The sequence below is a fragment of the Pseudacidobacterium ailaaui genome (assembly GCF_000688455.1).
Classification (GTDB): domain Bacteria; phylum Acidobacteriota; class Terriglobia; order Terriglobales; family Acidobacteriaceae; genus Pseudacidobacterium; species Pseudacidobacterium ailaaui.
Window position 1 is genome coordinate 346029 of sequence record NZ_JIAL01000001.1, and the last position, 57318, is coordinate 403346.

Sequence of the window (57318 nt, forward strand, 5' to 3'; positions counted from 1 at the left end):
GGCCCGGGACCACATAGCCTGAAACACCTGTTCAAATTGCTTCACGCTCTGCGGATCGTCCGTAATGGCGAGTGTATTGTCCTGCTGCTTCTCACCGCTGGGAGAGAAATTTGCCGAACCTTCTCTTAACAGACAGCCATCGGACCAAGCCTTTTGGTGCATCAGAACTGCCGATTGTTTCACCTTGATCGAGATATTCGGTCTGCGCAGCATCTCCAGGACCTTGTTGCCTCGCCTCAGCTCTTCCTCATACTGCTCACGGTCGCGATAAATTCGCACAGGCCGTCCCGACTGGGCAATCTGCACAATGGCCTCGGCCACTTTCCAGTCTGTAAGCGAATAGGCCGCCAGGTCCAGATGGTTGCACCGTGAAGTCGCGATTGCCTGAGCATCGATCTGCTCCAGGTTCTGCCACGGCGCATAATAGATTCGGAATCCTTTGGCTTCGCGGACCTGTTGGCCTGAAGCGAAGCCCCGGAATGGGTCCACGCTGTGCGCACGAAAAACTAGAGACGCTAGGCCCAGGCAAATTGCAACAAGACCCATGATGGACGGAAAGCGCATCTAGCTTTAAAGTACCTCAATCCGCAGCGCTTTTGCGGTTGCCGTCGGCAGTTCGACAGGAGGGGCAGTTTGGAAATGGGTCGCGTGCTGGCAACCTTCACAGCGACTTCCACCGAGGGCCGCCTCGAAGCCTGCACGGAGGAAGCCTGGCACTTCAAGATCCTCCTCTCCGGTCTGGGACGGGAAGACAATGGCGCTGTCTCGAATGGCTCCGTAACGCCCCCTAAACAGGCTGTGGCGTTTGGCCACTTGCTTGCCGTTTTCCGTGGAGACATGATGCAGAGTGATCCAGGTATGGAAAAATGTCTGCCTATAGCGAAACACCTCAAAGCGTACGACTGTCGCAGCAAAGATGGTCCGATGCAGAAAATTCTTGCCGAGTGCCTCGACTCTATCGTTGCGAAGGAAGGGTTTTCCAGACAGCGGCAAGAATCCCACGAAGTGTCCCACTTCCTTGCTGCCGCCTCCCGATTCGCTGCACCGCAAAATCAGGTTTCCGCTGGACTGCCGAATCGGTTGCACATTGACGGAGGCGCGAACACCGGCTTGTTCCAGTGCTTCACGTTCTGCCTGCTCTAGTGCAAGGCCGCGTCGGATATCCACTTTCCTGGGTGTTGTTGCTGTTGCCACAAATGGCTCCTTTCCCTTTTAAAACTTTCTTGGCTCGGGTCTTCCGTATTTTCGATAGCAAGCTTCCGTGATGTCCCGGAAGGTGCATCCTGCAAAACAAATGAATAGGGGTGGTCCTGCTGAGATATGGGTGATGTGAAGGTTGTCGCCGCTGGTGTCCCGTCCGGCTTCCGCGCAAGATGGACAGCGCGTGAAGTAGTCTCGTTTTGAGCTCCGCGGAGAACTCGTATAAAGCCTGATGTCGAACTTCTCGAACACACTGACGGGCTTCTCCCATTTTGGCGGCTCGTTGATTTCAGGCATCAGGTCCTCGGGCATAGACATGCCCAGCGTGAGCTCTTCCAACCGGCTGCGTGTCAGTCGGGGCAAAGAGCGCAGGTAGCTGAATTGGGCCTTGAGATTGGTCTCCGCATCGCGGAACCAATACCGCAGCTTGGTCTTCCGGTGGATCCCAAGAGGCCCGCGGACACCGTTACCGAATTCTCCCTTCTCCAAGCTGTCCTGTTTGGGAAAGATTTCGACCCCTTCCTTGTTTCCGGCTCTTCCCCGCACCGCGATTCCCAGGCCGTCCAGGAGGTTGTACAGGTAGATACGACCTTGCCTGGCGGGAATCGGTTCGTTGCACAAAAGCCAAATATGGCCTCCGCGTCGTGAATGTTCAAAGGCAGGCGCCAATCCATCGTCTCGCATGGCTGCTTCGATCGCCGCCAGGTCTGAGTCCGCATCCTCATAATCGAGGTCAAGGCAGAACCACTTGCAGGAATTGGTTTCTGGATCGATGGCATACAGGCCAATGGTGTGGATTCCGCAGAGATGGCGTATAACCTGCCCATCTCCTAGCAGGTATTTCTTCACCCGGAAATATGAGGGTTTCTGGTAGTCGGACTCACTGGCGTAGCTGTTCTGAAGGTAGTATTCGCGCCGGTTCACGAACCAGAGAAAGTACTCTCGAACCCAAATCGCAGGGACAGAGCTTTCCGGATAAATGAGCCCAGGCTCGGGTGCATACACTCGTTGGTTCTTATCGCCTGGTTCCATGTCCTAGTCTCGCTGCTAGATTAGGACGATAACTGTATTCGGCGTTTTTCGGGTAGAGACACTGGAAGTTTTTCTTGGAGATGGGCCTGAAATGCCTCGGGCCAAGACACCCAAAAAGAGGAATTGGCATCCTGGCCCGAGGATGGATTATGCGTACAGTTCTTCAGGAACAGCTTCGCAACACCAGTTGCTCCAATGATCATCAGGGTCTGGTTTCCAGCTAGGGTGCGGAAATTTCTCGACCAATTCCCGCAGGGCCGGAGAGGCGACCACATAATCCAATATGACCACGCCGCCTCCAACGAAAAGGTCGTCTGGCACCGACTCTAGTCGGGTGCAGGACAGATCTAGCGATCCGCTAACCCTCATCCGGCGCGGAACGCGCTTGAGCCAGGTATTAAAGAAGTCCGCATCGCCTTCAACCGTAAGTCCATCGGCGAGCTCTTCAACCTGAAAACAGTCATACATGGTTAACGATCCCTTGACCGTCAGGTCCAAGGGCATCACAGGCTTGTCAGCATCCGAAAAGTAAAGGCTCCCATGAACAATGGAACCAGCGGGCAGGGTCCCTGCTAGCAGGCGGTCTCGGCCCTCCTTTGCCGAAACATGCTGCCTGCTTCCTGCGGCCTTGCGAAAGGCTGCGCGGCGTGCTGAGTGTGTAATTTGGAGTGTCCTTTCTTTCATAAGTTCTCCGCCGCAACTGCCACTAACTTCGCCGATGCGGCACTTACACATTAACACAGGTTTTTTCGCGCAGCGCAGCTTTTTTGCAGGATGGGAAGAAACATTGCCTCAAAATGAGGCACTTAAGCAAGGTACTGTTGAACTTATCTTTGCGATACAGGATTGTCCTCTTCTGGAAGCATGAAGACCATGCCATCAACTCCGGGAGCGTGGTCTGTTACAACCACCTTGATCATCTTGTTGCGGAGCACCCCATCAGGATCGACAACTTTCACTTCAAATTCAGCGGAAGTGACTTCCGAGTTCTGATGATAGTCGATTAGGGCAGCGATGACTTTGTGCCAACGATCTGCTTCGTTGAGCTGCCTGTGAGCAGGCGTGTCCACGACGGCCACAAATTGTTGGTATGCCGCCGGCGTCATGGCAACGGGAAAATCGAGTCCGCGAAACCGGAGCACACGACGGAAGGGATTCTTATAGAGGTTGATGAGTTTCCCTTCCCGGAGCGCTCGCCGGTACGGGCTTGGCTTCGCGAGCGCGAAGAACCGCTTGATTTCGCGCAACGACGTGGAGAAAAAACGAAAAACACTGTCCATGCAGCAATATCCTACGTCTGAAATAGGCCGGACGGGACCCTGATTCGGTTCCCGTCCAGCGAAATGGTTTAATTCGCAATTGTTTCGACAAGGCCATCTTCTTGATCCAGAATGGCCTCCAGGAATTCTGGCGTAACACAACGCTTCCACTCGGTGGTGGGGATATACTTCCCATTGCCGATTGGCTGTTGGCCAGCAACTCCTCGATATAAGAGAGTTTCCCTTTTCTGCCCGTCCTCTGCGGTCTCAACCTTGGTCAGGGTCATCGCGTCGGCATCCAGCCGAACACTCCAATCCTGGTTCCACGTTTCAACCAGCACAGACCGGCCTTCGGTGGCCGCAGCAATTGCGTCGACAAACTGCTGCGGAAATGCGTGAATCAAGGCAGCACCGGTGCCTGGACGATAGCGCACCTTGCCATCCTGAGACTCATACTTTTTAGACTTCCGCGTGATGACTTCGTTCAGCACGGCAGCCCAGTACATCCTCTCCGCCTCCGCCTTTCCTCTGCCCCAGGCACATACGATACTGCGAAAGAAGCTTAATCCCTTCTTTGTATCGAGTTGCGCCTTCTCGTACTCGGCAGTCCGTTGGCGGACCAGATCATTCAGGTCACGGCTCTGTTGTTTGAGGGCCGCCACCGCTGCTTTGGCCTCCTCCGTTGAGGCATTTGCTTCCGCAGCCCGAATGCGGGCCCGGAGTGCCTTTTGCGCCGCTTTCGCCTTTTGCAGCTCCTCGCGCCTCTTTGCAGAATGCGCGATCGCCTTGTGGCTTTGCGACACATAGAAGGAGTTCAGGAGGCTCGCTTCCCGATAGTCCTGCTTCGAGATGCTCCGCACTCCATACTGGCCGTGGAAGAGACCAGAATACTCCGAGAGAGGTTTTGGTTCTCCAACAAGCTCCAGTGCCTTCGCGTACAGCTTGTTGTAATACCGAGCGATAACATCGCTGTCGCTCAGTGGTTCGATCTGCTGCGGAAGATCATCGAAGGAACGAATGTCCTCTTTGGACAACAACTCGATCCACCGCGCAGGGTTGCCGATCTGCCGTTCGCAATTCTCAACAACCTCCATATTGGCTGAAGTGTCGTGTTTCAGGCCCGACACCTCCTCCTGGAGTTCGATGGCCAGAACATAAACCAAATCCATTCTGCCCACAGCAATTGCGGACATAATGTCATTGGTGATTCTGCCCACCTTGTTGCTCATTGCGTCGAAGCATATCTCCCCCAGCTGGTGCCAGAGGCTTTCACGCTTCTTCTTGTTTTTGGTGGGCTGGCTGACTTCGTGTTTGATGTAATCGAAGCGCCAATCCACGAGTTTTTGGTAGCGTACACCCGACAGGATGTACACCAGGTCAAAGTCGAAATCCCCACCAAATACCTTGGCATACTTCCCATTCAGCACATGCACGTGCTTGAGGTAAAGCTGCCGGTGGATGATTTCTTCGATGGCCTGCGTCGGCATATGAGGAAACTTCATCCTCAGCAATCGTCCCGCTACAGTCCGGTGAATATGGCGGACCGGAAGAAGGTCTTCCCTCATCCGGACCGGGAAACGAATGCAAATGCTCCGCTTACCCTCGTAATCGGTAAGGGCCGCGCGCATGGGCATCCAGTCAGAGCCGCAGTGCAGGACCCCGTTGCTGTCGGCATAACAAAACCCGTCGTCCGCAAGGGCGCGAGTATGCAATTCTATGCCGCCAGACAGCAGTTTCCTGAGCCATTTGGCCAACAGTTTTTTGGTGGCCTGGTGCACATAGGGGTGGTACATCATCCCCCCTTGTCCATCGGCCGCCAAGACCGCTTCGGTGACCCGCATCAGCTCAGTATCCGATTTGCAAATGCCACCGATTTTCTGGAGCAGTTCGCCGTGCCCCTCGGAGTGGAATCCAGGAGCCAGCGCGTCCATCATCCTTGCGGAGTCCTCATACACTTCCGTGGACAAGATCTCCCAAGGAACATGGGTTGCAACAGTCGGTCCACCAAAGGTGGTGCCGTCATAAGACTGCTCCGTGATGCCCAGATGAACGACACATCGGAATGTTTTGCCTATCAGGTCCTTGCGCGAAGGCTTCAGGCACGAATCTGGGATGATAAAGTTCGCACGGATCTCTGGATGCGAGGCCGTGCGATTGTCCATCACCTTGAAGACGCCCTTGGCCGCCACCGGCACGTTGTTCAGCAATTTGAGCGAGCTCTCGTCGTACTTGCTCAATTCCCTGACCAAGGTGTCCTGCGAAGCCAGGAACGCCATTCGGAATTGGTAGAAATGGCCTGGATCGAGCGTCTGGAGCAAATCGAAGCTCGACTGGTCCATCCAGCCGCGGCTATCATTCGTGCCAAACTCCCCTTCCCGGACCACCTTTACTGTGGCCTCGAATGTAGCAAGGGCTTTGCTGCATTCGTTCACTATGATTCCGCCATAGCCGAGCGCGGCTTGCGGAATCAGATGGTACATTCTGGCAACCGCTTTCGCGTATTTTTCCTCGACCAGAATGATCTGGCCGTTTTTAAGTCCGCCGGTTGCGAGAGTAGGCTTGTACCGGATCCCGCGATAGACGAACGAGTACAGCGCGTTGCGCACGACGCTGCGTTGTTCCTCGGTCGCATGTACGGGAACCGTTACTTGGGCCACCCGAATGCCGGGAAACAGGCGCCCGAGAAGCGTGCGAGTGACCAGAGGTCCCCGTGCAGGGCGGTCCGGCCGGGCAGGGTCCATCTGTTGGGTGACTTTGCCCTGAAGGTCGATCTGGAGCATGGGGATGCCCATATCGACTTCGGCAATGTGGAGATGTTCGCTGATGGTCTGGGGGTGGATTGCATAACGCTTTCCCTCCCAGACAAACCGTTCGATCGTGCGTCCCACCATCCGGCGAATGATCGGCGTTCGCTGGAGCGCACGCTGAATCAGCTCGGCACGATGTGCCAGACACATCTGCTCCCGCAGGGGAAAGATGGCCGCCAGGTAGGCATCAATCGGGTGTTGCTCATCCGGACTCCAGGAGAATTCTTTCTCCCGCAGACCGGCAACCTCGCCAGCCAGCTCAGAAAGAACTTCCCGTTCCCGTACCGCTGTCTCAAGCTCCCGCTTGAGATCTTCATCGCTGGGGATGACAGGCGTCTGAACCACCGCCAGCTCGGCGCCATTGTGGATTCGCTCGACCCAGAAGGGATCAAGCTCTACTTCTGTCTTCTCTTCTGCCTTTCGGATCTTCCCTTGAAGGTCGATCTGGAAGGTATTCAGTTTTTTGAACATGGTTTCTCTCCAAAAAAACAAGGGAGACCATGTTCCGATCCGAAGATCAGCCAATGGTCTCCTCTGTGCAAGGCCGACCATTGCTGGTCTGCGGTTTTACGTTTCTCCTGGTGGCGACCAGGAGGGCGGCTAAGACGTCAGAACCCCGTGCTTGTCGAAATTCTGAGTCCTGCAAAACCGCTTTGGAGAGTCCTGTATTACTTTACAGGCACTGGCACGCCAACGATCAGATTTCCTTCTGGGCGTTCCTCTACTTCTGCTACAAACTTCTGTACTCGAAAATAGGATACATTTTTTCGAAAAGCAAGCAGTTCGATGGCATGTTTTGGTCCTGGCTTAGAAAGCACCAGTCGTCCATCCTGTCCGGTACCCTCTTCAAGACAATACACAAATTCGTCCAGGGCCGCCTCCGGTTTATTTCCCCTGCGTCGCCTTGTCGGGCGGGGCGATGCAGACTGAGTGGCTGCTTCTTTCTCTGTCGTCTCGTTCATTCGTCGCTGTGTTCCTTTATTGTTCGAGGTTGTAAGGTTCGGTAGAAATCACGTCGCGTTTAAAACTGGCCACGAGCAAACCACTGGGATCTCGCGGTGTCCGGTCGGTCTCCACCAAGTGGATCGTATAAGATTCGGCCATCTTCGATCCGCTGTATGTCTTTCCATCCGTGGCATGGGTTTCGGTGCGTGTTGCCAGCACATGAAAGGTCAACGGATCATTCGGGTCCTGGTCCATGCTTGTAATCGAGACCACCGACTTTCCATGGCTGGATTCAATCGTCGATACGCTGTTTTCATCGGTGATCTTTTTTAAGACCTCCGTCCTGAGATTGCGAGTCATCATGTTCATGGCCTGCGACCAATGGTCAGCCAACGTGTGCTCGTCATATCCCCACCAGGATGTCACAAACGTAGTCACAACAAACTTCTTCTCGTTGTCACTCGGCAGCGGAGAGGTCTTCGCATCCTTGAGCAATGCTGAGTTTGTTGCTGTTCCCGCCGGGGACACCACGGTGGCCTGCCCGTCGGGTCCAATCCGGATAATGACGGGCGGCTTTGTGCGTGTCACGAGAATAATGGCTCCTTCCACGGCCACAACCAAGGCAAGGATCGCCGCCAGCACCAATACCCGGTTAGCGTAGGCGCGCAGAGCACCGTCCTTTTCGTAAAAAGGGGCCGTTCCTCCGAGAGCTCCCATCTCTCCTCCCTAAATGCGGCCTGAGCATCAAGCCGCGCTATGAGCAACATTACGTTTGCCAGGCAAATTGCAACAAGACACACTGGCGCGAAAAGTGAGTGCTCTTCACTCGATGGGCGGAGCCGTATAGTAGGCCGGCGCCGCACCGCGCGGCGGATAACCGCTCGATCCTGCCGGGGGAGTCGCTGGTGGCGGTGCAACGGTGATCCCCGCACTTTCCGATCCACTGGAGCCTCCTCCGCCCTCTCCGCCTCCAGAGCTGGAACCTCCTTGGCTTCCGCCGCCTCCTCCGCCACTTTTGTCTTTTTTCCCAAACAATGCCTCTTTCAGCTTTTTCGCCCCTTGATAACTCATCGTGCCATATGTAATCGATGAGCTCAGGGTGCCCGCGAAGTCCCCGGCGATGATCATGTGGGCCAGCACCGGAATAAAGATGATAATGATACTGATCGCAAGGATTTCGATAGGGGTCGAAAGGGTGAGTTCTTGCAGGGTCGACGGGTCTGGGAGGATACCTTCAATCACCCTGCCAAACAGGGCATAGAGAATCGGCCAGCTCAGCCACTGAAGGACACCGCGAAAATAGGTTTTGCCAAAAGATCCGGCAAAGGAGCTGGGCAGTAAAGCGACCAGCAGGGGCCCGATGACGTACAGCGCTGCCCCCCAGATCAAAAAGCAGATCTGAAGCAGGTAGTAGGCAAGCATATATACGACTGCTGCAATCGCCATTGCCCCTGTGTTCACCAGCGCCATCACATCGCCAAACGGATTGAGGATCTTCAGAGTGACGAACCGCCCCAAAATCACTTTCACATAGTCATTCCAGATGGTCTTATAGAAATCGTTTCCGGCGATGTAGTTTGCCACTTGGAACGCGCCATTGGTAGTGATGTCTGTAAAGAAAGCGTTCCAGTTCGTGACCAGGAAAGCGCACATGGCGATCTTGGCCATCAATACGATCAATTCCTTGAGGCTTCCGCCGCCGAGGAATACCTCATACACACCTACAATGAGAAAGACGGAAAGGATCCCATAGGCAACGATCGAAATCGCCCCGCCGCTGGCCGTCAGGTTGCTCATGGTTTGCAGCTTGGCATCCCAAATGGATTGGAAGAATGTCTGACCGACATTTTGAAAAAATGCCAGTAGCAGTATGCTATGCGGCATTCGCTCTACTCCTGCCCAAACGGTGAAGCCATAATCTGCTGCATTGTTTGCTGATGCGTGGCTGATGCGTGTTTCATCTGAAGCGACTGGTAGGCTGTGTCGGCTGCCCTCGCCCGCAGCAGTTCGGCCAATCCTTGTTGCGTATAGGCAGCCGCCTGTAGGTTCCAGGCGGCCGCCTGGGCCTGAATAAGGCTGGCGTTACCGGGAGAAGTGTTCTGGAGCTGCTCGATGTATTGCAGGGAGAGCTGTTCTTCGGTATTCGCAAGCGCGTCCAGCTTCACTGCAACTTTGTAGGTGTCCTGCGCCTGCGCATCGTTCATGTCAACGGCAGCGCGCAGATCAGGAGCAAGCGCAGTGTCGCTCGGTAGGCTGCCAAAGACCTGATAGTAAGACGGCCCGAGCACGGAAATATTGTTTGCATTTCCTCCCAAAAGCTGGCTCTCCAGCGTCTTGGTGTTTGGCAAGGTAGCGCTGTTTACCGGCACCCGGAACAGGTTCTGTATGTTGACCATCTGGCGGCCATACGAACTAGCAGCAGCTTTGATGCGTGAGATCTCACTGACCGGATACAGGACCGTCTGCTGAAAGTTCAGCATGTTGCTTTCCACCGAGCTCATGGTTCGCATGATGGGTGTCACCGTGGAGTTCAGGATCCTTTCTACGGATTCCAACATGCCAATGACCACACCAAGATCGAATTGCCCTTGGGCGGGTCGGGTGGACACCATCATTGCAAGGACAAACATTCCTGTGGCCAAGGTTGTCCATAGGAACCGCTTTTTGCCATCTACAGTAGGTCTATTCACTGGGGCCTCCGGAGATACTCTGCCACGCCTGGGAATGGATTGCAGTGGCGTGTTTCCACTGGGCTGACACGGAGGCGAGTCTGACTGCCTCCTGCCGCAATAAAGATGCGAGCACTCGGTGCATCATGGCGTGAGATTGGAGCTGAAGGGCCGTGGCTTGGGCGGCAACCTGGTCTGCTGTCCCCGGGGCCGTGACCGCAGCGCTTTGTTCCAGGTTCTTGGCGTAGCCGAGCAGTTGCTCGGTCGCCGCATCGGAATTGGCTGCCAGCGACATGGCTTCCTGGGCGGTCGCATCCTTCATATCGACCTCTGCGGCAATTGCAGGGTCTACGACGGTGGTCGACAAAGGGCCCCCATATACATTTGCATATGCCCCTGATACGGCGCTTCCGGTTCCACCGGTGTATCCCATGCGCAGTGCGGATTCCAGAGATGTAGTGGCGGGAAGTGTTGCACTTCGCACGCCCAGCCCGCCAATCTGTGCAAAGTAGCCCTGATAGGCACTTTCTGCATGACTCATCCAGCTCTTGACGGCGTTCATTTCCTGCACCGGGGCGATAACGGTCTGGGTGAATTGATTGATCGCCGACTGGCTTTTGCTGATCTGCCCTTCGATATTCGCTATGTTCTGGACCGACGAAATGATGGATGTAAAGATGCTGGCATAGACCTTTGATGGGACCAGCCACAACCCAGCCACAACCGCTGTGCCAACCATAAGCCGGGTAGCAAGTCCCCAGCGTTGCTCTTCTCTCTCCATGCTCACGCGCTTCTCTCCTCTGCAATGGTCGGCCCAGGGAGTGGGCTGGCATGCAGCCGTAAATGTTCCCAGTCTGGTTCCACCGGCATCCTGGTTGAGATCTGAAATACTTCCCCCGAGCGCTCCTCCGGAAGTTCGGGCAGGGAGACAATGCCATGGGGGAATTTGGCTGCCAAATCCCTCATGGCAAGATGAAAGTCTGTATGTGTCGCCAGCCACCACTGGCGGTACCGGCGTTCCCGCGGCACCGTTGTGCCCAGCCAGTATTCGAGCGGCGTCGGCTGAATATAGAGGCTGTGTGTCGTCTCGGACCGCTCGCCAATGCAAATCAGGAATTCGCTTTGCCTGCCCTTCTCTGTCATGCCAAGGCTTTTGATCTTTTCTATTGCTGCCGGCGAAAGATGAAGAAACCCGCTAAGTACATCGAGGTTCCCTTTCTGTCGCCCAATGAGTCTGAGTGCGGTCGTCGACAGGATGGCACCCCCGATTGGGTTCGGCTTGTCGGGTGTTCCAGTGAAGTCTTCTACTGCTTGGCTGATGCCCCACACGCAAGCATCGCGCTTACGGGCGGTGCGGAACAGCTGCACCACAGTGTCTCGCAATTCCCGAGATTCAAGCATGGCCCAGCACTCGTCAAGCACCGTAACGCAGCGGTGTCCTCCGCCGGCACGCAGCGTCGTCGTATAGGCAATCAGCAGGCTCATGGCCGTCTCCAGCCGTGGATCATCCTTCAGCTTTTCGATATTGAAATATAGCCATGGCTGCCGCATGTCCACCGTCGTGTAGCGGTCGAAAAGACTTGCATATATGCCCTCTCCTACCCAGTTGCTCAGCTTGACGGCAGCCACGTGCGCTTCTTGCTCCACATATTCATTGCGCCTTGGATCGATATAGGCTTCCAGGTCTTCCTTCACGTCACTCAGCAACGGGACCTTGCGGTGCTCTTCGGTCCGCATCCTCGCTCGCTGATAAGCGCTGAGGATACAACTGGTGATTACAGAATCCAGAATCTCTTCGTCACGGACTGCTTTGCCCACCATATGCCGGACCAGACCGCGAAGGAAGGCCAGATGGTCTCGCGACGGTTCCGTCTGACCCGGCTCCAGGTCGAACGGATTGATTGTCATCTCTGAGTCCAGAGACATGGCGATCATCTCGCCTCCCATGTACTTGACCGTGTAGTAATAGCTGTCACCTCGTTCGAGGATGGACACCCGTATATCCTGGCGGCCCATCGTGAGCAGCATCTGCTGGACAAGCATCGATTTGCCCGCTCCGGAAGTGGCAGCGATAATCGCATTTGCATTTTCATGCGACGGATCAAAAGGGCTGTAGGGGACCAGCTGACGATAGGGCGTGGCAAAGAGCATGGCCGGTGTCTGCGGTGTTCCCTCCCAAGGCATCTCTACAGGCATCAGATCCGCCGCATTGGCCGACAAAACATCGATGTCTCGCTTGTCCTTTCCCGCCAGCCCGGGCAGAGTATTCAGAAGCATCCGCACCTGGGCGACTGATTCAGGAAGTCCCGCCGCACCATCCATCCTGCTGATCACATGCATGATCTGCTGGCGACGCGCCATGATCTGCCGCTCTGCTTCCTCGTGCTGCGCATCGGTTGTGTATTGAAACGACGTTCGAAAGGCGATGCTGAGGCTGGCATGGCACGCTTTGGTGGAGCTGGCCAGAATTCGCGCCTGAATGTCGGCCAACTCGCGCTGCGTCTGCGCCGCCACAGCATCAATCCTTGCGCCGCCACGCAGGTCCTGCTGGGCAGAGGCCATCTTCTTTTCCCGGCGCTGGTAGTGCTTCATCACCACGGCCTGGTTGGGGATGTCGATATTTGTGCTGATCACGAGCGGAAAGCCCAAGGTCTGCAAATCACGAATGATTCCCGGGTAAGTGCGCTCCGGCGGTTCTTTCATGGTGACCACGCCCCACAGCACGCGATCGATGTCCAGATAGCTCTCCGTCGCGTCGTAGAGCGATACATTCGTCATCTGTTCCCGGATGGAAATTTCCCGCATGGCTTCTGGGCGCGCACGCAGCCGTGTCCGTACCGGACAGAGCGGCCCCAGCGCATCCTGGAGTTCATGAAAGATGTCCGCATGGGTCATGCGCTTTGGCTTTAGTTCCGCAGAGATCATGGAGCTTTCGATGCCTCGAAGCAGAGCCTCAAAGTGCATCATGAGCTCTTCATGCTCCTGCCTCTCCCGTTGAATACATGCCGATACCCGCGGAGAAAGGGACTTTCGTTTTCCAAACACACCTTGCATCGCAGTACCGCTGCTGACCAGCGAGCGGCGGTATGCCTCCGGGTCCCAGATGAAATAGATGGCCAGCTTCCGGGTAAGATATTCCCCATTGTTGGCGCGTTCCCGCCAGATCCGCTCCCGTTCTTTGTCCAGAATCTCAGCCGGACCATAGTCCGTGCGCCGGGCCTGGACGTATCGCTCCAGGATATCGTCTAACAGGTCGCTGACTTCGTAGCGCACCTGCATCCGGATACTTTCCTCCGGTATCGTCCGCAACAGCGAATCCAGACGGTCCTTGAGGGCGTTCCTTTCCTCGGCCGAACCGTAATAGGTAAAGGACCCCTGGAGCCGGTAGCCGGCTACATATTGGCCGTCCGTCCGAACCATTACGTTGTCCAGCAGGTCCCGTACTGGCAGCAACTCTGCCATCGACGGCCCATTGGCTTTCCGTGCCTTATCTAGGGCCTTCGCGTTAACGCTCACGCTTCCGCTCCTCTTCCCTTTCGCCAATTTCCCGCAGATAGGGCTTCAAAAGTTTTGTGTCCTTGGACAGACAGTCCCGCTGCTTCGGCATCAGCCGCCAGCCAATCAAATCCACCAGATATCCACGCGGCTTGCCATACTTGAATGCAGACAGAGCGGGCACGCCGATCACGACTGTCATAAGAAACAGGACCCAGTTCAGCGGCACCTTCCCGACCGTTGCCTTCGGGAAGAGGAACTGCCCGAGAATCATTTGCACGATGGCGACGAAACCGATTCCGAACAAGTCTTCGACCTCCAGGCCAAGAAGACGCACTGTCATGCGAAGATTGCGCGAGATCGGGCTGGACTTGAGGGGCATCAGTGGATCCCTCCTGCACCGGAAGCTACCAAATTTTCAAGCAGCCGTAAGATGCCGGAAACTGTTAAACATGCAAATCCGCTGATGACATAGCGCAGCCAGCCTTCGCCAACCGTAGTTCGGTCCAGTACACCGCTGTAAGAAAGGACGCCGCGCGCAAAACAAAAGACCGCATAGAACGGCATGATCACATTGCTCAACCAGTTGGTCAGGTTCAACAGGCCCTGTTCATAAGAACCGGAGCCATCGGGCGATCCCACAAATTGCTCAGCGGCCCGGATAAACCCCGACACCAAAAGACAGGCCAAAGCAGCATAGATATACCGCTCCCCGTTCATACGCTTGGAGTATGCAAACACACCCATACAAATGATCAGGCCGGCCACAATGGGCAGCAGCACGTTGCCGATATAGCTGCTCATGGATGCCAGACCGAGGGAAAAAGAGTCCATCAGCGTCCCTCTTGGCGGCAGACCGTGCACTCCCCGGCAATCCCGCTCTGATTCTCTGTCCTGAAGGCCCAACGCACCAGCCTTCCGACCAGGGAAATTGTGCCCCCGGTCATCAATCCCGCAATCAGAATCCGGACTGCGGCGGCTCCATGCGGTAGCGTGCTGATCAAGGACAGTACTACCAGCAATAGGACACAGAGAAAGGCCAGCGAACATCCAGCCGCGGCACGCGGATGGGTAACGTTCCTCCGCTTCGTCCAGCCCAGCAGAACCAGCCACAACCGTTCCATCCAACAGGCCGCCCAGTGGACCGCTCCTGCAAGAAGGGCCACGATGAGTAGGTCCGTAATCAACGACACACCCCTGATCTGGATCTGTGCGAGGTCCCGAAGTACCAAGAGACCGCATCCTGCCAGCACGGACCGCATGACAATCTGTCGTACAACCATCCCTTCTTTACCCCCAAGATTTGACCAGGGCAATGATGCCTGTGCAACACAGCATGGCCAGCCCCGTCAGCACTAGCTGGCCCCAAGCGCCGCCTTTGATGAATTGCACCACCGCCCCGATAAAACAAAATGAGGCTCCCACCGGACAAAGCGTTGAGCTGAGATAACTCAGAGCGTTGGCCAGCCCGGTAGCAATGCTGTAGCCGTCGTTTCCAACCCACGCCTTCGCCATCGAATAGATGCCCTGCACACTGAGCAGAAAGATGGCCGAGACCAGCGATGGCAGAGGGGACTCCCCTTGCCCTGAGTCCAGGACCGCTTTGACGATCAGGAACCCCGCCAAACTTGGCACCACCAACCGGAGAAGATAACTGTTCACAAACGTGCTTACTGCATTGGTCATCCCGCCAAAGACAGTGGAAGAGCTCGTAAATGAGTTCGTGATTCCAGGCACGCCGAGCACGTTACTCATGAATACGGGCACCGTTGGCAGAGCGATGAAAATCAATGCCCACAAGAGTAAGCGAGAGAAGTTTCCTCCTATCTCAAAATTGATGCCGCCTTCTCCTCGGAGCGCAAGTCCGGCGGCCACAAGGCAGCACAATCCGACAAACGGCGCAATGGACAAAAGCACCCCTGCAAGGCCATTGAGAAACCCCAGCCCGTTTTCCTGTAAGGCGAACACGATGGTCATGATTTGAATTCCGCGGGCGACCTCCGATGAGGTCCCCCGCGCGTTCTCCTCAATTCGCTCCGATACCGCCAGCGCCCATCTGAACAAAATACTCAGCGAGCCGGATGATCCCGGAGATTGATAGCAACCCTATTCCTGTGGCTGCCGATGGTAGCCACCGGCCCCCGGACCGAAACTGCATCACCGCATGAACGCCAGCGCCCACCGACAAGAGAGGACAGATGACGTTTCCGACCCAGTTCATTGCGTTCTCGACCGTGCCTTCGACCGTGCCCGCCGTTTCACCCTGCACCGCCTTGTTAAAGGCGGGCGCCGAACCAGACGATGCCGCCTGGGCCAGGACACTTGCGGGACAGACCGCCGCCGCCACTGCCAGTCCTGCGGCAAGACAGAAATACAGGAAACGCTCCCTGAGACTATGCTGCATTGGTTTGCGCGGGACAACCTGTTTACAGGCGGGATAGCACCTTGCCCGCGCGTCCTCCTTTCTGAATTTGCTATCTGCGCCTTTAGACATACCCGTTGATCGCTACCACACGGGCCGACAGCCAGGCTGCATAGAGCCCGGTACTACCCAACAACTGGGCCACCTTCACAGCGAATCCGCAGCTCCAGAGGCCGTGTTGGTGTTCACATTACTGGGCCGGGGAAAAAATGAGAACGTACACTGAGGAGTTTTTTCAAACAATGTGCGTAACGCTGATAGGCAACTGGCTAGAGAACCACGTTCAAGATGATCAGAATGAGCAGAAAAGGGTAATACACTGGCCAAAAGTAACAAGTAAACAAATTATTCACAGCCACCTGGAAGATCCCGTTATGCATGGGATGGGGCTCTGTAAGCCTATGTTTCACAGTGTGGTTGAGATAGACCCCGCAGGAAAGGTACCCCAGCATCATCACGCTCACAGCAGGGACTGCGTACCAATGCAAAGGCAGTTCTTGCCTCGGGACAAATAACAACGTAATTTGTAAACTCGCCTCCACGGCAAGTATGAGGAAGAGCCAACATCCGAGATACCGGCCGATAGCGGCCAGAATGGCTTTAAATATTTCAGATTTCTTCATGCGGATCCTCGCATCCTCTTAAAGACACAGCGACTTGAGTCGCAGTTAATTAATTGGTCCTGCTTATCAACATGGCAAGGACATTCTTCAAACTTATTTATCGTGTATTTTCTAAAATGTCTTACTGCTGGCTTTTTCCGCTCCCGCTGTTGCGCTGCTGGTCTGTGAAGAGCACTTCGACCTGGGTCCCAGCAGGGAGGGTAACCACCAGGTTCTTCTGTACCTCTTCCTGAAGGTCGGAGATCTGCTGCCCTGCTGCCGCCCCAAAACTGTTAGCGGCCTGGAGCTTGAGCAGATCGGCTTCAGAAAGCGACCCGCTGCTACTGGACCAGATGGCCGCGACATTGCCGGTACCAGCCAACCCGGCAAGGAAAAACTGTTCAAACCGATGCCTTCCCGTCACATAGCCTTTGAGCGGCATCAAGTGGTGGTCGAGCCCAATGGCGCTGATCGGAACTGTCGCACCATTGGGCATGGTAATGCTGGTGAAATTGATCCGGCACAATCCTGTAGCATTGGCGCTCCCCATCGAGCCGATCACACGAGAGCCGGCAGGCACGATGGTGGCCCCATTTCGTGAATAATCGAAATCGACCACAGCAATGACGGGAGCGCCAGCAAGAAACGTGCTGGCCACAGTTTCCAGGTGTGTGGATAGGTGGTATCCGGCCCGGAACCCGAGGTTCCAGTTGTCGTCATGGCTGGCCACAGCGCCTGCTTGCCCAGATGATGGATGACTGTCCTCCTTTTCATCGACAAATGTCAGAGATGCCCGGGTCAATGCAGCGCGGTGTGCCGATTCGATCTCCCTCTGCCTGTTTTGGTTCATTGCGGCATCATGGTATGGCGCCGGAGTCCACTGGTTGTTACCGTCGCCGGGAATCGGCGGGGGAGTAAACGCAGGGATTTCTCCCAGGCTTTGGCGCTTGGCCGCTTCGTTTGGCCTCGCGTGGTCCCCCAGCGATGAGGATAAAAGATCTGCCTTGCCCTGCACGTTCTGGGCACTCTGCGCAGCTTTCTGGATCGTCTCAGGACTAATTTCATCTTGCTCATCATTGGTGGCAACTGGCTCTACCCGGTCCGTCGGCAAGCCAACACTTTCTGTCTTGCGCACGGGTGCCTGTCGGGTTTGCTGATTGACGGCGCTTGGCCGCCTCCGCTTCGGCGTGGAGTTGATGAGCGTGATGACCGCCAGCGTGGCCACACAGGCAATGACAATCACACCCACGACCCGGCCCTTTCGCTCTCCGCCGATGCCGTCTTTGAACCAAGTGCGCTTGCTCCTCCTTTGTGGTTTGGGCGGCAGGTCCTCTCCATACTGCGGCGCGGTCACTTCTGGCTCTTGGTAGGGAAATGGATGGGACTCCCCGGAACGAGATGTCGGTTCAGCCATGCTTTGTCTCCAGGATCACTTTGGACCAAATTCTGTGGTGAAAGGTACCGGCAAAAGCAGGGCCTCATCGACCTCATCCGCGCTGGCAACGCGGAGCATGAGCACCTGCTGCTTATACTTGAAGCTTGGACGTTGGAACTGGATAGCGCCATCGATCCGCTGGCCGGGTGCCAGTTTCTTCGCAGTCAGAATATAGTCGTCTACCGCCAACTGCTCGGCGATTGAAACTGGGTGCTTCTTGTCTGCCTTGTGCGGATGCGGGTCGGTGAATTCCAGATGTGGCGGCATGATCTCAACCCAGCGCGAACTGCGGTTCATCACAGAAAACGAGACACAAATCGAATCGCCATTCTGGACCATGCGACCAATCGATACAGCAAGGTCGCCGGTGGCATCCTTGTCAATGGGATATATATGAGAGAGCTCGGTACCAGATAGAAATTTCGGCGCTCCTAAGGACATCTGCTCCTGATAAAGCGCTTCCAGCAGAGTTCCTGGCACGCTAAGTGCAGTATGCTCTTTGGCGGCAGCGCTGCCTGACTCTCTCTGCTCGGCTGAATGGAGAGGATGAGACGCGGCATCGGCCGCGGCATCTCCCCTTTCGGGATCGGGCCCGCGAAATAGACTGGACTGACTGGTATCCCCGCGGAGAATGGAATTCTGGCTGCTGTAGTCCACTAAAAAGTCCACTGGCTCTTGGCTCCCCTTTTCACCGTCCGAAACAATATGGATGGTGACCGTCGCGCCAGACTTGAGACTAACGATCAGGTCGCTGTTGGCCGGCGCCGTCGTTGTTGGCTTCACGAAGACCAAACGGGGCACTTTGCTATTGTGCTCGGCCCAGAAGAGCGTGGGTGCCCCGACTGCGATGGCAACCACCTCCTCCGGCAGCTTGATCGCTGTGGTATAAAGCGGCCGCAGATGAATAGTGTAGAGGTTGTCTTCGTCCATAACTTCGTGCCGTATCTGCGGTGAGACCGGTGTCTGGTTTGGCACGTAGTCATCATCCAGCCCAGCCGCCGGACTGCTTTCCACATCCCTGCTTCCCGTCTTTTGCGATGACGGCCCAGTGGGAGCAGTTTTCGCATCTTGCTCCGGCTCCTGCACTGCGGAGGAAAGTCCGGGGGAAGGTTCGGCCGTGGACGTGTCCGTCCCCGTATCCTGGGCCTTGGCCTGTACGGAAAGTGTGGCCAGCACCATGACCAGGGGAGCAAGGATCCTACCTCGCCGCAACATGCAGTTGTTCCTCCTTGAGTTCCTGAATATAGCGTTCCCGGACTGAATGCACGTAGCGAATAACCTCCGGATTGGAGTACCGCAAACCTTTTTGCCGAATGTGATGTTCGCCGCAATAATAGGCAGCCACGACCTCTCGCAGGTCATGAAACTCTGCAATCAATCCGGCCAGATACTGTGCCGCCCCGCTGAGATTTTCCGTAATCGAAAATGGGTTGCGGACGCCGAATCTCGCAGCCGTGCCGGGCATAAGTTGGCCAAGTCCTTTGGCCCCTTTGGACGAGACTGCGCCCGGGTTCCAGCCGGACTCCTGCGCAAGGATGGCACGGAACAGGGCACGCGGAATTCCATAGTGGTCGGCATAGGCGTCGGCATAATAAAGCTCATCGTCCGGAGGCCCGATGCGCTCTTTCGTAACAAGAGTTTTACGTCCTGCGGCGGATGCGCTTGCAGCCATGAAGACCAGCACCATCACCGTCAGAAGTTTAGACACGGACATGCATCTCCTTTCAGGCATGAGACCGGTTTCCCAGCCTGCCTGTTTCCGCTTCCATCTCTCGGAGGATGGTGCCGGGGAATTCGGTAAACTCCAGGTCTTTGAGTAATTGCTGGAGATCTTGGGAGGCGCGGATCTGCTCCACTTTGAGTTGGAGAACTTCTTGCCGCAACCTTCCCTGCCTGACTGCGAGGTGTAATTTTGCCCGGGTGACAAAATCTTTGGCCTGTATGACGATGGCCGAGAATTTTTCGCGCAGCCGCAAAGAGTCAATATCTTCCGGCCGTTTGGCCAGCAGCGGAAGAAACAGTTCGCGGTCTTCAGGCAGGATGCTGGTCTTCCCCAAAAGCTCCATGGCCTGGGCAATATCGCTCATCTCCGAGATCGATGGCGGCTTGCGCAGTGAGAAAATCCGCAATGTTTTCGCCAGGCCCGCAATGAACACGTGGGTCTCAATGGGCAGCGCTTGTGTCTTCAAAGACACGATCCTCGCCTCAATCTCCGGGGTTGGATGCTGGACCATGAGATAGACGCTGCGCCGCCGCAACGGGTCGGCCAAGTCTCTCTCAGCATTCGAGGTCAAAATCGTGAGCGGGCGGGTGGTGGCTGCTATGGTACCCAGTCCAGGTGCAGAGATTTCCCATACCGACAGCAGCTCCAGTAGCATTGCCTCAAATTCATGAGGTACTTTATCAATCTCATCGATCAACAGTATGCACTTGGTCGGCGATTCAATGGCCTGCAGCAAGGGACCTGGGAGAAAGAATTTCCGATTGCTGATCTCCTTGCGTAACGTCGAGAAATCCATCTGCTCTTCCCGCTTGGCCAACACAAAGAGTTCTTGCAGGGCGCGGTCATATCGTCCAATCGCCTTGTCATCGGTGATGCCCGTGTAACATTGCAGACGGATGATCTCCATCCCTGTGGCCTTGCCTAAGGACAAGGCCAATTGCGTCTTTCCTGCTCCCGCCGGCCCCTCCTGCAAAATAGGCCGATCCAGCTTGTAGGCGTACCATACGGCGTGGGCCGTAACCATGTCGGTCAAATAACCAACGCCAGCCAGCTCCTGAAGAAGCACCTGCGGGGTGGAAAACACATGGTCCAGCCGTTGCTGGATCTTGCTGGGTTGGTCCGTCGTCCCGCTCAACTTTCCACCTCTCAATGGAGATATCAGGACATGCTGCGAAAGTGTAGAGACACTGCACCGGATTTTCCTGGTGCAGTGTTGATCCGGGAGCGGCTGAAGCCCGGCTATACTTTGCTCGATAGTCTCGATGGAAAGGATTGGCTTGAACAAACAGCTTCGGCTCTCCCCGGGACATTGGAAGCCCAGGGCGCAAAATTATGCCAATGGTCCCAGGTGCCCATTTTGTCGCTCCACAGATGTGCGGCCCTTCTCTGCCATCTACGGTTTAGGAACCACGACATACCATTCTCGACGCGGTCTCATCATTCCGTCTCATTTCCAGAAAACGAGACGCCAGACCATACTGGCATCAAAATGTGCGCCTCCGGCCCGGTTCCCCTGGTGGCCGGCCGTGCTGGCATTCGCCTTCGCCGGCTGTTGCCGCTTTCTCCCAAGCGCGCTGCCTGCATGGAGTGGACAGCTCATGAATGCTGGGTATTGGTTGCTATGGGCAGCCTTGACGCTGGCGGTGATCGCCGCCGTAGAAAACTATATTTTTCATCAGGAACGGATGGCGCGGTGGGCCCGCAAGATTTTGTGCCGCAAGTGTGGTACAGCTTTTCAGATAGGCGGCTAACTACGGCTCCTTGCCATGAACTACTCCCGCCAACCTTACGGTATGGCGTGAGTTTCGTGCTTCGCCGCGGCGAAACTTCCACCGCTCCACACCTCGGACGGTTCCCGCCCGGCCCCTTGTGGGGAACAATGGCCGGGATTACCGGCCAGTCTCATTTCCAGCCAACGTAACAACACCAGAGCCGCGTTTTCGTCGCGGCTACAGGTCACGCCACAGTGCGGACACCGATGTTGCCGGTCGGAGAGCTTTTTCTTCTCATCCGGCAATCTCCAGCACGCATGGCAGCGTTGCGTGGGCTTGATCTCCCGCGTCGGCGCTTCCTCGTACCACGACCCAGCCTCTTCCGCTTTGGTCTTGGTCATTTTGAGGAAAGCGCTCGGCGCGGCAGCATGAATCTCGCGGTTGAGTCTCTTCTTGCGAGAGCCACCGCTATGCAGCATGCTCTTTACGTCCAGCATCTCCGTGGCGATGGCCCCAAACCGTTTCACCAACCAGGCACTGGTTTGATGCAGAAAATCCTTGCGGCTTCGGGCCACTTTGGCATGGAGTCGGGCCAGATGCTGGATGTCTTTGCGCAGATTGGCCGATATGGGAAATCCCTTTTGCCGACCGCTGAGCTTCTGGGCCATGCGAATTTTCCGCGATACCTTTTGCCCGAGACGTTTCAATTCGACCAGTTGGTTCTTGAGGTGGCGGGGATTGGCCACGGTTTCTATGCCGTTTGGTGTGGCAATGGTGAGAAAATCCTTGAGACCCCAATCGAACGCGCCCATCCCCATTCCACGCTCACGCTGTACGGTCTCCATTTCCAACGTGACGGATGCGTACCACTTGCCCGCTTTGTGCAAGATCTCGCAGGTTACGGGAATACCTACCGTTCGAGCCTCGCCGCGAATGGGCACCTGGCCGACACCCTGCAAATACAGCTTGCCGTGTTTCCCATTCTTGCCTGGATGCAGCCTCCAGCCGTCACCGTGGGTCTTGTATCCCCAGCCCGGATAGCGCCGAAGGCTCTTGAATCGGGGGAAGCCGGGCGTTTCCCCATTCTTTACGCGCCGGAAGAAATGCTGAAAAGCCAGGTGCACTCGCTTGAGCGTGACCTGTTCGGATTGGGCATTCAGCCGCGCCAATGCGGGCACCGTTTTACGCCATTGGGTGAGCATCTTGCATTGGTCTGAAAACGACAAGCTCTTGCCGATTTCTCGATACACACGAATGCGTTCTTCCAGTGCCGTGTTGTATAACCGCTGATGTAAACCCAGCGTCTCCTGCAGCCGAGCTTCCTGCTCGGCGTTGGGATACAAGCGATAGGTCACTTTGCGATTCAGCACGAAAAAATATTACTGGAACAAACCGATATTCTGGAGTCGGAGTTACTGCATCCTGACCGTTGGGCGATAGCGCCGCTTCACCACCCCCTGAACCGCTTCGCGGTTACAGGCGGAGCACTGCGGCGCGTTCTGGTAGTAATAACGATCGATCTGTCTGCCCTTCTCGTCGAAGGTCTTGACGGGTTTACTTCGCCTCCAAGACATGAACGTGTTGGCTGTGCTCCCCGGCCAAATGCAGGATTGCTTTGTCGAAGGTGGCGAGTATCAGCCCTTCACTCAGAGCCAGGCCGAGCAAATAGGCATCTGTGACTTGATTATGGCCCTGCAAACGCTTGAAGAACGGCTTCGTCAATGTTTGCCAGTCAGCCGCAATAGGCTGGTAGCGGTATCCCGGCAACCCCTGTTTCAACCGCTCCAGCATGGCCGTGGCCTCTCCCATGCTTATGCCCCCGGTCTTGGGCCTTGTGAAGTAACGCAACACTCCGGCTTCGGTGAAAGGGCACAAAGCCCACCTTAAGCCGGGCATGGCAAACCACTCTTTTGCCATGCTGTGATGCTCATGCGCCTCATCGAGCCTTGCGAGAACCGGATTCACGTCCATGAGATACACCGGAGGCTTACTCAATATCGTCCTCCTCGGAGAGCTTCTTCGCCATCTCCGATGTGATGACTTGGCGGCCTCCCTTTGTCTTTACCAGCAGCCCATATTCATCTGTTTTCAGGAAAGGCGACGGCGGCTCTGGCACATGTTCGGCGCGACGCAGCAATTCACTGACCGCCGCACCAATTGAAATACCCTTCGCTCCCGCATAAGTAACAGCGATCGTGTAGGCGTCTGCATCGATATTCAGGTTTCGTCGTTGCGATTCGATATGTTTCACCATATTTGAACTATACACCGATTTATTAATTGGTGTCGTAATCAACTATTGGCGTCTAATTCACTTTAGAGCGCGATACTGTTCCTTGACATCCTCCCCGGCCTGAAGGCCGGGGAGGATGGCGTGTTTCTAGTCTGCTTACGCCGCTTTGGCTGGAATAACGGGCAACAATTCACTGGCCCGAGTATCCCAAAACCACTTCTTGAGGTCTAACTCAAGAGTGCCATGCTCATATTTGTCGAGTTCCCTTTCTGGAGGCACCACAAAGAGGGCCGTCGGCTCGCCGGTGTCCGTTAAGATTGCCGTGGGCATATAGATGCCTTCCTTAACACGGTTGTACCGCAGCGGTCGCAGAAAGGAACGCTTCTGTTCGGTTAAGTGCCGCAGAAGGTCCAGTTCGTAGATGTTGTCGAAAGGAATCCACTGCGGTGTCACGGGCATTAAGGTAAGCTCCTCGAATTCAGCGGTCCCAGCGGCGGTCACAGAAAAGGTGGCAGCGACTACCAAGTGGGTCTTTTGGTCTTCCGTGGCCTTGACCAGGGCCAGTTCCTGGGCATAGTACTTTTCTATTCGCTTTCTGAGCTGGTCGTTGACTTGAAAGGCAAAGCCAGGAACATGTTTGATGATGGCCCTGCTTCCTCCAAGAGCTGCATCTTCAAGTTTCTTCCATTCGCCGATCAGCAGCATCAGAGGATGTCCCTTGCCTTGCTCGGCCGTCAACTCTGCGAACTTCTTACGCCGCCGCGCAGCCTGCTCCTCAGCCTTGTCCTGCTGCCATGGCTCCGGAAGATATACATATTTACTCAGAGGATTGTGTTTCACCACTTTGCCGTCGATGGCAATATTGAGGGCCGTATATATGGATTCCCATGACCGCCAGCTGTCGGAGGCATTCCACTTGTTTAGCGCTGCATCATCCCACAGCATATGGAGGAGCCCTTGTAGCGACAGCCGCTTGCCTCCGTTGTTGACGCTGAGCTTTTCGTTCGACGCTGCGTCTTTGGCCTCTGGAGCGGGGCGGTTTCCCTGCTTGGCCAAGGGAAAGGCCAGCTTCAGCAAGACTGCATCGCCGTCCACACGGATACCGCTTCCCAGTTCCGCACGGCCGGACAGTTCTTCGGGCATTTCCCAGGACACACAATGCACAGCGTGTTCCTGTCCGGTGTTGGGCATTCTTTTGAGGTAGTAGTGGCCATTGATACATGCGATGTACATGGGGAGACCAGGCTCCCCTTTACACAGGCACAACGGTCTTACGCGGGCCCGATACGCCTCCGCCAAAACGGATATGAAGTCGGGTTGCTCGGGCTGGACCAGGATGCTCCCGATACGATAGTCCATATTTCACCGCCTATGGTTCCAGGACCAAAATGTCTCCAGGCTTGACCCAGTGTGCGCTATTGGCTGGCAGCTCCAATACGTGTTCCGTCTGCCTGTACTTTCGACCGAAGCGCCATTGAGGGAGGCACCGGTCGACGGCTATCACCTGAAGCGATCGTGCACCAGCAAGATAGACTGCATCGATGGGAAATCGGAGGAAGCAGGTGTGAATGCTGGAACAGTTTTTAAGCAGCATTCCTTCGCCTTCCTCCAAGCTGTCTTTCCCGATCAGTCCGCGCAATCGCGCAAAGAAGCTGGCGCAGGACAACACCCGTTGGGCGAGCACACGCCCATCACCTTGGCGAACGATTTTCATTTCTCTCTCCGGCCAGGCTTGGCGGCCTTGTTTCGCCTGCGCAGGACGAGAACCACCAGGATGATGACTGCGCCGATACCGGCCACCATCTGCACCATAGGACCAGACATAACAAACATCTCCTTTCCGCATTGTGAGGTTATGGTTTACCGCGACAAGAAGCCGCGGGAAAGTCCATCAGCAAGTGTCAATACAGCAGGCCCCATCATGATGATGAAGACTGTGGGGAAGATAAACAGCACAAGAGGTATCAAAATCAGGACAGCGGCTTTTTTGGCCTTTTCTTTGGCCAGGTTCTGGCGCTGGATCCGAAGGTCATCAGCATAATTCCGCAGCGCTGTGGTGATCGGCGTGCCCAGCTGGTCCGCCTGACCGAGAATCGTGACCAGGGTGTCGAGGTCGTCGGATTGGGTCCGCTGCACGAGGTTTTCCCATGCGGCGGCCCGTGTGAGACCTGCCTGACGTTCTTTGTTGGTCATCAGCAGCTCATAACAGAGCTCCGGATAGGCAATACTCATCTCCCTGGCGGTACGTAGCATGGCCTGGTCTATGCCCAGACCTGCCTCTACACAGACACTCAGCAGGTCCACCATGTCGGGCATGGCCCGCCTGATTTTGAGGCGATAGCGCTTGACCAGACGGTCAAGGAAGAAATCCGGCAGGATATATCCAAGCGCTGCGGCCCCAAGAGCAAAGAAGAAATTGTGCTGGGAAACGAAATAGGTCACCAGGGCAAAAACAGTGGGGCTTGCGATGCGGGTCACGAAATAGACATCGGCCGCACGAGGCAGCTGGATGCCAGCCGCCGTCAGACGCTCTTCCACGCTGGCATCGGTACGTCCGCCGAGGTGAGTGCGGATCACGCCGGCCAAAAACGACACCTTACGCACAACCTTCTCTGCCACTTCCGTTCGATCCGGCCTGTCCTCGTCCTGAAGGACAACCAGCTCACGGATCCGCTTACGGAGAGAGGACCGTTCCCGTTGCATCAGCACCAGCAGGAAGCCGGAAGTGATTCCAAGAAAGATCGTGATGCCAAGGAGCGCGTAAACGAGATGCATATCTTATACCTCAAGTGAGGTGATGCGACGGATGAAGAACAGCCCTAACAGATTCGAAATCACGCAATATATCAGCATGTAGTGCCCGCGACGGTCATGAAACAGCGGGGCCATGTAATCGGGATTGATTATTTTCAATCCACCGGCAATGGCTGCTGGGATGAGCGTGAGGACGATTCCTGACAGTCGGCCCTGGGCGGTTTCTGCGCGCATTTCTCCAAGCAGGCCAACCCGCGTGCGGATCATCCGCGTCAGCCGGTCCAGCACCACCGGAAGATCGCCGCCAGTCTCGCGCTGTACATTGAGAGCCGTGACGAAGATGCGAAGGTCCGGAGTGGGCACACGGTCTGCCAGTTTGATGAGTTCGGTTTTCATGTCGGCCCCGCGCGCCAGGCGGACTACAACCGTATGGAACTCACTGGCTACGGGCTCTTTGGCCTTCTCCGCAACCTTCTTGAAGGCATCCTGTACTGAAAGCCCAGCACGCAGGGTCCGCTGCACAATGTCAATTGCATCGGGCAATGCCCGGTCAAAGGCCCTGAGGCGCCGGGTCCTGCTGTAGCGCAGCACAAAATAGGGTGCGGGAAGAAACAAGAGAGACAAAACAAGCTCATTCCACAGCCCGCCCGCATAGAGCCAGCCAACCAGAAAACCAAAAAAACCGGAACCAAGGCACAGGAGCAGCACCGTCTCAACGCTGATGGTCCAGTTCGCCTGCTGAAGAAGATTTTCAAGTCCCTTCATGAGGGAGACACCACCCAGTGCTCGCTCAAGCCAGCCTTTTTGTGTATCGATTTCCAGCAGTAGGGATTCCTCAGGTATGGATGTCGCTCCATCTCCCATCAACACTTCCAGTCTCGCCAGGGCCGCTTTTTCCTCTTTCGAGGGGCCCTGAAGCAGAAGTGCTGTGCCGAGAAACACCAACACGAATCCGCAGGACAGGAATACGTAAAACATCAGACATCCATCCTCTGGTTGAAAAATCCGGGAGGGAACTTTTTTCCCATGCGTTCGATCTTGCTTACACATTCCGGAACAATGCCATTGCCCACAAAGGAGCCGTGGATCATTCCATTGGCATCGGTTGTCTTTTGCTGAAAGGAGAAGATGTCCTGCATGGAGATCACCATGCCTTGCATCCCGGTGATCTCAGAAATGGCCGAGATACGGCGAGAGCCGTCACTCAGCCGGACGGCTTGGACAATCAGATGAATGGCCGCCGCAATCTGCCGATTGATGGCGTCTTCCGATAGTCCCATGTCTCCCATGAGCACCATATTCTGGATCCGGCTGAGCGCATCGCGTGGACTATTTGCGTGGACGGTCGTAAGGGAGCCTTCATGGCCCGTATTCATGGCCTGGAGCATGTCGAAGGTCTCTCCGCCCCGGCACTCGCCAATGATGATACGGTCCGGCTTCATGCGCAGCGCGTTAATCAACAGATCGCGCTGCGTAACGGCGCCTTTGCCTTCCAAATTCGCCGTCCTGGTCTCAAGAGGGACCACATTGGGCTGGGAGATTTGCAACTCTGCCGAATCCTCGATGGTGAGGATTCGTTCCGTGTCCGGGATGGCCTGAGAAATAGTATTGAGTAGCGTGGTCTTCCCCGCCCCGGTCCCGCCGGAAATGACGATATTCAACCTCGCCCGCACAGCCGCCTCCAGGAATTCGAGCATCCACGGGGCCAGACTTTTCTTCTTTACAAGCTCGGGGCCACGGATCTTATGGGTCCCAAACTTCCGGATGGAGACTGCGGGGCCTTTCAACGAGAGAGGAGGCAGGATTGCATTGAACCGGGAGCCGTCCTTTAACCGGGCATTGACCATGGGCGAAGACTCATCAATCCGGCGCCCTACGGCCGCAACAATGCGATCGATGTGGTGTCGTAAATGGTCTTCATCACGGAACCGGATCGGGACGAGCCGATTGATGCCTTCAATCTCGCAGAAGATCTGGAACGGTCCATTGATCATGATGTCGGAAATCCGTTCTTCCCGCAGCAACGGTTCAATCGGGCCGTGCCCGATAATTTCGTCGGCGACCTGGGCGGCAAGCTCGTCCCGCTCATGGTTGGGATACTGCAGGCCCATCTTGTTGATCATGAGCCTTGCTGCATCCTTCACCCGTTCCCAGTCCTTGTCGTTGAGGTTCTCGGCCTTCATCTCGTCGATCATGCGCTGGTGAACGCGCTGCACCTCATCGAGTGGATATTGCCGGGGTATGACGACGGGCGCCTCAGTCCTATCGGCGAGACTTTCCGAGTTCAGATCCGTGACGAGGCAGGATGCTGCCCGTTTGGCATCTGCATTGCGCCTTACCTCAAACATCTATCTCCTCCACCAACGGTTCCACTTTTTTCGCGGTTCCTCATACCTGGCTCCTTCCGGCTCGACCAGCTCTAAGCACTTCTCCAGCGGTCCAAAGAAAGTCCGGTGTTCGCGCGCGACTGTATGTCCTGCATTCACCGCGGCGGCGACCACACCGTTGAGATAGGGAAAGGCTGCAAGCAGCGGGACAGAGACATGCGCGGCAACGTCGGCCGCCGAAACAGCGCTCCTGCCCTCATGGTTCACTATGACCATGATTTTTCTAGCGCGCGGGCTGTAGAAATTGGCAAATTGTGTCAGGTTCCTGGCTGGTGCTACTTCCGCAGAGACAACCAGGAGCATCCAGTCCGCCAGAGAGACCAGAGGCCCCAATTCCGGATCTCGCGCGCTGGCATCCACAATGATGCAGTCATAGTGATTGCGCAAGAACGTCACGACCCGCTCAAAAGTGAGTGAGCCCCATTTCCCTGTCACCGGCCCACCCAACGCATCGGGCGAGCACAGAACATCCAGTCCACTCTCGTGCTGTACCACGTAGCTGCTAAGGAGAGATTCATCGAGTCTTTCATCCTCAGCCAGCACATCGTAAAAGGAGCGTGCCGAATGCGGCAGACCGAGATACAACGCTGCATGGCCCAGAGAGCGATGGTAGTCGATCAGCAGGGTGCGTTTTCCGCTTTCGGCCAGCGCCACTGCTGTATGCACGGCAAGGGTCGTTGTGCCTGCACCGCCGTGCACGCCGGCAAACAAAAGGACCTTGCCATCCTCCCGTCCTTCGACAGGCTGGGCGGCAGCGGGTGCAAACTTTCTGAGCTCAGCCAAGATCTGGTTTACATTTGCTGGGAGACTGAGAAAGCCATATTTCCCCTCGCGCAGGATCCCGAGAATGAGACCAGAATCCTGGGACGTGGTGGCAATGATGACTCGGAAGGATGCGTGGGGATGATTTCGCAGCAACTCAGCGGTCTGAAAACCTGCCTCACGGTTGGCATCGATACACACCACAGCCACAGGGACCGTGTTCGGTTTTCCTTTATATGTGGCTTCATCCGAAGGAGTAATGTAGTGATCGATATTCGACACGGGCCCTAAATTCAGGACCTTCGCTGCCTGCTGCAACGAATCCTGCAAAGATGGATCGGCACAAACGGACACAATAGCTAGCGGCATCGTATTTCCCTGACCTCAATGCTTGGCTGCAATCGATTCATCAAACCTGTCTTTATCCAGGTAAGGGGAAGGCGGTCTTGGGACCTCCGGCGCCGCCCCTGGCATCTCTAGCGGATCGACCAGATTGGCAGTGACTACCACCACCAGATCGGTCGTTGATAATTGCACGCTTTTGGATTTGAATAGCAAACCAAGAATGGGGATATCGGCAATCCCAGGGATCTTGGACCACTCGTTGGTTACGCGGTGGTCGAGCAGCCCTGAGAGCATGAAGCTCTGCCCGTCGCGCAATTCGATGTCTGTGGATGCCTTACGGGCGTCAATGGCTGGAATCGTATAGCCGTCGATCTGGACTTCATTGGTGTAATCGAGCGCGCTGACCTCCGGCTCCACATGGAGTCGGATCGTTCCATCATCGAGAACCGTAGGCTCGAAGTTCAGCTGGACCCCATATGGCATGAATTGCACGGTAATGGTGGTTCCCGCGCCGCCAGATCCGGGCTGGACCATCGGGAAAGGAAACTCACCGCCCGAGAGAAAACTCGCCCGATGCCCAGAGAGCGCATTGATTGTCGGTTCGGCCAGGATTTGGAGGACGTTTTTCTGTTCCAGGTCCTGAAGTGTGGCACCGATATTGAGCCCCTGGTTGAACACCAGCATCTGTCCCACACTGGAAATCGTGGTCGTTGCTGTTCCTTGAGAGATTGTAGGCGGAGCAAAGGTCGTTGACTGCCCGGTGCCGGTCATCGCCACGTTCTTGCCGAGCGAGATCAGGTTCACACCCGCCTGCTGAAGTTTTGTGCGATCAATTTCCACGAATTTGACCGAAAGCCGGACCTCTCGGACATGCTGCGGCGTCACTCGCAGGGAGTTCAGGACCTTCTTACCATAGCCCGATGCGAGTTTTTCCACTGCGGCCAGTTCATCTTTTGAGAGAACATAGCCCGTCAAGACCACGCTGTCCTCTTTGGAGGAAACATGGATCCGGTCGAAAGGGAACTCGTTCTCGACGGCGCTCTGGAGCGGGGCAACATCCGCATCCACGCGCACGCTGTAGCTCGTGCTAGTACCGTTTTTGTCGACCAACACCAAGGCAGCCTGTCCCGGGCCTTTTCCACTAATGACGACCAGACTTGGGTTGACCACGTGCGCGGTCAGCACATCAGGATTGTCCACAAACACAGACACATACTGCGACGCACTCTGGTGCAAATTCAGGGACTGGCCAACGATCAGCTGGAATGCGTCTCCAGACTTACTGACCTCGATGGTATGGTTGGGAGCATCGTCTTTGACATCCTCCCATGCCCGAGTGGCAGGTTTCTGGGCCACCAGGGCTGAGGTCATACTTACCAGCGTACATATCGTGAGAAAGGTCTTCACTTCGGCCCTCCGGGTGTCATCGTCTCAGAGCTATCGGCCACGGGAAGATTGTTGCGAAAGAGCTGGGCGATGGTCTTGTCTCCCATCGTGGTCTGCACCACAACCCCCTCCGAACTAAAAGGAGGCACTGCTGCCAAATTCTGTCGTGAGCGCCTTCCCGGGGGCAAAGCTGGTTTGCTCAGTTCCTGCAGTCCAGCTTCCTCAACTTGGTTGTCGCTGCCATTGCGCAGCGCAAAGTACAGGGTCCCCTCTTGTTCGGCCACGGCAATGCGCCGGGCCTGGTCAAGGCTGACCAGGACAGTGACTACCGGAACGGTGGCTGGCTTGCCGGACGGGTCGGGATTGATCTGCTTGCCAGTAGACAGCACCAGGACGTTCTGCACAATGGCCTCACTTTTTACCTTCCCGCCGTCGTCCTTGATCGCGGCAAGGATGTCCACCCTTAGCCCGGGATACAGTAGCCCGCCCAGGTCATTCACTTCGTCCGTTTTGATTGCGATGGCCCGCATTCCCGGCGGAATTTTGTGTGGGAGCCCGAGCGCGGAATCCGGACCGGCGAGATAGCGGTCCGTAATGATCATGCCGTCGGAAACAGGGTAGGCCACAATGCGTCCCACCACCTTGTCTTTTTCATTTAACTCAAACGCGCCATGAACAGGTTGATCACTTGTCCAATTCACGGCGATCAGATCATTGGCATCAATACGGTTACCGCCAGCGATGTCCTTGGCGGCGGCCAGATATTGGAAACTGTGCCGACTATGAACATAAGCGTCATGGACCCGTTGATTATGCGCGTAGATCCCCCACACGATGGCCAGTGTCGCCAGCCCAGAACCTACAGTCGCAACTCCCAAATACTTCGCGTTCAAGCCTGCCCTCTTATGGTCAAAACAACGGTGAGGATGCAGCCAAGCGCAACCGCCACCCCGAAAGGCAGATGATGGGCCGTTGGATTGTCGATATTTAGTTCCGGATGCGGGGTCAGCGGCTGCTCGGCGGCATGACGAAGCAACACAAACGCATTACGAATAGCTGTTTTCAGATAGTGCTTGCGGATACTCACGGCGATGGCCAGGATGCCTGCGATCAGGATGGATGCGGCCAGAACCATCAGGAATTTTTGCGTGCCAGCAAACGCGCTGGTGGCCAACAGAAGCTTGATGTCACCCATGCCCATGCCGCGCCGCAGCGCTACTGGAAACATGATCAGTAAAATCAGTCCGCAGGCGATCAGTGCGTTCGCGGCTCCATGCCAGCCATCAAGAGTGCCGTGGAGGGCGATTCCAAGCACGATGCTGGGAAAGGTTAGGCAGTTCGGGACCCTTCGCGTACGAAGGTCACAGGCCCCGCCGATGACGCCGACCAGAGTGAATCCTGTTGCGTAGAGGAGCGGATGAGACAGACCGTGCATGTGAGGGATGCTAGCGGGAAAGCAGCCGGAACTGAATACACACTACAAAGAAAAATTCCAAGAAAAAAAGACCCCGAAGGCACTCTGCCTTCGGGGATCTGCATTCAGAAACTGCCTATAAGGTGGAAGTTACTGTACTGGCAGCATTATTCAGAGCGGTTCCAATTGCAGAGCCGAGCTGTTTCAACCCGGCCACCGAGGCCAGCCCAATCAGGGCCATGACCAGAGCATATTCGATCATATCGGCTCCGGATTGCTCATACACAAGAAGCCGAAAAAGAGATTTTAGGTCATCCATAGCGGTTCCTTTCTTCGAGCGAAAAACCCACTCGTGCGCCGAGACTATCGAAGATGGCGGCCAGGGACAAGACACACTGGAGAGAAAAACCTGCCCAGTCCTTCGATCCGGCGACTTCATGGCATCGCGAAATGGTGAAGACCGTGCTTCAAGAGTCCACGGGCTCCTCAATTATCCCCGAAAACTCCGCACTCACGCGCCGACCCAAGCCACTCCGATCCATCGTCGAGAACAACGATCGCTGGCCAGACGACAAACTGCCACTGCATGTGCTTCTTGTCGAAGCGAGTGGCATTCCATGCCAGGATACTATCATCGCCAGGTTTGAGAACATGTAAGGCCAGGAGCTTTTGGGGCAGCCGCGCAAACAATGACCGCATCCCAGATGCCTAATTGGTTGTTGACCGCAAGATCGGAAGCGGCCAGCATGATTTCAGCCGAGGTTTCAATCAGCGCAAACGCATTGCGCCAACTGAGGATTGCGGCTCGTGCATCGGCTGGCGGGCGGGCTGCTTTGCGAACCAATACATGGAAAAGTTCGCCGAGCGCCTGTACCGGCAATACCACGGAAGCCTGGGGCAATTTGCGCACAAGATCCACCGCCGCCCTCTTCATGGAGGTGCCGTTTACGCCTTCGGCATAGGCCAGAATGTTTGTGTCCAGTGCAACTCTCACCGTGCATCCTCATACAGTTCGTCCCGGGTCCAGCGGCCAATTTTTACCGCGGTCTGATGACGCAAACGGTCGAGAAGGGCCTTCCGCGCACCGGCTTCGATATTTCCAGGTTCGTCGGCAGGAGAGATTTTCGCTACGGGTCTTCCGTGACTGGTCACGATATAGCTACGCCCTTGCCGCACGCCGTGCAGTAGTTGAGAGAATCTGCGATTGGCATCTGCCGCCGAAACAGCCTTTTCCATGTCAACCTCCATAGTAGTGATATTCACTACTATACTTTATGCGGATTCGCTAGGCAAAGGCCCTGCTTCCGGCAGCAGGACGCCATTATTCTTGGGCCGTGTTCTCAGCGAGTGTAAGGCGATAAGAATTATGAATTGCAACTCTCGATTTCTGATCCGGTGCGCGGCAAGCCCCGCCGTTCAGGGCTTAGAAGTTTCCCGATGCGATGTCCTTGAGTACCAGTTTCTCCAGGCTTAACTCGCTCACCAGGCGCTTCAGCTTACCGTTTTCCTGCTCCAGTTCCTTCAGCCGCCGCGCCTGGTCCACCTTCATGCCGCCGTACTCTCTACGCCAGCGGTAGTAGGTCTGCTCCACGATTCCAGCATCCCTGCAAGCCTGCTCCGTCGCTTTCCCGTTCGCTACTGCCACTTCAATCTGCCGCAGCAGGTTCACCACCTGCTCCGGCGTATAACGCCTCCGTGCCATCTGTCCTCTCCTTGTCCAGTTCTCGCTGATTCACTGGTACATTTCAAGACCGGCACTCCAGGTGCCGATCGATGACTGGGCAAATGCATGCACGGAGCTGACCAGACCGGATCGGGTCAACAACGTGCCAAGGATAGAAAGCATGAACGTCGCGAAGATCAGCCACACATTCCAACTCTTCATCATCCCACGCTTCTCTTGCATCATGACCGAGTGCAGAAAGGCTGTGCCCGTAAGCCATGACATCAAGGAAGCGTTCTCGACCGGATCCCATCCCCAGTAGCCGCCCCATCCGAGTACGGCATACGCCCAATGCATGCCGAGGAAGATGCCACAAGTGAGAAACAGCCACGTCACCATGGTCCACCGGCGCGTAATGTGAATCCATCTATCACCGGGGTACCGCATCATCAAAGCGCCCAACGCAAAGGCAAATGGGACACTGAATCCGACGTAGCCCAGGTAGAGAAGCGGGGGGTGAATGACCATCTCCGGGTATTGGAGCAGTGGGTTCAGACCAAAGCCGTCCTGCGGGATCTGCCCGGCAACCAGCGAAAACGGAGGAGCTGCAAAATTCACCAAAAGCAAAAAGAAGACCTGAATGCCCGCAAGAATAGTCGAAGCGTAAGCGGTGAGCAGAACGTCCACCTTGTGGCGTACCCGGAGCACGAAACCGTAGGCAGCCAGCAACCAGGCCCACAGCAGAAGTGAACCCTCCTGTCCCGACCACAAAGCTGCGAACTTATACGATCCGGGCAAAGCCAGGTTGGAATGATGGAGGATGTAGGCGACCGAGAAATCGTTCGTAAATGCAGCCCAAACAAGGGCAAAGGCCGCAATGCTTACGGCAATAAACCCAGCGATTCCTGCCCGCCTCGCGGTCTCGGCAAGACGCTCCGGAGCGACGCGGCCACGTGTTCCTGTCGATAACTGGCGCAGAGCGATAGCGCCAACGCACAGATTATACGTCGCAAAGGCGAGCGCGAGCAGGAGTGCAAAGCTACCCAATGCCGGCATGACTCGAATACCTCTTCTTCCTTCCGGCGCACCATGTGATCGTTCCGGGAGTTACTGTATGCCCAGAGCAGCCAATTGTTTAGGATTCGTTTCATCGACGGCGACCAAATTATGGCAGACGGAACAATCGTTGGTGATACTCTTTCCGCTCTTGGCATTGTGGCTGCCATCGTGACAACGAAAGCATCCCGGATAGGCGTTGTGGCCGATGTTATTCGGATGAGTTCCCCAGGTAACCTTCATAAAGGGGAAGACATTTCGACCATAGATCGCTACGAGCGTCTTCGCGGCCTGATCGATCTGAGCACGCTGGCCGTTCCACACCGCCGGATACTGGGATCGATAGAAACCCTCGAGTCCGGCAGTGATCTTCGTCGCCGCATCTATCTGGGATGCATAGCTAGTTTTGAGAAGAGCAAGTCCCTGCTTATGCACGAAGGGCAAAGACGAATTTGGGATTCCCTCCGCCATGTCCTTGTTCAGCGCCTCTTCTGGCGTGTCAAAGGAATGAGCTGCTCGATTATGACAGTCGATGCAGTCCATTGTGTGCCATTGCCCCTTAGCTGGGCCTTTAGCGTCGGAAGACAGAAATTCCGTGATTGAACCATTGGCGTCTATTTTGCGGACCCACGGAATGGTCTGGTTATTTGAGTCAGCGGAGATATATTCGATGTGACCGAGGTGAGCTCCGTGAATTCCGCTGAGCTGACCGAACTGATTGCGCCCGCCCACATGCAATAGAACGATGGATTTTGTCACGGAGTTCTTCTCATCGTCGCCATAAGATGTCTCCACTAGGAGCTTGTCGCCAATATAGGCATTTGCATTGTGGCAATTCAGGCAGGTTGTTTGAGCAGGGGGCAGCTTATTGTCTGCCATGATCGGCCGAGGATAATCGTTCGCCATCACCATCAGAAGTTGTTTCGTTCCGTTGACCTTGGCGTGTACAAACCCCCGAATGCCTGCAGCGATATGGCATTCGGTGCAGGCGACGCCCGCATGAGAGGAAACCGGATAGGCGGCCCACTCCGGGGCCATCACGTGACATGCCTGGCCGCAGAAGTTCGGCGTATCCATGTAGGCAACGCCTCGATACGTCGCGGTGCCCACGATGACAAAATTGATGAAAGTGGCGATGACGACAAAGTCGATTCCATGCCGAAACACAGGATCGCGAAAATCAATCTCGGGAAAGATTGAAGGCACGTTCCCCGCCGCCTTCAGGCGGCTTCTCCTCCAGAGGATGCCGATGGGGATGAGAACCAGACCCAGGATGAAGAGCCCGGGCAGGATCAGGTCGAAGATGATACCCAAATAGGGATTATTGGAGCCGCCATGCCCAAAGAAGTCGACGACCCAGAAGCCGATCAGGATGAGGGCGGAGGCTGTGGTGAGCGCTCCGCCGATCAGGCTTACCCAATTGTTCCCATAGAAGAAAAACGGCCGCAGCCAATTCTTCCTGAATTGCTCGAGGTTAGCCATTGATTCCTCTATTGCTTCTGGAGTTTGCGGATGTAGGCAATCACATCCTTAATCTGGGCGTCGGTAAGCTTGCCCGAGTATGCCGGCATCTTTCCTTTTCCATTTTTCGTAGCGGCAATCAGATCGGCGTCAGAAGCCTTGATGAGATCCGGTGAATTGAAAGGCTGAGCCTTCATCGCCTTTCCAGCGGGAGTATTGCCGGAACCGTCCGTCCCATGGCACATCGCGCACTTCGCTTTGTAGGTATCCGGCCCCGAGGTTTGCGCAGTTGCTGTTGCAACTGCAGCCACCGCCGCGAGCACCATAGCAGCTAGTCTGATTGGGTTCATCATTATCCGATCTCCTTAGTTGACTTCGTTGTGCTTCACTGCCGGGAACTCACTCTGAATCCTGAGTACATCCTGCGAGCTACTGCTTCTGTAAAGTTCGGATATAAGCGATCACATCCTTGGTTTCTTGATCCGAGAGTTTGCTGGAATAGGCTGACATCTTTCCTTTTCCATTTTTCGTATCCGCGACAAAGTCGGCGTCGGACATTTAGCGCATCTCTGGCGAGTTGAACGAGGGGGTCTTGGTAGCCTTCCCCGCTGCGGTATTCCCAGCACCATCGGCGCCATGGCACATGCTGCACTTGGCTTTATAGGTGCTCGATCCGGAATTCTGCGCGCCCGTCCCGAGTAGCGAAAAGAGCAGGAGAATTGCCAGAGCCACCGATCTCTTTGCATGCTTCACTGCTCCAACTCCTCCTTTCATGAACTGTTCGGCAACTTTCCTTGCTGCCATCAAAACTCGTAATGCATGCTTATCGTGTAGAGATTGCCTCGGAAAGCGCGCGGCAGCGTGGGCCCGACAGGACCGCCTTCACCATATCCGTAGTAGTTCCATTCGGCTTTCCATATCCAACCCGGGTGTAATGTCCAAGCGACATTGGCATAGGGAGATTGGTATTCGGACTGCAGCGAGCCCGGAACCTGCCGAGGATTGAGGGTGTCCGTGTTGCCGCTCACGGCACTCATGCGATAGCCGACAGCGGAGCGGAACTGTTTGACGGGCGCAAGCGTGATCCCGATCGCCCCGTACTGCGTGGGAGCATCGTAGTAGCCATTGCCAAGATATGTGTTGGTGCCGCACCCCGTTCCCACGGGCACGGGCACTGCATCTGTTGGCGCGGGTGTTGCCGCATAACACAGGTTTGTCCTGGAGAAGATGTCCATGTAACCGTAGCTGAGCTCCAGCCCATAGTGCTCGCTAGGCATGAGAGAAGCGCCCAGACTTACGATTCGGCTATGGTCCAGATGATTGACATACTGGACATTGTTTCGCCGTTCCAGATCGTTGAAAGCTCCCGAGATAGTGGCCCAGTCCTTCGGCTTGTATGTTGCGCGGAAGTTATAGCGCTGCAATGCCCGCGGACTGATTTGTGTATATGTGCGGTTAGCATAGGACGCCTCTATGCTTCCGTTGATTCTCCATTGGCTGGTCGGACGCAGTGCGAGTCCCAATATGCCGCCATTCTCATGGATCCCGAGCGTATACGCAGTTCCGTTCGGAAGCGCATCGGTCACCGCGGTGGAGGAGCGGGCAATGTCGCGAGAGCGGTAACGATATCCGAGGGAGATGGTAGCGCGGGACGACGCCAGCCAAGCCGCAGTCAACGTGTTGGTCTCCGTCTTTTGGCCGAGGAAAGCATTGGCGGTAGTCACGGCGGGCGCTTGCGGAGCGCCAGGAGCTGTCAACATAGAGCTCCCGGACTGATCCACCTCAGAAAGATAGTTGAAAGCGGGCTGGCGAAAATCCCAGAAATCATACTGGTCAGAAAGGCTGAGCTTCTTCGCGACCTGCCACACGATCCCGTAGTCCGCCGAGACATTCACGCGTTTGGCTGTCGAATATCCCGTCGTGGTGGCGGCTCGCAGTTTGGTTCTGGTTTCAATGCCGTTGAAGTATTCGTTATAGTCGGGCAGATTCATGTTTGCTCCGGTATAGCGAACGCGGCCGTTCATCTGCACGTTCTTGATGTTGGAGCTCTGGAAGCGGAACTCCTCTGTGGGAAAGAGAGTGCGAGTCGGCTCATAACGGGAGTACTGGAGATAGCCGTTGCAGGTCGCGTTGGCAGTCGGTGGACTCGTCGAGCTGCTCACAATCGCCGCGCCCGTGCAGCTTGGAACAGAGGTATTGTCGAAGCCGATGGTGACTGGGGCGCCGTTCGCGAGCTGCATATTCAAGCCGCTCAACTGCCAGCTGGTATTGCCTTTGTAGTGCGTCACATACTCTTCATAGGTAATCATGGTCTTCGAGAAAGGCTTCCAATCGACCGCCCCTAGCCAGCTATCGGTGCTGTTGCGCCAGTTCTGAAGCAGGAGTGCTTCGGTTCCCATGTGGAGCGAACTGCCTGTCGGCCCCTGCATGATGTTCTGCGAATAGCCGACGCGGAGACTGACCTTCGAGATCGGGAATAAGGTCAGGTTCGTGTCGGTCATTCGGCGGACGGTATTGAAAAGGTGCGGGGAACTCTGTACTTGCGGAAAGGTGTAGCCGTTCGAGGTGATTCCATTCGGTATCAGCGGATTATCGAACAGGTTGTAATCAAAGTACTGTCGATCGCGCCGGAACATCCCCTGAAAATCGTAGAGCTTCCCCTTGGACATGCGCAGCATTGTGAAATTATCCGGGTCGCCGCCGTAGCCGGCGCTATTCGCCATGAGGCTATCGAAAAAGGGATATTTGATTTTTCCAACCGCGTGCATCTCCAAGGCCTGGCTTAAAATCCGAGGGCCGCTCTGCAGATTGACGAGCGTGTCATACATTGGGCCACTTCCCGAGTAATCAACGATACGGCCACCCAGATCGATCGATTGATGAATTGCATACCCGTCCTTCACCGTCCCCGTTGTATCCTGCGCTGCACTTCTGGGCGTCATGGTCAATACAAAGAGCGCAACCCCCACACCTGCGAGCAGGCGCAGGATGACGGTGCGCGGAGGGAACTCATCAGGTATCCAATACGGACAAATAAGCGTCATTGCCTCTGTCCTCTCACTTGAAGAATTGCGGACTAGCATTCGAGCCGTGGATCTGCGTGTGGCAGTTCGTGCAGGCCACATATTGCGCCGCCTGGTTATGAACAGGTCCGGTCGGTGACACGGCGTGCGGGAAGCTGCCCATATTCGTCTCCGAATGGCACTGCAGACAGAGCGTATTGATGTTGCTGACGTTGAGCAGGCGCGCGTTCGGTGAGCCGTGTGGCGAGTGGCAGCTGGTGCATCCATCTGTCTTGATTACGGGATGTTCGTAGACAAATGGTCCCGCTGTTTCCGTGTGACATTTGGTACAAACCGCGTTCTGATCCGCAGTCGATTTCAACTGCTTGTCTTGAAAAGTACCGTGAGGGTCATGGCAGTCGCTGCAAGTCATCAGCCCTTCATCAACCTTGTGGTGGAAGGGTTGGGCGAACGCCGGCTTCACGTCGGTGTGGCAGCTATAGCAAAGCGTCGGTTGCGACACCTTCAGCAGGCTGACTTCCGCCTTGAAGCTGTGAATGCTATGGCAACTGGTGCAACTCAGGCCAGCTTCGCCGTGAGGAGAACGCTCGAAGTCGGGGTGCGCGCCCGCGTGGCAACCCAGGCAGGTTGCATCGATCTGCTTCGGTGAGGCCTTACTGAAGCGAAAGATCTTCGTGACGTCCCCACCGCCATCCACATGGGCCTTGCCTGGTCCATGGCAGCTCTCGCAGGTCGCGCCTTTGCCGTCATGCATCAGGGCAAGACGGGAATGTGGATTGCTGGCAAAGCTCTTCGCGACATCTGCATGGCAGGTCATACAGGTGTCGGAACCGACGTATTCGGAGGCCGAGCCCCCCGGCGTCGCGGTGCTTTGAGCGGCGCTCCCCTGCTGTCCGCCTTTACCCGCGGCCTTCACCGGACCGGTCTCCCAGATCCCGGTCAGCGATGCAATCAGTGCCACACACAAGAGCACACGTTTCATTCAGGTCCCCCGGCGGGAAGGGTTCCCACAGCATTTTGGTTCGGTAAATAGGCCATGGCGGCTGAATAGTTTACTCAGTCCCCAGGAGCATAGAACGACCGATCGCAATTTGGCTGTGATGGGTATCACAGAAGATGAGCTATTTCGTCTGTGTGAAATGGGTGGTGTCGATGCGATCTGAGTTGGTCCCAATTATTAGATTCAGGCAAATTTCCTGAACTCGGTGGTGCCTCTCGCAAGGAGACCGCCCTGAGGCGTGCTCGAGTCACATTGCGGGTGTGCTTTATGGATGATTGCCCCGGTTCTCAGAATGAGCCGCAATTACCGCCTGCCCCAGACTCAAGCCACCGTCGCCGCACGGCACCTGAGACTGTGTGTACACCAGGAAACCGTTGCTTTTGAGCGAACGAACGAGACCATTAGCAAGGTGTTCATTAAGAAAGCAGCCGCCACTGAGACATACGGTCTTGATGCCCGATTCCTGAGAGATTGCCTGAACGAGGTTCGCAAGGGAGCTGACCAGCCCCTGGTGAAACCGCCGACTGATGACTTCCGGCGAAATATTTCTCTTGAGATCATCGACGATCTGCTCGAAGAGCGGACCTGTCTCAATCTCCAGACATTCTCCTCTTTTGACCGGAAGATGATATTCGTCGTCGCCCGTACCGTCCTTCCAACAGAACTCCAGTTCGATGGCCGCCTGAGCCTCGAAACTCACCGTTGTGCGCAGGCCAATCAAGGCCGCAACAGCATCGAACAGTCGGCCGCAACTGGAGGTAAGCGGAGACCGAACCCTCTGCTCCGCCATGTGTCGGACGATTTCCACCTGGCTCGACGGGATCGCCTTGAGATGGCGGAGGCCCTCTGCCAGACATCCTTCGCCAGCGTGGCTAAGATAGGCGACTGCCATACGCCACGGCTCACGTATGGCCTGGACTCCTCCCGGCATGGCGGTGTATTCGAGGTGAGCAACTCTTCGGAAGCCTCCAAAATCCGCGATCATGACCTCTCCACCCCAGGCCGCGCCATCGCTCCCATACCCTGTTCCGTCCAGAACTACAGCGATCACCGGAGCTGACAAATGATTCTCGGCCATGCAACTGGCGGCATGCGCATGGTGGTGCTGGACGGCAACGGTTGGAACGTCCTTTTGCCCCAAAGCCCACTGTGTCGAGAGGTAACCTGGATGAAGGTCGTGCGCGATGACTGTAGGCTCCAATCCCAGAATGCCCTCGAGGTGCGTAATTGATTCCTCAAAGAACTTGTAGGCTGCAAGGTTTTCGAGGTCGCCTATATGCTGTCCGAGAAACGCACGTTTGCCTTTAATGAGGCAGATTGAATTCTTCAGCTCGCCGCCCACGGCAAGCACGGAACTACATTCGCGTTCGAGAATGAGCGGCACGGGGACGAACCCGCGGGAACGGCGCAGTATTTGCATGCTCCCTGCCGCAGTACGGACCACCGAATCGTCGCAGCGCAACAGGATGTCCCGGTTATGAACAAGGAAGAAGTCGGCTATGCCGCGCAATCGTTCCACAGCCTCATCATTGTCAATACAGAGCGGCTCCTCGCTCAGGTTGGCGCTCGTCATGACCAGGGCCGTAAAATTGCCTCCCGAAAACAGCAGATGTTGGACCGGCGTATACGGAAGGAATATCCCGAGATGTGGATTTCCCGGTGCGATTGCGACGGGAAGGCGCGATCCTTGTCTTGCACGCAGGATGACGATGGGATGCTCCGGGGACTCGAGAATCTCACGCTCCTGCTCGCCGACAAAACAAAACTCTTCCGCTTGGCGCGTGTCTGCAACCATGACTGCAAACGGCTTCTCAAACCGCCGCTTCCGCCTCCGCAATTCCTCGACCGCCGTAGGGTTTGTCGCATCTACCGAGAGATGAAATCCGCCCAAGCCCTTCACCGCAACAACAGAACCCGCCCTCAGAAATTCGATCAGTTGACCGACCGGATCTCCGATCACCAGATCCCCCTCCCGATCCAGCAGCGTGAGCCGGGGTCCACATTCCCAGCAGGAATTCGGTTGAGCATGGAACCGCCGGCTTAGCGGATCGCCATACTCCTGCTCGCAGGCGCGGCACATCGGAAATGACGCCATCGACGTGTTGGACCGGTCATAGGGAATGCGCCGCAAGATCGTGAATCGGGGTCCGCAGTTAGTGCAATTGATGAATGGATAACCGTAGCGGCGATCGGCTGGATCGAGCAGTTCGTGCAGGCAGTCGGAGCACGTAGCAATATCAGGTGCGATCAGCGCGTCAGTAGGTTCTCCGGACGCGCTGCGCAGGATCTCAAATGTCGCGTCTGGCTGGCATGGCACTTCTTCTACGGAAAGCGCGGCGATTCTGGCCAAAGGGGGTGCTTCCGATTTTAGGTCCTCAAGGAACTGACCAAGCGCGGCATCCGGACCCTGGACTTCAATGGCTGCACCGGAAGCGGTGTTCCTCACGTATCCGCTGAGCCCGTATCGATGGGCCACGCGATAGACATGGGGCCGGAACCCGACGCCTTGCACGATTCCGGAAACCACAATACGTCTTCGCGACTGCATACTACGCCCGCGCGACACAAGTACGCTGCAGCAGTGCCTTGCGGCGGTTCGACAACCAGACTCTCCATCCTTCCAGCCCCTCTCCCGTAGTGCAGGACACCTCCAGGATTTCAATGCCAGGATGAACAAGCCGGGCATTGCTCTTCGCCTGATCGAGGTTGAACGGAACATGCGGCAGCAGGTCGGTTTTGGTCAGGACCAGAAGCTCCGATTTTGCGAAGATCGAGGGATATTTCAAGGGCTTGTCTTCGCCTTCGGTCACGCTGAGCAGGACGATCTTCGCCTCCTCTCCCAGGTCATAACTCGATGGACAAACCAGATTGCCGACGTTCTCGACGATGAGCAGGTCGATGTCATCGAGTTGCCAGCGCTCAAGGGCGCGCTCAATCATCCGGCCATCAAGGTGACAGACGCCGCCGGTCGTGATCTGCTGCACCGGAAAACCGTAGCGAGCGAGGCGCTTCGCATCGTTCTCCGTCTGCAAATCGCCCGTCAACACGGCGATCCTTTCCTGCGGGCTGAAGCCCGCAAGCGTCCGTTCCAGCAAGGTGGTCTTACCCGAGCCGGGCGAACTGATGAGATTGAGGCATAGGATGCCGCGTTCTTCAAACCGCTCCCGCAGGGAGGCGGCGATGCGCTGATTTTCGTTCAGCACTTTCTTTTCCACGGGAATCACGGTCATGGTTCCTCCACTTCGACGTACGCCAAATCCAACTCGTTCCCTCCGATAAGGGCGGTGTCTTTTGCCTCACAGACGGGACAGGGACTGCTATAGATCTCGGACTCGAACTCGTGACCACACTGAAGACATCGATCCCGACGCGAACAGTACTCAATTTCAAAACCAACCTCATCCAGATCCGTTCCCTGCGTAAGGGCCGTGAAGGCAAAGCTCAGCGCGTCACGGTCTACGCCTGAGAGTGCGCCCACACGAATACCTACTTTGATCAGCTTCGAACCCGCACACCGGGCCGCCTCAGCCTGACTGGCTTCGATGATCGAGTTGGCGATGCCGATCTCGTGCATAATTCAGCAAATCCTCGGCAGAGGATCATTCGCGAGCATGTCCACTATCCGGACGGCTCCCAGTGCAGTCCGCATGGTGAGCAACCCTGGGTTTGCGCTTGTAACTTTGCCCACGATGCTTGCACCCTGTCCCAGCGGATGGCCCGCCATGGTAGCCAGCAGGGTTGCAGCATCTTCGGGAGCGCTGACGATAAGCAACTTCCCTTCATTCGCGATGTAGAGCGGATCGAGTCCGAGAAGCTCACAGGCTCCGCGCACTTCCGGGCGCACAGGAATCGCGGCCTCCTCAAGCTGAATGCCCACATTGGACGCCTGGGCGATTTCGTTCAGGGCGCTCGCCACTCCTCCGCGCGTAGGGTCCCTCATGCAACGTATTTTGGCTCCCGTTGCCAGCAAGTCGGCGATCAGAAGATGCAAAGGGGCCGTATCGCTGACAATTTCGGATTCAAAGGAAAGCCCTTCGCGTTCCGCAAGAATAGCGATACCGTGATCACCGACCGGACCGCTGAGCAGAACGGCATCACCGGATCTGGCCTGATCTGCCGACAGACATAAGCCGGTTTGCACAATCCCAATCCCAGCCGTATTGATAAACATCCCATCGCAGCTTCCTTTCTCGACAACCTTCGTATCACCCGTAACAATCTGCACGCCGGATTCTCGGGCGGCTTCTTTCATTGAAGCGATGATTTTCCGCAAATTCTCTATGGGAAACCCTTCTTCGAGGATGAACGCGGCGCTCAGGAAAAGCGGCGTAGCCCCGCCCACTGCGAGATCGTTTACCGTTCCATGCACCGCGAGAGAGCCTATGTTTCCACCACGGAAGAAGAGCGGCTTCACAACGTAGGAGTCTGTTGAGAAAGCAAGCCTCGCGCCTCCAATCTCCAACAATGCCTGGTCATCCATTTTGCTGAGAATAGGATTGGCGAAGGCCGGAAGGACCGTGCTGCGAAAGAGGTCGGCCGAAAGTTTGCCGCCGCTGCCGTGACCAAGCAAGATGGTCTCTGTGTCGAAGATGGGAACAGGACAGATGAGCGGATTCATTGGATCGTCACCAAATCGTGCCTGCGATACTGGTAATAGGCCGAACAGGCGCCTTCAGACGATACCATCGGGGCGCCGAGAGGGCTTTCCGGAGTGCATGCCGTTCCGAACGCTGAGCAATCGGTCGGCTTCTTCAACCCTTTCAGTATCTCTGCGCTGATACAAACCGAGGGAGCTTCCGATATCGGTACTGTCAGGTCGAATACTTTATCGGCGTCCCAGGCGGCAAACTTGCTGCGCAGCCGCAGACCGCTTTGCGGGATCTCTCCCAGTCCCCGCCAGGACTGGTCAGCTACCTCAAAGACCTCTCCCAAAATGCGCTGCGCCTCGGGATTGCCACGGGCGCTGACAGAACGGGTGTATTCGTTGGCAAACTCAGCCCGTCCCTCTTCCAACATGGATACCACAGTATGGATAGCCTGCAACAAATCGACGGGCTCAAATCCCCCTACGACGATCGGTACGCGGAACTCCTGGACCAAGTCTTCATAATCCTTGCAGCCTACGACCGTACAAACATGTCCCGGTGCAATAAAACCCTGAACTCGATTATCTGGAGAAGCGGTCAGAGCTCGGATTGCAGGAGGAACGAGAACGTGGGAAGCAAGTAGATAGAAATTATCCAGCCCCTCCCGATACGCCTGATAGACGGCCATAGCATTCGCTGGAGCGGTGGTCTCAAACCCTACTGCGAGAAAGACCACTTTTCGCTCCGGATAGAGCCGTGCGACCCGCAGCGCATCGAGCGGCGAGTACACCATGCGGACGTCCGCGCCACGTGCTTTAGCCGAGAGAAGGTCCGTCTTTGTGCCCGGGACGCGCAGCATATCTCCATACGAGACCAGGATCACGTCTTTGCGCAACGCCAACTCAATCGCGCGGTCCAGAATACTGGCAGGAGTAACGCACACCGGGCATCCGGGGCCATGCACCAGCTGAATGCCCGCCGGAAGCAGTTCGTCGAGGCCGTACCGCATGATCGTATGAGTCTGTCCGCCACAGATCTCCATCAATATCCATGGCCGCGTCGCCTTGCGTTCAATTTCTCTCAGTAGACGCTTCGCCAATCCGCCATCACGATATTCATCGAGATATTTCATAAACGCTCTCCTGCTGTCTCAGGCTCACCGCCAGGCAATTCGCCCTCGAGCATTCCCATCTGTTGCAGCGCCCGATAGGTCAGTTCTGCCTCTTCGGCGTCAATCCGACTAATGGCGAAACCCACATGCACCAAAACGTAATCGCCGAGAACCACCTCCGGAAGGAAGTCGAGAGAGACCGGTTGGGTCACGCCGCCGAACTGCACGCGTCCGATGCGAAGGGAGTTTTCGGTTCCCACTGAGATCACTTTTCCGGGGATTGCGAGACACATGCGCCATATCTCCTTTGTCGAACGACCAGATCTGGAAAGGGATGGAAGCTCAGGCCTGTGGGATCGCGCACCCATTCTTCGATCTGCCGCAGCGCAGCTTCGATCAGTCCTTTCTGCGACGCTTCGACAGCGGGAGTGAGGGCCGTCCCCCAATCCGACGATTCCGGCTGGCTGCCGAGCAGAACAACCTCCATGCTTGGCGCGTCCATCAGTCGCAGCACGTTGATCAGGTCGGAAAGTCCAAGCAGATGAACGCTCTTCGACGTTGGAAGATGCATGAGTTCCTGGCCCGCAAAACGAGTCAATGTGCCCGGGACTGCTCCGGTATCCACCGCGTCCAACACCAACAAGTGCGAGACGCCATAGAGCGCATGCACGAGATCAAGTCCGAGGGTTCCACCTTCGATCGTCTCAATCCCCGAAGGAAATCGGACATGCTCTGCCAGTTTCCGCAAGGTGAGCATCCCGACTGCATCGTCGGTGCGCATCAGGTTACCCAGCCCGAGGACGCGGATCTTGATGGTTTCGGCTCCACTCATAAACCGCCTTTACCTTCCAAAACAGTTTCTAGAACACCAGGGCCTCGCTGAGGTGTGCGTTGCCTTTGGCCTCAAGGACATGTACGGCGCAGGCCATGCAGGGATCGAAAGAATGCACGGTCCGCAAAACTTCCAGTGGCCTTTCCGGATCAACCATCGGCGTTCCCTGGAGCGCAGCCTCGTAGGCTCCGCGCTGTCCCTTTGCGTCACGAGGGCCAGCGTTCCAAGTCGAAGGAACGACCGCCTGGTAATTCACGATCTTCTTGTCCTCGATCTCGACCCAATGCCCCAACGAGCCGCGCGGAGCTTCATGAAGGCCGAACCCTTGGCAGGACCTCGGCCAGGTGTCAGGGTTCCATTTTTCTCCGTTATGAATGCGAAGATTTCCGTGTGCCATGTTGTCGTCCAACTGGGCCACCCAACCGGAGAGCTGGCTCACCATGATCTCCGCCTCCAGAGCTCGCGCAGCGATGCGTCCCATGGTCGAACAAAGGGCGGACGGCGGGAGGCTGAGCTTCCCGAGCACATCGTCGACAATCTTTTTTACCTGCTCATTGCCTGAGGCATAGGCGATGAGCGTCCGGGCGAGAGGTCCCACCTCCATTGGGGTGTCATCGTACCTTGGAGACTTCACCCACGAGTACTTCTCGTCCGTTTTCAGGAAGTCATAGGGCGGTTTTGGTCCCGAGTACTTCGGGTTCGTCTCACCTTGGGAAGGATGTTTCGCGACCTGATCTCCTTCGGCGTAGTTGTACCAGGAGTGTGTGACATATTCCGACACGTGGCTCGGATCGAGCGGATGCACAGTCGAAAGATCGCGCCCGAGAACAATCCCACGCGGAAACATAAAGCCTGCCGGGTCCTTGATGTTTCCATTGGTGTAGTCTCCATACGCCATATAGTTCCCGAGACCCTGGCCGTGTTGGAACCAGTCCTTGTAGAAGCCCGCGATGGCCAGAACATCCGGCATATACACCTGGCGCACGAACGACTGCGCATTCGCGACCAGTTGATTGAGTAAAGTGATGCGCTCCGGATTGATCACTGCATCCGGTTCATTCCCATCCATGGCGGTTGCCATACCGCCCACCAGATAGCTTTGCGGGTGTGGATTCTTTCCGCCCAGGACCGCTTGCACGCGAATGAATTCACGCTGGACATCCAGGGCCTCGATGTAGTGCGCGACCGCGAGGAGGTTTACCTCTGGCGGAAGCTTATAGGCCGGATGGCCCCAGTAGCCGCTGCTGAAGAGGCTCAACTGCCCGCTCGAAACAAGCGCCTTTACCCTGTCCTGTATACCTCTAAAATAGCTTGTGCTCGATTTTGGCCAATCGGAGATGGATTGCGCAAGTTGCGACGTTTTTGCCGGATCAGCCTTCAGGGCGAGAGTTACGTCAACCCAATCAAGCGCATGGAGATGATAGAAGTGAATAATATGGTCCTGGACATTCTGGGTCCCGGCGATGATGTTGCGGACGAGAGTTGCGTTTTCCGGCACTTCAATCCCCAACGCATCTTCGACAGCCCTCACCGATGCCAGAGCATGGACAGTAGTACAGACCCCGCAGATGCGTTGCGCCCATATCCAGGCCTCACGAGGATCGCGCCCGCGCAGGATCTGTTCGATTCCGCGGAACATGGTCCCGGAACTCCAGGCATCGGATACAGTATTGCCTTCGACTTCAACCTCGATGCGAAGATGTCCTTCTATCCGCGTTACAGGATCAATCACAACACGTGCCATCTATATCTCCTTCACAGGTCTTGCTGTTTTGCCAAGAACCCTCCACGCCATCCTCGATAGCACCTTGAGGCGCTCTGCTCCGCCTCGCCACCAAACTGAAAACTTGCCGCCAAATTACGCTCCCTAGAATCCTACGCCCGAAAAGGCCATCTGTATGTGACACCCATCACAGTCGGTGCATTTGGGCGCTGCCTCCCATTTGTGAAGTACTGCATCTATTAACAGCTGATGCCGCTCGCTCACAAGAGCAGCAGTATCGCGGCCCCGGCAAGCGACAGAGCCTTCAACATGTGCGCGAACTCGCTGAGCCGCATATAAGAATCCGTCTCGTTCCAGAACCGGTGGAGGAAGAATGGAGCCGGGAATATGATGCCGAAGAGCAAAGCCGATCCGATCCATCCGTGCCAGTCGAAGAGAACGAAACCACCTCCGCCAACCATCATCACGACCGTCAAGAGCGTGGCCGCCCGCGGGAGCGGCACTCCCTTTCGTTTGAGCAACAAGGAGTGCTCGCGGAAGTTGATGAGATGGCTCATTCCCATCGCGATGAAGTAACTGACAAATAGAACTCGTCCTAGCAGCAACAGAGGGAATGGCAGATGCATCGTTGAGGCTCCATGTTCAAGGAAATGTCCGTATTGTTCCTTCAAAAGACGATCTTGCTCCTGAGATCCGGCGCGACCCGGTCGATACGGCGCGAGAGCTCCGGGAGGTGACAGGTCGGGACGCGCGGAAAAAGGTGATGTTCAATGTGAAGGAACATATTGAATGTGATCCGATTCTTGATTCGGTTATGAAGAGTTCGCGCAAGGTAGTGTGTCCGGTCGCAGTGGTGGTGGACGGTCCACACCGCGAAGAAAGCAGTCATGCATTGGCCAACCAGCATGGCGGCTAGGTGGTATCGGAGTACGCTGCTATGCAAGAACCCGAGAACCATCGCAATCCAGACCGCGCTCATCAGGAGTTCGCCGAGAATGGTCATGCGCAGTTTCCGATTCCCATGTCGCAGAGCCGTGACGTGCAGAAGAACGGGAAAGAAAGGTCCAAACAGCAACGCCTGCCACGCCGGCATCTCCGCACTGCGCCCTTCTACGTCCCCCTCGCCCAGCTTGAGCTTATGGTGGCGCAGGTGATTGAACTGAACCGCGTGCATTGATCCCAACATCACAAAGCTCATGATCCAGAGGACAATGTCGGTACTCCTGCGCGACATCCCAAGCGCGGTGTGAAAGGCGTTGTGGACGACTCGCAGCCCCGTAAGGAAAAAGAAAAACGAGAAACCAAGTGCCAGCACGTAATGGCCGTACCCAGCCATTACCAGCGATGCGGCAAGCCATGCAGCGGGCAATAGTGGTTCCGCGAGAACTTCGCTCGGATGCACAGGCACCAGGTCGCGCCATTCGACCGACCGAAGCCTCGGGTCGTGAAAAACGGCCGGCCTTGCATCGGGAACAGTTTGAGTTGGCGGCATTGCCGCGCCCATCTCGGGAGCCATCTGTGTTCCTTCGTGATTCGGAATTAAGAACTCGTTTGTATCTATAACAATGAAATTTGTTTTATCTGTGTGATGGCTATCACAGCGTTCGGACCGATCTCAGGGGAATAATGGCTGCCAAGCCAGAACGCTCTTCGGTGCTCCGCACCTCACCTTGCAGGAAACGCGGTGCTACCCGAGGCGCGACATCAATGTCCGAAGTGAGAATTCTCTGTTTTAACGTAAGTGCCAAAAGCTTGAGGGGCGTGTGAGTTGGAACGTGGACCGAAGCGCCACGCACTTCATCTTGAAGAGGCTCGATTGAATACCGATCTTTGCGTCGATCGACCGATCCATGAAGTATCTCGAAGCAACGTGGAGAATCTATGACAGACGAATTGCCCGAAATTGACCTGAGATCGGCGCTGGAGGCTCATGGGATCTCCCGGCGCCAGTTCGTGAAATTTTGCAGCACGATGGTGGCAACCCTGGCGCTCCCTCCTCGCTACCTTGGGGCAGTCGTAAAGGCTCTGGACAAGACCACGCGCCCGGTTCTGGTTTGGCTTGAATTTCAAGATTGCGCCGGCAATTCCGAATCCATGCTCCGATCCGGGCATCCCACGGTCGGCGATTTCGTGTTGGAGCTTCTCTCCTGGGAATACCACGAGCTCATTATGGCGGGAGCCGGCAAACAAGCCGAAGATGCGCTCGAACGGGTGATGCGCGAGCATAAGGGCGAATATATTGTCGTCGTCGAGGGAGCAATCCCGACGGCTGACGACGGGGTCTACTGCACGATTGGTGGTAAGACAGCCCACGACATTGCCAGGCGCGTCTGCGCAAATGCCGCTGTCAACATCGCGGTCGGTGCATGCGCATGGGATGGCGGCCTGGTTCGGTCGAATCCGAATCCGACCGGCGCGGTTGGATTGCAGGAGGCGGTACCCGGGCTTAAGAACCTGGTAAATCTGGGCGGCTGCCCTCACAATCCAGCCAACACCGCCGCAGTTCTAGTCCACTATCTAACCTTCCGTGAATTGCCCGCACTTGACCAGTACAACCGGCCATTGTTCGCGTACGGCAACATCATCCACGACCAATGTGAGCGTCGCGCCCATTACGATGCGGGACGGTACGTCGAAGAGTGGGGCGACGAAGGGAGCCGCAAGGGCTGGTGCCTTTACAAGATGGGATGCAAAGGGCCCGAAGCCACCTATAACTGTCCGACGGTTCGTTGGAATGAGGCAACCAGTTGGCCCGTCAAGTCTGGACACGGCTGTATCGCCTGCGCGTCGCCCCGTTTCTGGGACACGAAATCGCCTTTCTATGACCGCTTGCCGAAGGTGCCGGGCTTTGGCGTCGACGTGAAGGCATCCGACATTGGATGGGTAGCGACGGGTGCAGTGGGTGTAGCCATGGTAGCCCAGGTCGTAGGCAACATTGTGCGAGACAACATTAGACCCAAGCACCTGCCCCCGGAAGAACCACCATCTGATTCTGCCGGGGCACCGCAGGCGTGAGGATCGATCGCCCGTTCGGTTAGAGAGCAGCATCAACGGAGATAGCGATGAAGAAAACACAACGGCAGGTGGGACCTAACGCCGCCTGGAAGAACCCAGCTCCCGGGCAGGTACGAGTGTATGTCTGGGAGTGGCCGGTGCGCATCAGCCACTGGATCATCGTGATTACGATCATCTCTCTCTCAATTACGGGCTACTATATGCACGCTCCCTACGTCGCCGCGGGTGGCAGAACCGCGTACGTCATGGGCACGATGCGTTTTGTGCATCTGGTCTCAGCATTCGCATTTCTCATCGCGGTTCTGATACGGATGTATTGGTTCCTTTTCGCGAACCGCTGGGCGCACTGGAACCAGTACATCCCCACCACAAAGAAGCGACTTGCCAACCTGATTGCCGTCGGCAAGTATTACGCATTCATGGCGTGGTCTCCGGTTCGTTATATCGGACACAATCCTATGGCGGGCGCCGCTTACGCTGTGGTCTATGCGATGGCGATCGTCGAAATTCTCACAGGCTTTGTGCTCTACTCTCAAATCCTCGGCAGCAGGACTCTGAGCTTCTTTTTCGGTTGGGTTCCGCGCTTGATCGACATCCAGTGGATTCGAGAGATCCATTTCCTGATTATGTTCGGGTTCTGGATGTTCTTCATCCACCACATCTATACGGCGATTCTTGTTTCGGTCGAGGAGGAGAACGGCTTGATGGACAGCATTTTCAGCGGATATAAATTCGTTCCTCAACAGGAACTGCTGAGAGATCCAGCGGTGGAAGAGCTGGAACCGAACCTCGAGACCGCGCCGGTTCGCTCAGCCGAGGAAGAACGCTCTCATAGTACCGTTTGATCGGCACGGCCGGCAGACGCGTTGCTGTGCTTGGGCTACCATACGAAGATACGCGCGCCTTCCTCTGCGGAGCCGAAGCGTCCGCCCAGAGTTGAGTCAAGATGACATGAGAAGCCAGCGCCTGGATCGCTGTGACACGCCGAGATTCTTGTCGCCAACAGAGACGTAGAAAGGACTCGGATCATGGCTTCTTATGTCAGTGCCGCCGCAGGCGCCGCGTGAGCGGTCGGAGCGAAGCGCAGAGCCTTGACGGGTTCCGACCGACTCTGCCATAACGCCGCATGAAGCGGGGGCACTTGAACGAAGAAGAAACTTGGGCCACTTCCTCATTGCTGAACGCGTATACGCACGTGAAGAGAGACAAAACGTAAGCTGCACTTATCGCGCTGTTGCGCACAGGAGGTTCGACATGGATAGAGTGATAGGAATCGATCTCGGAGACAAGAAGAGCCATTACTGCGTATTGGGTAAGGGCGGGGTTGTCGTCGAGGAAGGAACAGTAGTGAGCACGCCAGCCGCATTCAACAAGCACTTCGGGGTGCTGACATCATCTCTGATTGCCATGGAAGTGGGAGTGCATTCCCGCTGGGCCAGCCGTGTACTGCGGGAACTCGGTCACGAGGTAGTCGTAGCAAATCCGGTGCGGCTGAAACTGATTCACAAGAGCAGCAGAAAGAGTGATCGGGCAGATGCGTGCGCACTGGCGCGTCTGGTGAGGGTCGATCCCGAGTTACTCGGTCCGGTTGAGCATCGCAGCGACGAAGACCAGAGTATGTTGGCGGTTTTGCGGGTACGAGATTTGCTGGTGCGGACGCGGACGAGACTGATTAACTGTGCACGCGGCCTGGTGAAGCCCACCGGAACCAGATTGCCGAGTTGTTCTCCGGTGAGCTTCGCCAATCATGCACGGTCGGCGGTTCCGCCGGAGCTGCGGCTGGCGCTCGATCCGCTTCTCGATCAGATTCAAAGCCTGACGAATCTGATCAAGCGCTACGACCGTAAGATTGCCAGAATCGCGAAGACGGGTTATCCGGCAACCAAGCATCTGGAGCAGATTCGAGGCGTGGGGCCGCTGACCGCGCTCGGTTTTGTACTAACCATTGGGCGCAGCAGTCGCATGGCGCGCAGCCGCAATGCGGGAGCATATTTTGGACTTCGACCTCGGTGTTACCAATCAGGGGAAAGCAATCCGCAATTGGGGATCAGCAAAGAGGGAGATGGATTCATGCGACGCATACTGGTGCAGTCCGCACAGTACATCCTGGGTCCGTTCGGTCCGGACACGGATCTGCGGCGATGGGGCGAACGCCTGATCGCCCGTGGCGGCCGGGGAGCAAGAAGTCGTGCGGTTGTGGCTGTGGCCCGCAAGCTTGCCGTTCTCCTACATCACTTGTGGGTCACCGGCGAGGTCTACGATCCGCTGCATAACAACACGAACGGGCAACACCTTCTGGAGCCGGTCTCGGCATAACGAACTGTCTGTCTCTACGGTGTGAAATCGTCGAAGCCGGAAACGAATGACTGCGGGCGCGCCCTGGCGTCACGGAGAGAAGCTTCCCACTTCCCTCCTGTAGACCGAAGTCAAGGTAGCAGCATTCGCCAATATGACAAAGTGCACCGGACCGCATGGTCCACTTCTGAGTGCGGATGGAAGGCTGGCGGGCGAACTCTACCAACGGAAGGCTACAGCGGCTGATTTTCTTTTTTGCTGGATGAGCTGTGTAGTGTATTGCGCAGAACCCGTCAAGGGTTCGCTTCGCCGCGCAACAAACACGCGCCCCTGACGGAACCTGCGCAATACACGGAGGGTTTTCCCTGCCAGCAAAAAGAAAAAATAGTTGACGTCGGAGTGGCTTCTCATGGAAGGCGCGCGCGACTCGTGCTTCTGGGCGCCGCACTGGGCAGATCCGGTTCTAGGGCCTGTCAAGTCTTCGACTTGCATTGCCTTGTGGCGATTCATCGTCTCTACTGCGCTATCCACTTCGGCACCGGAACCAGTTGCAAAAACAAGGGCACCTCCGTTTCGCACGCCTTGCACGTAAGCCTCTGTCTCAACCTCAGTTGCTCCGATCCGACGAAGTTCTCGGCATAGGCCATCGAGAAGTCCATGCCTGGTGTGCTCATGACGGTGGTGACTGGCATGTCCAGCGGTTCGAACAGAACACGCACCTCCTCGGTAGCGCAGCCGAGCGCCATAATTTCTTGAGCCACTTGAGCCGCCATAGCCTGGTTCTCAAACAAGCCGAGTGCAGTCCTTGCCATAATTGATCCTCCCGCTTCGATATCCATTCCTGCTAAATAGCGATCCGTAATCATCGACGCTAACTCTGAGTGGAGGAGCTGTATGTGACGCAGGTCACATTGTACAGTGCGCCCGGACACAGCGTGTTTTGTAATTCGAGAGAACACTGCAGACTGGAGATTCCAGATGGATGTCCAAACAGTAAGCCATAGAGGTTGTCGGTCTTTTCAAGTTCCTGGCCAATACGCCGGCTTGCCTGATCGGCATGGAGGCGAGCTGCGGTTGTCATCATGTGGGCAGGACTCTTTCGAGCTTCGGACACGATGTGCGCCTGATCCCGGCTCAGTTCGTGAAGCCATTTGTGAAGTCCCAGAAGAACGACTACCGTGATGCCGAAGCCATCGCGGAGGCGGTGCAGCGACCGACCATGCGATTCGTGCCGATCAAGACTGAAGAACAGCTCGACGTTCAGGCAGTGCATCGCGTTCGGGAGCGGTTGCTTGCCCAGCGCACCAGCCTGGTGAACCAGTTGCGCGCCTTCTTTCTGGAACGGGGCCTGATGGTGCGCACCGGCCGGTCGTATCTGTGGCGAGCGCTTCCGGAAGTCCTGGCCCGCGCGGAACAGACTGTCTCCCCGCGCATGTTCCGGCTGATGCAGTCGATCGTGCAGCAATGGCGGAATCTGGAGGCGCAGATCGTTGATCTTGAAGAGCAGATCGCACGAGTCGCCCAAGCGGATCCCGCATGTCAGCGCTTACAGACTGTTCCCGGAGTTGGCCCACTCGCTGCAACAGCAATCGTTGCGGCAGTCGGAAATGGCAGCGCATTTCGAAAAGGCCGAGAGTTCTCTGCGTGGCTTGGACTCGTGCCTCACCAATGCTCAACCGGCGGTCAGACCAAATTGCTGGGGATCAGCAAGCGAGGCAATGAATATCTCCGAAGGCTCTTCATACACGGCGCCCGCTCAGTCTGTTTGCACGTCAATCGAGAACGGCACGCCTGGGGTGAGTGGATTACCGAACTGAAGGATCGAAAACCATCGAATGTCGCCACCGTAGCGATGGCCAACAAACTGGCACGCATTGCATGGTCGGTTCTAAATCGAAACGAGGTTTACCGCGGTCATGATGGCTCACTACTGATGACTGCCTAAACGCGCGGTGGAAACGTGGAAAACGCTTCGCGTTTCCACACCTTCCCACCGCGCCGGCTACGACTACAACTTTTTCTCACCATGAGTTTGCGAGCGGGAAAGTAGATGATGGAACAGTCCAACGGCGTGTCTGAAACCTGAGAAAAAACCGGCTCTTGCAGCCGTCTCCGTTATGAGGACAGACGCGCGCGTATCTCATCCAGGTCAGGGCATCGCCCACACGTAGACCGAATAGATTTGCGCAGACTCGTTTCCGGCATCCACGATCACGCTTGCAATCCAGCGGCGGACCATAGATTTTTGTCGATCACCGACTGCAGCGCTTCCTTGTCCAGACTCAGGTCGGCCACCAGCCTCTTCAGTCGTCCGTTCTCGTCTTCCAACTGCTTCAACCGCTGCGCCTCGCTGGCTTCCATCCCACCGTACTTCGCCTTCCAGGCATAGATCGTGTGCTTGCTGACGCCCACCTCGCGGGCCACATCTTCAGCCTTGCGGCCGGCCTCCATCTGCTTCACCGCCGCAATCATCTGCGCTTCCGTGTGCTTGCTCTTGCTCATCCTGTTCCTCTCCTGAATCCGAAATCATAATCGCTTATGTGCGGTTTCAGGGGAGCACGTCACCGGCAGTGGACCTGTTGCAAGGCTGCACCAGCAAAACCGTGCGACCCCATCAATACATAAGCGCCATATCCACAGATCTGTCCAATAGCGTGCCCATCACAGCGTGCCGCGGGCTTGCTGCCTCCGACAATGGAGCAAAAAAGAACAGAAAGGCCGTCGGACACAGCGACGGGAAGACGAACGGAGTGCGTGTAAAGAAGGCCAGCGCCGACAGCAGGGCAATAGTTATAAACCCGTTGATGAAAACATACGCTGCCCAAACCAAGCGGGGCGGCAGGTCATTGTTCTGCTCGACAATTCCTCCACGCACAAGGCAAGGCCGATAGAACAAATTCTTGGCTGGCATCGCTGCTTGCGCATCGAGTACTTTCCGCCCTATGCTCCGCAACTCAACCCTGATGAAGGC

The 57318-nt window shown here is 56.1% G+C and carries 59 protein-coding genes and 4 pseudogenes (2 of these 63 running past the window's edge); 7 read left to right on the forward strand and 56 right to left on the reverse strand.

From position 1 onward, the window contains the following. Positions 1-564, reverse strand: the 5' portion of a protein-coding gene (locus tag N655_RS16705; RefSeq protein ID WP_049961184.1) for a phospholipase D-like domain-containing protein. The gene continues 21 nt to the left of window position 1, outside the view; only the first 564 of its 585 coding nucleotides appear in the window; its start codon is at positions 562-564; its stop codon lies beyond the left edge, outside the window. 75 nt (positions 565-639) lie between these two features. Between N655_RS16705 and N655_RS20445 the strand changes: the two genes are divergently transcribed. Beyond that, positions 640-1143, forward strand: a complete 504-nt coding sequence (locus N655_RS20445; RefSeq protein WP_155987466.1) for a hypothetical protein — start codon at positions 640-642, stop codon at positions 1141-1143. 69 nt (positions 1144-1212) lie between these two features. Here N655_RS20445 and N655_RS0101530 read toward each other — a convergent pair whose 3' ends face one another. The 19 genes from N655_RS0101530 to N655_RS16720 form a co-directional block, all read right to left on the reverse strand. Further along, the gene (locus tag N655_RS0101530) at positions 1213-2124 is read right to left on the reverse strand and encodes a TOTE conflict system archaeo-eukaryotic primase domain-containing protein (protein WP_155987467.1); all 912 of its coding nucleotides are present in this window, start codon (positions 2122-2124) and stop codon (positions 1213-1215) included. Between the two features lie 255 nt (positions 2125-2379). Further along, positions 2380-2916, reverse strand: coding sequence for a hypothetical protein (locus N655_RS0101535; RefSeq protein ID WP_026441582.1), 537 nt, complete (start codon positions 2914-2916; stop codon positions 2380-2382). 143 nt (positions 2917-3059) lie between these two features. After that, entirely contained in the window at positions 3060-3512 is a 453-nt protein-coding gene (locus tag N655_RS0101540) for a DUF6573 family protein (protein WP_026441583.1), read from the reverse strand. Positions 3513-3580: 68 nt separating this feature from the next. After that, entirely contained in the window at positions 3581-6769 is a 3189-nt protein-coding gene (locus tag N655_RS0101545) for a hypothetical protein (protein ID WP_026441584.1), read from the reverse strand. A 197-nt stretch (positions 6770-6966) separates the two neighbouring features. Beyond that, the gene (locus N655_RS0101555) at positions 6967-7260 is read right to left on the reverse strand and encodes a hypothetical protein (protein ID WP_026441585.1); all 294 of its coding nucleotides are present in this window, start codon (positions 7258-7260) and stop codon (positions 6967-6969) included. 16 nt (positions 7261-7276) lie between these two features. After that, positions 7277-7960: a VirB8/TrbF family protein gene (locus tag N655_RS0101560; protein WP_026441586.1), complete on the reverse strand. Its 684-nt coding sequence runs from the start codon at positions 7958-7960 to the stop codon at positions 7277-7279. Positions 7961-8065: 105 nt separating this feature from the next. Beyond that, positions 8066-9127: a hypothetical protein gene (locus N655_RS0101565; protein WP_026441587.1), complete on the reverse strand. Its 1062-nt coding sequence runs from the start codon at positions 9125-9127 to the stop codon at positions 8066-8068. A gap of 5 nt (positions 9128-9132) precedes the next feature. After that, on the reverse strand, positions 9133-9933 hold the full coding sequence (locus N655_RS0101570; RefSeq protein ID WP_155987468.1) for a hypothetical protein: 801 nt from the start codon (positions 9931-9933) through the stop codon (positions 9133-9135). Further along, a complete protein-coding gene (locus N655_RS0101575; RefSeq protein ID WP_026441589.1) occupies positions 9926-10699 on the reverse strand; it encodes a hypothetical protein in 774 nt (257 codons plus the stop codon). The genes N655_RS0101570 and N655_RS0101575 overlap by 8 nt, the downstream gene beginning before the upstream one ends. Further along, entirely contained in the window at positions 10696-13428 is a 2733-nt protein-coding gene (locus N655_RS0101580) for a TraG/VirB4 family ATPase (RefSeq protein ID WP_155987469.1), read from the reverse strand. Before N655_RS0101580 ends, N655_RS0101575 begins: the two co-directional genes overlap by 4 nt. Next, complete coding sequence (locus N655_RS0101585) at positions 13418-13789, reverse strand: hypothetical protein (RefSeq protein WP_026441591.1); 372 nt, start codon at positions 13787-13789, stop codon at positions 13418-13420. Before N655_RS0101585 ends, N655_RS0101580 begins: the two co-directional genes overlap by 11 nt. Further along, entirely contained in the window at positions 13789-14241 is a 453-nt protein-coding gene (locus N655_RS0101590; RefSeq protein WP_026441592.1) for a hypothetical protein, read from the reverse strand. Before N655_RS0101590 ends, N655_RS0101585 begins: the two co-directional genes overlap by 1 nt. Further along, on the reverse strand, positions 14241-14690 hold the full coding sequence (locus tag N655_RS0101595; RefSeq protein ID WP_026441593.1) for a hypothetical protein: 450 nt from the start codon (positions 14688-14690) through the stop codon (positions 14241-14243). The genes N655_RS0101590 and N655_RS0101595 overlap by 1 nt, the downstream gene beginning before the upstream one ends. 7 nt (positions 14691-14697) lie before the next feature. Continuing rightward, entirely contained in the window at positions 14698-15384 is a 687-nt protein-coding gene (locus N655_RS0101600) for a hypothetical protein (protein ID WP_026441594.1), read from the reverse strand. Positions 15385-15433: 49 nt separating this feature from the next. Then, positions 15434-15811 (reverse strand): hypothetical protein, encoded by a 378-nt coding sequence (locus N655_RS0101605; protein WP_155987470.1) that lies wholly within the window; start codon positions 15809-15811, stop codon positions 15434-15436. Positions 15812-16573: 762 nt separating this feature from the next. Next, a complete protein-coding gene (locus N655_RS0101615) occupies positions 16574-17845 on the reverse strand; it encodes a TrbI/VirB10 family protein (protein WP_026441596.1) in 1272 nt (423 codons plus the stop codon). Positions 17846-17860: 15 nt separating this feature from the next. After that, positions 17861-19081, reverse strand: coding sequence for a hypothetical protein (locus N655_RS0101620; RefSeq protein WP_026441597.1), 1221 nt, complete (start codon positions 19079-19081; stop codon positions 17861-17863). Continuing rightward, a complete protein-coding gene (locus tag N655_RS16715) occupies positions 19065-19574 on the reverse strand; it encodes a lytic transglycosylase domain-containing protein (protein ID WP_162173470.1) in 510 nt (169 codons plus the stop codon). The genes N655_RS0101620 and N655_RS16715 overlap by 17 nt, the downstream gene beginning before the upstream one ends. A gap of 16 nt (positions 19575-19590) precedes the next feature. Next, positions 19591-20724, reverse strand: a complete 1134-nt coding sequence (locus tag N655_RS16720; RefSeq protein ID WP_049961186.1) for an AAA family ATPase — start codon at positions 20722-20724, stop codon at positions 19591-19593. 391 nt (positions 20725-21115) lie between these two features. On the opposite strand from N655_RS16720, the gene N655_RS20450 reads away from it, so the two are divergent. Beyond that, on the forward strand, positions 21116-21340 hold the full coding sequence (locus tag N655_RS20450; RefSeq protein ID WP_155987471.1) for a hypothetical protein: 225 nt from the start codon (positions 21116-21118) through the stop codon (positions 21338-21340). 35 nt (positions 21341-21375) lie between these two features. Here the strand turns inward: N655_RS20450 and N655_RS16725 are convergent, their stop codons facing one another. The 33 genes and pseudogenes from N655_RS16725 to N655_RS16775 form a co-directional block, all read right to left on the reverse strand. After that, positions 21376-22656, reverse strand: coding sequence for an RNA-guided endonuclease InsQ/TnpB family protein (locus N655_RS16725; RefSeq protein WP_162173471.1), 1281 nt, complete (start codon positions 22654-22656; stop codon positions 21376-21378). Between the two features lie 57 nt (positions 22657-22713). Then, entirely contained in the window at positions 22714-22875 is a 162-nt protein-coding gene (locus tag N655_RS20455) for a hypothetical protein (protein WP_155987472.1), read from the reverse strand. After that, a complete protein-coding gene (locus tag N655_RS0101645; protein ID WP_026441599.1) occupies positions 22856-23272 on the reverse strand; it encodes a PIN domain-containing protein in 417 nt (138 codons plus the stop codon). The genes N655_RS20455 and N655_RS0101645 overlap by 20 nt, the downstream gene beginning before the upstream one ends. 16 nt (positions 23273-23288) lie before the next feature. Beyond that, positions 23289-23555: a hypothetical protein gene (locus N655_RS0101650; protein WP_026441600.1), complete on the reverse strand. Its 267-nt coding sequence runs from the start codon at positions 23553-23555 to the stop codon at positions 23289-23291. Positions 23556-23690: 135 nt separating this feature from the next. After that, on the reverse strand, positions 23691-24893 hold the full coding sequence (locus tag N655_RS16730; RefSeq protein ID WP_081823509.1) for a DUF1173 family protein: 1203 nt from the start codon (positions 24891-24893) through the stop codon (positions 23691-23693). Between the two features lie 10 nt (positions 24894-24903). After that, complete coding sequence (locus N655_RS21140) at positions 24904-25248, reverse strand: DUF192 domain-containing protein (RefSeq protein WP_026441601.1); 345 nt, start codon at positions 25246-25248, stop codon at positions 24904-24906. A 146-nt stretch (positions 25249-25394) separates the two neighbouring features. Then, complete coding sequence (locus N655_RS19605; RefSeq protein WP_049961189.1) at positions 25395-26309, reverse strand: type II secretion system F family protein; 915 nt, start codon at positions 26307-26309, stop codon at positions 25395-25397. A gap of 3 nt (positions 26310-26312) precedes the next feature. Beyond that, positions 26313-27266, reverse strand: coding sequence for a type II secretion system F family protein (locus tag N655_RS0101675; protein ID WP_026441602.1), 954 nt, complete (start codon positions 27264-27266; stop codon positions 26313-26315). Next, positions 27266-28636, reverse strand: coding sequence for a TadA family conjugal transfer-associated ATPase (locus N655_RS0101680; protein ID WP_026441603.1), 1371 nt, complete (start codon positions 28634-28636; stop codon positions 27266-27268). Before N655_RS0101680 ends, N655_RS0101675 begins: the two co-directional genes overlap by 1 nt. Next, positions 28637-29806: a CpaE/TadZ family protein gene (locus tag N655_RS19610; RefSeq protein WP_081823512.1), complete on the reverse strand. Its 1170-nt coding sequence runs from the start codon at positions 29804-29806 to the stop codon at positions 28637-28639. A 15-nt stretch (positions 29807-29821) separates the two neighbouring features. Next, a complete protein-coding gene (locus tag N655_RS16745; RefSeq protein WP_044933793.1) occupies positions 29822-31189 on the reverse strand; it encodes a type II and III secretion system protein family protein in 1368 nt (455 codons plus the stop codon). Next, positions 31186-32061: a Flp pilus assembly protein CpaB gene (gene cpaB / locus N655_RS19615; RefSeq protein ID WP_026441605.1), complete on the reverse strand. Its 876-nt coding sequence runs from the start codon at positions 32059-32061 to the stop codon at positions 31186-31188. The genes N655_RS16745 and cpaB overlap by 4 nt, the downstream gene beginning before the upstream one ends. Then, positions 32058-32603, reverse strand: a complete 546-nt coding sequence (locus tag N655_RS0101700; protein WP_026441606.1) for an A24 family peptidase — start codon at positions 32601-32603, stop codon at positions 32058-32060. Before N655_RS0101700 ends, cpaB begins: the two co-directional genes overlap by 4 nt. A 115-nt stretch (positions 32604-32718) precedes the next feature. Then, positions 32719-32901: a Flp family type IVb pilin gene (locus N655_RS20460; protein WP_026441607.1), complete on the reverse strand. Its 183-nt coding sequence runs from the start codon at positions 32899-32901 to the stop codon at positions 32719-32721. 312 nt (positions 32902-33213) lie between these two features. After that, positions 33214-33576 (reverse strand): PIN domain-containing protein, encoded by a 363-nt coding sequence (locus N655_RS16755; RefSeq protein WP_049961190.1) that lies wholly within the window; start codon positions 33574-33576, stop codon positions 33214-33216. Next, positions 33573-33818, reverse strand: coding sequence for a type II toxin-antitoxin system Phd/YefM family antitoxin (locus N655_RS0101720; RefSeq protein WP_026441520.1), 246 nt, complete (start codon positions 33816-33818; stop codon positions 33573-33575). Before N655_RS0101720 ends, N655_RS16755 begins: the two co-directional genes overlap by 4 nt. Positions 33819-33991: 173 nt before the next feature. After that, a pseudogene (locus N655_RS0101725) lies at positions 33992-34284 on the reverse strand (transposase); the annotation flags it as partial. Positions 34285-34341: 57 nt separating this feature from the next. Then, positions 34342-35301 (reverse strand): annotated as a pseudogene (gene ccsA, locus N655_RS16760) (cytochrome c biogenesis protein CcsA); the annotation flags it as partial. A gap of 51 nt (positions 35302-35352) precedes the next feature. Next, positions 35353-36783 (reverse strand): NapC/NirT family cytochrome c, encoded by a 1431-nt coding sequence (locus N655_RS0101735; protein WP_026441609.1) that lies wholly within the window; start codon positions 36781-36783, stop codon positions 35353-35355. Positions 36784-36791: 8 nt separating this feature from the next. After that, a complete protein-coding gene (locus N655_RS0101740) occupies positions 36792-37115 on the reverse strand; it encodes a c-type cytochrome (RefSeq protein WP_069955798.1) in 324 nt (107 codons plus the stop codon). 76 nt (positions 37116-37191) lie between these two features. Further along, positions 37192-37566, reverse strand: a pseudogene (locus N655_RS21145) (c-type cytochrome). Then, positions 37566-39806, reverse strand: a complete 2241-nt coding sequence (locus N655_RS0101755; RefSeq protein WP_026441612.1) for a hypothetical protein — start codon at positions 39804-39806, stop codon at positions 37566-37568. Before N655_RS0101755 ends, N655_RS21145 begins: the two are co-directional and overlap by 1 nt. Positions 39807-39819: 13 nt before the next feature. Further along, positions 39820-40767: a DmsE family decaheme c-type cytochrome gene (locus tag N655_RS0101760; protein ID WP_026441613.1), complete on the reverse strand. Its 948-nt coding sequence runs from the start codon at positions 40765-40767 to the stop codon at positions 39820-39822. Positions 40768-41050: 283 nt separating this feature from the next. Then, complete coding sequence (gene hypF / locus N655_RS16765) at positions 41051-43333, reverse strand: carbamoyltransferase HypF (RefSeq protein ID WP_044933796.1); 2283 nt, start codon at positions 43331-43333, stop codon at positions 41051-41053. Position 43334: 1 nt separating this feature from the next. Then, entirely contained in the window at positions 43335-44015 is a 681-nt protein-coding gene (gene hypB, locus N655_RS0101770) for a hydrogenase nickel incorporation protein HypB (protein ID WP_026441614.1), read from the reverse strand. Beyond that, a complete protein-coding gene (locus N655_RS0101775) occupies positions 44012-44359 on the reverse strand; it encodes a hydrogenase maturation nickel metallochaperone HypA/HybF (protein ID WP_026441615.1) in 348 nt (115 codons plus the stop codon). The genes hypB and N655_RS0101775 overlap by 4 nt, the downstream gene beginning before the upstream one ends. Before the next feature lie 3 nt (positions 44360-44362). Then, positions 44363-45403: a hydrogenase expression/formation protein HypE gene (gene hypE, locus N655_RS0101780; protein WP_026441616.1), complete on the reverse strand. Its 1041-nt coding sequence runs from the start codon at positions 45401-45403 to the stop codon at positions 44363-44365. Beyond that, complete coding sequence (hypD, locus tag N655_RS0101785; protein ID WP_026441617.1) at positions 45400-46503, reverse strand: hydrogenase formation protein HypD; 1104 nt, start codon at positions 46501-46503, stop codon at positions 45400-45402. The genes hypE and hypD overlap by 4 nt, the downstream gene beginning before the upstream one ends. Continuing rightward, positions 46500-46742 (reverse strand): HypC/HybG/HupF family hydrogenase formation chaperone, encoded by a 243-nt coding sequence (locus tag N655_RS0101790; RefSeq protein WP_238324429.1) that lies wholly within the window; start codon positions 46740-46742, stop codon positions 46500-46502. The genes hypD and N655_RS0101790 overlap by 4 nt, the downstream gene beginning before the upstream one ends. Before the next feature lie 5 nt (positions 46743-46747). Continuing rightward, a complete protein-coding gene (locus N655_RS16770; protein ID WP_049961192.1) occupies positions 46748-47314 on the reverse strand; it encodes a hydrogenase maturation protease in 567 nt (188 codons plus the stop codon). A 28-nt stretch (positions 47315-47342) separates the two neighbouring features. After that, the gene (locus N655_RS0101800) at positions 47343-49058 is read right to left on the reverse strand and encodes a nickel-dependent hydrogenase large subunit (protein ID WP_026441619.1); all 1716 of its coding nucleotides are present in this window, start codon (positions 49056-49058) and stop codon (positions 47343-47345) included. Positions 49059-49297: 239 nt separating this feature from the next. After that, positions 49298-49663, reverse strand: a complete 366-nt coding sequence (locus N655_RS0101805) for a DoxX family protein (RefSeq protein WP_026441620.1) — start codon at positions 49661-49663, stop codon at positions 49298-49300. Between the two features lie 41 nt (positions 49664-49704). Further along, the gene (locus N655_RS16775; protein WP_202900304.1) at positions 49705-50553 is read right to left on the reverse strand and encodes a fatty acid desaturase; all 849 of its coding nucleotides are present in this window, start codon (positions 50551-50553) and stop codon (positions 49705-49707) included. Between the two features lie 365 nt (positions 50554-50918). Here N655_RS16775 and N655_RS16780 point away from each other — a divergent pair, with 365 nt between their 5' ends. From N655_RS16780 to N655_RS16790, 3 genes are all read left to right on the forward strand, one after another. Then, positions 50919-52052 (forward strand): hydrogenase small subunit, encoded by a 1134-nt coding sequence (locus tag N655_RS16780; RefSeq protein WP_044933798.1) that lies wholly within the window; start codon positions 50919-50921, stop codon positions 52050-52052. Positions 52053-52099: 47 nt separating this feature from the next. Beyond that, complete coding sequence (cybH, locus tag N655_RS16785; RefSeq protein ID WP_081823515.1) at positions 52100-52897, forward strand: Ni/Fe-hydrogenase, b-type cytochrome subunit; 798 nt, start codon at positions 52100-52102, stop codon at positions 52895-52897. Between the two features lie 409 nt (positions 52898-53306). Then, positions 53307-54368 carry an IS110 family RNA-guided transposase gene (locus N655_RS16790; protein WP_044933800.1) on the forward strand — a complete coding sequence of 354 codons (1062 nt, stop codon included), beginning with the start codon at positions 53307-53309 and terminating at the stop codon, positions 54366-54368. 494 nt (positions 54369-54862) lie between these two features. On the opposite strand, the gene N655_RS0101830 is transcribed toward N655_RS16790, so the two are convergent. Further along, positions 54863-55186: a hypothetical protein gene (locus N655_RS0101830; RefSeq protein WP_155987475.1), complete on the reverse strand. Its 324-nt coding sequence runs from the start codon at positions 55184-55186 to the stop codon at positions 54863-54865. Positions 55187-55347: 161 nt separating this feature from the next. Here N655_RS0101830 and N655_RS16795 point away from each other — a divergent pair, with 161 nt between their 5' ends. After that, a complete protein-coding gene (locus N655_RS16795; protein WP_044933802.1) occupies positions 55348-56292 on the forward strand; it encodes an IS110 family RNA-guided transposase in 945 nt (314 codons plus the stop codon). Between the two features lie 299 nt (positions 56293-56591). On the opposite strand, the pseudogene N655_RS0101840 reads toward N655_RS16795, so the two are convergent. Both N655_RS0101840 and N655_RS21150 read right to left on the reverse strand, forming a co-directional pair. Continuing rightward, positions 56592-56849 (reverse strand): annotated as a pseudogene (locus tag N655_RS0101840) (transposase); the annotation flags it as partial. Positions 56850-56961: 112 nt separating this feature from the next. Then, positions 56962-57258, reverse strand: a complete 297-nt coding sequence (locus N655_RS21150; RefSeq protein ID WP_432757648.1) for an HPP family protein — start codon at positions 57256-57258, stop codon at positions 56962-56964. Between N655_RS21150 and N655_RS21155 the strand changes: the two genes are divergently transcribed. Further along, on the forward strand, positions 57199-57318 hold the start of the coding sequence (locus N655_RS21155; protein ID WP_432757649.1) for a transposase. The gene runs 159 nt beyond the window's last position; the window shows 120 of its 279 coding nt (coding positions 1-120); its start codon is at positions 57199-57201; its stop codon lies beyond the right edge, outside the window. The two genes, N655_RS21150 and N655_RS21155, sit on opposite strands and share 60 nt — an antisense overlap.

Excerpts from the sequence above, each read along its gene's own strand:
- N655_RS0101700 (WP_026441606.1), bottom strand. The coding sequence starts at position 32,603 with ATGCACGGTCTGTCTCATCCGCTCCTCTACGCAACAGGATTCACTCTG.
- N655_RS0101535 (WP_026441582.1), bottom strand. The coding sequence starts at position 2,916 with ATGAAAGAAAGGACACTCCAAATTACACACTCAGCACGCCGCGCAGCC.
- N655_RS0101595 (WP_026441593.1), bottom strand. The coding sequence starts at position 14,690 with ATGGTTGTACGACAGATTGTCATGCGGTCCGTGCTGGCAGGATGCGGT.
- N655_RS21140 (WP_026441601.1), bottom strand. The coding sequence starts at position 25,248 with ATGAAAATCGTTCGCCAAGGTGATGGGCGTGTGCTCGCCCAACGGGTG.
- N655_RS16730 (WP_081823509.1), bottom strand. The coding sequence starts at position 24,893 with ATGGACTATCGTATCGGGAGCATCCTGGTCCAGCCCGAGCAACCCGAC.
- N655_RS0101645 (WP_026441599.1), bottom strand. The coding sequence starts at position 23,272 with ATGGACGTGAATCCGGTTCTCGCAAGGCTCGATGAGGCGCATGAGCAT.
- N655_RS0101805 (WP_026441620.1), bottom strand. The coding sequence starts at position 49,663 with ATGCATCTGCCATTCCCTCTGTTGCTGCTAGGACGAGTTCTATTTGTC.
- N655_RS20460 (WP_026441607.1), bottom strand. The coding sequence starts at position 32,901 with ATGGATGACCTAAAATCTCTTTTTCGGCTTCTTGTGTATGAGCAATCC.
- N655_RS0101775 (WP_026441615.1), bottom strand. The coding sequence starts at position 44,359 with ATGCACGAGATCGGCATCGCCAACTCGATCATCGAAGCCAGTCAGGCT.
- N655_RS0101560 (WP_026441586.1), bottom strand. The coding sequence starts at position 7,960 with ATGGGAGCTCTCGGAGGAACGGCCCCTTTTTACGAAAAGGACGGTGCT.
- N655_RS21150 (WP_432757648.1), bottom strand. The coding sequence starts at position 57,258 with ATGCCAGCCAAGAATTTGTTCTATCGGCCTTGCCTTGTGCGTGGAGGA.
- N655_RS0101675 (WP_026441602.1), bottom strand. The coding sequence starts at position 27,266 with ATGTTTTACGTATTCCTGTCCTGCGGATTCGTGTTGGTGTTTCTCGGC.
- cybH (WP_081823515.1), top strand. The coding sequence starts at position 52,100 with ATGAAGAAAACACAACGGCAGGTGGGACCTAACGCCGCCTGGAAGAAC.
- N655_RS0101590 (WP_026441592.1), bottom strand. The coding sequence starts at position 14,241 with ATGGACTCTTTTTCCCTCGGTCTGGCATCCATGAGCAGCTATATCGGC.
- N655_RS0101600 (WP_026441594.1), bottom strand. The coding sequence starts at position 15,384 with ATGACCATCGTGTTCGCCTTACAGGAAAACGGGCTGGGGTTTCTCAAT.
- N655_RS16775 (WP_202900304.1), bottom strand. The coding sequence starts at position 50,553 with ATGGCTCCCGAGATGGGCGCGGCAATGCCGCCAACTCAAACTGTTCCC.
- N655_RS0101650 (WP_026441600.1), bottom strand. The coding sequence starts at position 23,555 with ATGGTGAAACATATCGAATCGCAACGACGAAACCTGAATATCGATGCA.
- N655_RS0101760 (WP_026441613.1), bottom strand. The coding sequence starts at position 40,767 with ATGAAACGTGTGCTCTTGTGTGTGGCACTGATTGCATCGCTGACCGGG.
- N655_RS0101615 (WP_026441596.1), bottom strand. The coding sequence starts at position 17,845 with ATGGCTGAACCGACATCTCGTTCCGGGGAGTCCCATCCATTTCCCTAC.
- hypE (WP_026441616.1), bottom strand. The coding sequence starts at position 45,403 with ATGAATCCGCTCATCTGTCCTGTTCCCATCTTCGACACAGAGACCATC.
- N655_RS19610 (WP_081823512.1), bottom strand. The coding sequence starts at position 29,806 with ATGCCGCTAGCTATTGTGTCCGTTTGTGCCGATCCATCTTTGCAGGAT.
- N655_RS0101545 (WP_026441584.1), bottom strand. The coding sequence starts at position 6,769 with ATGTTCAAAAAACTGAATACCTTCCAGATCGACCTTCAAGGGAAGATC.
- N655_RS0101830 (WP_155987475.1), bottom strand. The coding sequence starts at position 55,186 with ATGGATATCGAAGCGGGAGGATCAATTATGGCAAGGACTGCACTCGGC.
- N655_RS0101740 (WP_069955798.1), bottom strand. The coding sequence starts at position 37,115 with ATGATGAACCCAATCAGACTAGCTGCTATGGTGCTCGCGGCGGTGGCT.
- N655_RS20445 (WP_155987466.1), top strand. The coding sequence starts at position 640 with ATGGGTCGCGTGCTGGCAACCTTCACAGCGACTTCCACCGAGGGCCGC.
- N655_RS0101585 (WP_026441591.1), bottom strand. The coding sequence starts at position 13,789 with ATGCCCCTCAAGTCCAGCCCGATCTCGCGCAATCTTCGCATGACAGTG.
- N655_RS0101735 (WP_026441609.1), bottom strand. The coding sequence starts at position 36,783 with ATGGCTAACCTCGAGCAATTCAGGAAGAATTGGCTGCGGCCGTTTTTC.
- hypD (WP_026441617.1), bottom strand. The coding sequence starts at position 46,503 with ATGAAATATCTCGATGAATATCGTGATGGCGGATTGGCGAAGCGTCTA.
- N655_RS0101540 (WP_026441583.1), bottom strand. The coding sequence starts at position 3,512 with ATGGACAGTGTTTTTCGTTTTTTCTCCACGTCGTTGCGCGAAATCAAG.
- N655_RS0101680 (WP_026441603.1), bottom strand. The coding sequence starts at position 28,636 with ATGTTTGAGGTAAGGCGCAATGCAGATGCCAAACGGGCAGCATCCTGC.
- N655_RS16770 (WP_049961192.1), bottom strand. The coding sequence starts at position 47,314 with ATGAGTGGAGCCGAAACCATCAAGATCCGCGTCCTCGGGCTGGGTAAC.
- hypB (WP_026441614.1), bottom strand. The coding sequence starts at position 44,015 with ATGACCGTGATTCCCGTGGAAAAGAAAGTGCTGAACGAAAATCAGCGC.
- N655_RS16790 (WP_044933800.1), top strand. The coding sequence starts at position 53,307 with ATGGATAGAGTGATAGGAATCGATCTCGGAGACAAGAAGAGCCATTAC.
- N655_RS0101620 (WP_026441597.1), bottom strand. The coding sequence starts at position 19,081 with ATGTTGCGGCGAGGTAGGATCCTTGCTCCCCTGGTCATGGTGCTGGCC.
- N655_RS0101565 (WP_026441587.1), bottom strand. The coding sequence starts at position 9,127 with ATGCCGCATAGCATACTGCTACTGGCATTTTTTCAAAATGTCGGTCAG.
- N655_RS0101800 (WP_026441619.1), bottom strand. The coding sequence starts at position 49,058 with ATGGCACGTGTTGTGATTGATCCTGTAACGCGGATAGAAGGACATCTT.
- N655_RS16780 (WP_044933798.1), top strand. The coding sequence starts at position 50,919 with ATGACAGACGAATTGCCCGAAATTGACCTGAGATCGGCGCTGGAGGCT.
- hypF (WP_044933796.1), bottom strand. The coding sequence starts at position 43,333 with ATGCAGTCGCGAAGACGTATTGTGGTTTCCGGAATCGTGCAAGGCGTC.
- N655_RS0101555 (WP_026441585.1), bottom strand. The coding sequence starts at position 7,260 with ATGAACGAGACGACAGAGAAAGAAGCAGCCACTCAGTCTGCATCGCCC.
- N655_RS0101720 (WP_026441520.1), bottom strand. The coding sequence starts at position 33,818 with ATGGAAAAGGCTGTTTCGGCGGCAGATGCCAATCGCAGATTCTCTCAA.
- N655_RS0101605 (WP_155987470.1), bottom strand. The coding sequence starts at position 15,811 with ATGCAGCATAGTCTCAGGGAGCGTTTCCTGTATTTCTGTCTTGCCGCA.
- N655_RS0101755 (WP_026441612.1), bottom strand. The coding sequence starts at position 39,806 with ATGACGCTTATTTGTCCGTATTGGATACCTGATGAGTTCCCTCCGCGC.
- N655_RS20455 (WP_155987472.1), bottom strand. The coding sequence starts at position 22,875 with ATGTCTTGGAGGCGAAGTAAACCCGTCAAGACCTTCGACGAGAAGGGC.
- N655_RS19605 (WP_049961189.1), bottom strand. The coding sequence starts at position 26,309 with ATGCATCTCGTTTACGCGCTCCTTGGCATCACGATCTTTCTTGGAATC.